Raw genomic sequence first — 56,575 nt, 5'->3', positions numbered from 1 at the left:
CGGATCACTCTGCCGGGCGCGCTCTACCTGGGCATCGTGGCCGTCCTGCCGAACTTCTTCTTCATCTGGCTGAACAGCCAGCAGTTCCAGAACTTCCCGTTCGGCGGCACCGCTGTGCTCATCATGGTCGGCGTCGGTCTGGAGACCGTGAAGCAGATCGAGAGCCAACTCATGCAGCGGAACTACGAAGGGTTCCTGCGGTAGATGCGACTCGTTCTGGTTGGCCCGCCGGGCGCGGGCAAGGGCACACAGGCGGAGTTCATCGCCGCACACCTCTCGGTGCCGAAGATCTCGACCGGTGACATCTTCCGGGCCAACGTCTCGCAGGGGACGCCCCTGGGAGTCGAGGCGAAGCGGTACATGGACGCGGGCAAGCTGGTCCCGGACGAGGTGACCATCAACATGGTCCGGGACCGGCTCGCCGAGCCGGACGCCTCCGAGGGCTTCCTGCTCGACGGCTTCCCGCGTACCACGCCGCAGGCCGCCGCGCTGGACAAGCTCCTCGCCGACCTGGGCACCGCGCTGGATCTGGTGCTGGAGCTGGTGGTCGACGACGACGAGGTGATCCGGCGGCTCTCCGGCCGGCGTACCTGCCGGGGCTGCGGAAAGATCTGGCACGTCGAGTTCGACGCGACCACCCGCGAGGGTGTCTGCGACCGGTGCGGTGCCGACCTGTTCCAGCGCGACGACGACAAGCCGGAGACCATCGCGGCCCGGCTGCGCGAGTACGCCGAGAAGACCGCGCCGCTTGTCGACTACTACGGTGCCCAGAACAAGCTGGTCGGGATCGACGCCACCGGCCCGGTGGAGGACGTTACGGTCCGCGCGATCGACGCGCTGCGCTCGTACGGCGGCTGACCTCCCGCCGGAGCCCGGCGGATAGAGTGCGAACAGCGGGGTACCCGACGTGCCCCGCTGTTTCGCTGTGTACCGGCAACGAAAGGTGACCGCTCCATGCGCCGTGCCCAGCTGGACATCCAGCTGAAGACCCCTGACCAGATCGAGAAGATGCGGGCCGCCGGCCTGGTGGTCGCCGAGGCCCTGCAACGGATGAGCGCGGCGGTCGCCCCCGGGGTGAGTACGGCCGACCTCGACGCGATCGCCGAGGCGACCATCCGGGAGGCCGGGGCGATTCCGTCGTTCAAGGGCTACCACGGCTTCCCCGCCTCGATCTGCTCGTCGGTCAACGAGCAGGTGGTGCACGCGATCCCGGCCGCGAGCCAGGTGCTCCGGGAGGGCGACCTCATCTCGATCGACTGTGGCGCGGTGCTGGACGGCTGGCACGGCGACGCGGCGGTCACCGTCGGGGTGGGCGAGGTCGACCCGGCGCTGTCGAAGATGGCCTCGGTGGCCGAGGACGCCATGTGGGCCGGGATCGCCGCCGCCGCGCGGGGCGCCGCCAGCGGTCGGGGCCGGCTCACCGACATCTCGCACGCGGTCGAGAGCGCGGTCCGCAGAGGCGGCCGGTACGGCATCGTCGACGGCTACGGTGGGCACGGCATCGGCACCGAGATGCACCAGGATCCGCACGTGCTCAACCACGGCCGGCCCGGCAAGGGGCCGCGCCTGGTGCCCGGCATGGCGCTGGCGATCGAGCCGATGATCACCATGGGTTCACCGCGCACCGTCGAGCTGTCCGACGGGTGGACCGTGGTCACCCGGGACCGGTCGACGGCGGCGCACGTCGAGCACTCGATGGCGTTGCTGGCGGACGGGGTCTGGGTGCTGACCGCCTTCGACGGCGGTCGGGCCCGGCTGGGCGAGCTGGTGACCGCCCGGCAGCCGGCCGGCTCCCCAGCGATCTGACCCGACCCACCCGCTGGTTCGCTCCCCGATCCGGTGGAGCTGGTGAGGTGCCGTGGACGACTCAGGCGCCGGTAGGCCGTGAGTCGCTGACGTCATCAGCTCCAAAGGACCGGTGGCAGGGATGGGTGGGGCGGGTGGGGCGCAGGTGACGGACGTGGGCGGGTCGGCTTTCGAGGCCGCTTCGACGCCGCTGACAGGTGTTGGCGGGGTGTGCGGGTCGGCGGCGGTGGACCCGCAGTGTCATGCTTGCCGGCATGGAGGGGCGGGACGGGATGAGGGCGGCTGACGCCGACCGGGAAGCGACGGCGGAGCGGCTCCGGGTCGCCCTGGAGGAGGGCCGCCTCGACCTGCACGAGTACGACGAGCGCCTGCAGCAGACGTACGGGGCGAAGACCTACGCGGAGCTGGACACCGTACTGGCGGATCTGCCGGGGCCGGCGTCCCCGCAGCGGTCCGCCCTGGCCCCGGTCGGGCCCGGCACGGCCCCGGCGGTGCCCCCGGGACCGGTCCACCAGGACTCCGCGGCGACTCCCGGGCGGGAGGCGGTACCGGGGGAGCCGGTGGGCGGGGGACCGACCGGCGCTGTCCCGGCCCGCTGGCTGGTCGAGGTGTGGGGGCCCTGGCTGCGGGTGGCGGCCTTCTTCACGGTGATCTGGGCGATCTCCGCGGTCGGCAGCCGGGAACTGCTGTTCTACTGGCCGGTATGGGTGCTCGGCCCCTGGGGGGCCATGTTGCTCGCCCGGACCGCAGGTGGGTTCGCCACCGGGACGCCCGAGCGGGACGTTGCCCGGTGGGACCGGCGGCGGGCGGCCCGTGCGGTCCGCCGGCGGGAACGCCGGGAGCAGCGCCGGCACGATCGCTGACGTCGAGCGGGGCGGGTGCGGACCAGGAGCGGCGGAGCCGGGCCGGGCGGGTGCCGGGCCCGGGAACTACCGACCTGGTGTCCGGTTTCGTCCGGATGGGTGACGCCACGGGTGGCCGGTTTGGCGACCGCCCGTGGGCGGGCGTACACTTTCAGATCGGCGCACAGCGTCCACTCCGGCATGCCCACCCCGCGCTTCGGTGGGAGCCGGAGCCGCGGCTGGCGCGGGTCCCCGATGACCATCGGAAGGCCCGTGTAAGACGTTGTGGGCCGTCCGGAGCAACCGACGTCAGGACAGCGGAGTACATGCCGAAAAAAGACGGAGCCATCGAGATCGAGGGTCGGGTCATCGAGCCTCTGCCGAACGCAATGTTCCGGGTGGAGCTTGCGAACGGCCACAAGGTGCTGGCTCACATCAGTGGCAAGATGCGGCAGCACTACATCCGCATCCTGCCGGAGGACCGGGTCGTCGTCGAACTCTCGCCGTACGACCTGACCCGCGGGCGCATCGTCTACCGCTACAAGTAAGCCTGACGGCGGCCGGGAAGTCCCCGTGTCCGTCTTCGACGTCCGGAGTCGCGGTCAACGCGTCGCCGGGCCAGATGGGAAGTAAGGCAACCGTGAAGGTCAAGCCGAGCGTCAAGAGGATCTGCAACAAGTGCCGGGTTATCCGCCGGCACGGCCGGGTCATGGTGATCTGCACCGACCCGCGCCACAAGCAGCGCCAGGGCTGATCCGATCCCGTCTTCCGTGACGAACGGAGGGCGACGGACCGGCCCGGGTCGCGCAGATCCGACGACAACACGTCACCAGCTCGTCCCAGCCGCGGAACGTACGCATGCGTACCTTCGTGGCCAACCCCCGGTCGGAGGCCGGGGCCCGCTCGGGCAGCGGCCGTTCCCGGTCGCCGGCGCACACCGCGTCGGAAGGACGGGACAGGTCGGTAGCGGGATGGGACGGGTCCACACCTCCGCAACACATCACGAGGAGTACGCCCGCACATGGCACGTCTAGTCGGCGTGGATCTCCCCCGCGAGAAGCGGATGGAGATCGCGCTCACCTACATCTTCGGGGTCGGTCGCACCCGTGCCCAGGAGACGCTCGCCGCCACCGGCATCTCGCCGGACAAGCGCGCTCGGGACCTCACGGACGAGGAGCTGGTCCAGCTCCGCGACCACATCGAGTCGAACTACAAGGTTGAAGGCGACCTGCGCCGCGAGGTCGCCGCTGACATCCGCCGCAAGGTCGAGATCGGCTGCTACGCCGGCATCCGGCACCGCCGGGGCCTGCCCGTGCGTGGCCAGCGGACCCGGACCAACGCGCGGACCCGCAAGGGCCCGAAGCGGACCGTCGCCGGCAAGAAGAAGCCCGGCAAGAAGTAATTCTTCAACCGGAATTCTGGTCGTTCTCCGTCGAGGTAGGCCGGACTCCAACCGGAACCGGTGTCTACGTAATCAACGGGGCGACAAGCCAAAACCCATTCAGGAGCGCACAGACTTATGCCACCGAAGGCTCGTGCCGGAGCCGCTGTCAAGAAGGTCCGGCGCAAGGAACGCAAGAACGTCGCCCACGGGCAGGCGCACATCAAGAGCACGTTCAACAACACCATCGTGTCCATCACGGACCCGACCGGTGCGGTCATCTCCTGGGCCTCCGCAGGCCAGGTGGGCTTCAAGGGCTCCCGTAAGTCGACCCCGTTCGCCGCGCAGCTGGCCGCCGAGGCCGCCGCGCGTCGGGCGATGGAGCACGGCATGCGCAAGGTCGACGTGTTCGTCAAGGGCCCCGGCTCCGGCCGGGAAACCGCCATCCGCTCGCTGCAGGCCGTCGGGCTGGAGGTCGGCCAGATCGCCGACGTCACCCCGCAGCCGCACAACGGGTGCCGTCCGCCGAAGCGTCGCCGGGTCTGAGAGGTTAGAGAGAGATGGCTCGTTACACCGGTGCTGACTGCCGCCGTTGCCGGCGGGAGAAGATGAAGCTGTTCCTCAAGGGCAGCAAGTGCGATGGCCCGAAGTGCCCGTTCGAGTCCCGGCCGTTCCCGCCCGGGCAGCACGGCCGCGGTCGCACGAAGGAGACGGAGTACCTGCTCCAGCTCCGCGAGAAGCAGAAGGCCCGCCGGGTCTACGGCGTGCTGGAGAAGCAGTTCCGCGGTTACTACGAGGAGGCCGTGGCCAAGCAGGCCAAGACCGGTGAGGTCCTCCTGCAGATCCTCGAGTCGCGGCTCGACAACGTCGTCTACCGGGCCGGCTACGCGCACTCGCGCGACATGGCCCGCCAGCTTGTCAAGCACGGTCACTTCACCGTGAACGGCAAGAAGGTCGACATCCCGTCGTACCGCGTCAAGGAGCACGACATCATCGAGGTCCGGGGCAAGAGCAAGGAGCTCACCCCGTTCATCGTGGCGCAGGCTCAGGCCGGCTCGAAGACGGTTCCGGCGTGGCTGGAGGCGATCCCGAGCCAGATGAAGGTTCTGGTGCACTCGCTCCCGGCCCGCCAGGTGATCGACACCCAGGTCCAGGAGCAGCTGATCGTCGAGCTCTACTCCAAGTAAGGGCTCCTGCGGTGGCCCGTCCCCCCGGGGGCGGGCCACCGGAACAGTTTGTGTCGTGGGCGTCATATAGCGGGCGTCCCGGAAGAGAAGAGAAGAAATGCTCATCAGCCAGCGACCGTCTCTCTCCGAAGAGTCGATCAACGAGACCCGCTCCCGGTTCACCATCGAGCCGCTGGAGCCCGGCTTCGGCTACACCCTGGGCAACTCGCTGCGGCGTACGCTGCTGTCGTCCATCCCGGGTGCCGCGGTCACCTCGATCAAGATCGACGGTGTGCTGCACGAGTTCACCACGATCCCCGGGGTCAAGGAGGACGTGGTCGAGCTCGTCATGAACATCAAGGAGCTCTGCGTCAGCTCCGAGCACGACGAGCCGGTCAGCATGTACCTGCGCAAGCAGGGGCCGGGCGACGTCACCGCGGGAGACATCCAGCCCCCGGCCGGTGTCTCGGTGCACAACCCCGACCTCAAGCTCGCCACCCTCAACGGCAAGGGCCGGCTCGACATGGAGCTGACCGTCGAGCGGGGTCGCGGCTACGTGACGGCGGCGCAGAACAAGCAGTCCGGTGCCGAGATCGGCCGGATCCCGGTCGACTCGATCTACTCGCCGGTGCTGAAGGTGACGTACCGCGTCGAGGCGACCCGTGTCGAGCAGCGGACCGACTTCGACCGGCTGATCATCGACGTCGAGACCAAGCCGTCGATGGGCCCGCGTACCGCGCTGGCCTCCGCCGGTTCGACGCTGGTGGAGCTCTTCGGGCTGGCCCGGGAGCTCGACGAGACCGCCGAGGGCATCGACATCGGGCCGTCCCCGCAGGACGCCCAGCTGGCGGCGGACCTGGCCCTGCCGATCGAGGAGCTGGACCTGACCGTCCGCTCCTACAACTGCCTCAAGCGCGAGGGCATCAACTCCGTTGGTGAGCTGATCGGGCGTACCGAGGCCGACCTCCTCGACATCCGGAACTTCGGTCAGAAGTCGATCGACGAGGTCAAGATGAAGCTCGCCGGGATGGGTCTGGGGCTGAAGGACTCGGCCCCGAACTTCGACCCGGCACACGTCGTGGACGCCTTCGGCGAGGCCGACTACGACACCGACGACTATCGCGAGACCGAGCAGCTCTAGTCCGCGCTGCCGCCACACCTGAGGAGCACCAAGCATGCCCACGCCCACCAAGGGCCCCCGCCTCGGCGGCAGCCCCGCGCACGAGCGGCTGATGCTGGCCAACCTGGCCACCGCGCTGTTCCAGCACGGCAAGATCCAGACCACCGAGACGAAGGCCCGGCGGCTGCGTCCGCTGGCCGAGCAGCTCATCACCAAGGCCAAGCGTGGCGACCTCGCCTCGCGGCGTCGGGTGCTGGGCGTCGTCAAGGACAAGGACGTGGTCTACTCCCTGTTCGACCAGATCGCGCCCCGGTACGCCAACCGCAACGGTGGCTACACCCGGATCGTGAAGACCGGTCCGCGCAAGGGTGACGCCGCTCCGATGGCGATCATCGAGCTGGTCGAGGAGCTTCAGGTCGCCGAGCCCAAGGCGAACAAGAAGACCGCCGCCCGCAAGACCGCCCAGCAGGACAAGGTCGAGGCCCTCGCCCCGGCCGAGGAGACCCCGGCGGCCCCGGCCGACCAGGACTCCGAGGCACCGGTCTCGGCGTCGGGTGACACCGCCGCCGCCCGCGAGGACAGCGACGAGGCCACCGAGAACAAGGCCTGAGCACCGGCAGCATCGTCGGGCCCGGCATCCCTTCCTGGGGTGCCGGGCCCGACGCCGTGAACGGGAGGTACGAGGTGGACGAGCGGACCCGGCTACGGCTGGACGTCTCGTACGACGGCACCGACTTCTCCGGCTGGGCCGTCCAGCCGACCCGGCGCACGGTGGCCGGGGCGTTGGTCGAGACGCTGGACCTGGTGCTCGGGGCGGGTACCGTCACCGGACTGACCGTGGCCGGCCGGACCGACGCCGGGGTGCACGCCACCGGCCAGGTCTGCCACCTCGACCTGCCCACCGCCGTGTGGCGGGAGCACCAGGGGCGGCTGCTGCGCCGGCTGGCCCGGCTGCTCCCCGGCGACGTGCGGGTCCGGGCGATGACCGAGGCGTCCGCCGACTTCGACGCCCGCTTCTCGGCGACCTTCCGCCGTTACGAGTACCGGGTGACCGACGCGCCGTGGGGCGCCGAGCCGCTGCGGCGGCGGGACATCCTCGCCTGGCCCCGGCCGCTGGACCTGGCCGCGTTGAACACCGCGGCGGCCGGCCTGGTGGGGGAGCACGACTTCGCCGCGTACTGCCGGCGCAAGGAGAACGCGACCACGCTGCGCGAGGTGACCCGGCTGGACTGGCGGCGGGACCAGGACGGCATCCTGGTCGCCACCGTGCAGGCCGACGCGTTCTGTCAGGCGATGGTGCGCAGCCTGGTGGGCGCGATGCTGACCGCCGGGGACGGCCGCCGCCCCGCCGGGTGGCCGGCCGGCCTGCTCGCCCGGCGGGAGCGGTCCAGCGAGGTGACCGTCGCGCCGGCGCACGGGTTGACCCTGGTCGCCGTCGGCTATCCGGACGACCCGGCCGAGTACGCCCGCCGCGCCGACCTCACCCGCCGGTTGCGGCTTCCCGCGGAGTCCTGAGCACGACAGGAGGCCCGGCCCGGATCTTCCGGGGCCGGGCCTCCTGTCGTCGGGGCCTGTCAGTCGCCGGACGGTTCGTCGGTGTCGGTGTCGGGGTCGCGCGGGGTCGCGGAGGGGGTGGCGGTCTTCGGGTCCTTGGCGCGCGGGGTGGCCGAGCCTCCGGTGGCCTTCGGGCTTGGCTGGTCCACGCCGACGCCGCCCGCCCGACGGTCCAGCACGCCCTTGTCGAGGTGCAGGTCGACCAGGTCGTAGATCACCTCACGGACGCTGGCGTCGCCGGCCGGGACAGCGCCGCCGTCGTCCCGGGTCACCAGGCAGTAGGCGACGTAGTGGCCGCGTACCTTCCAGGCGACGCGGGCGGCGGCGGTGGCGATCGATTCGGTGTCGTCCCCGGCGGGCATGCCCCGGAACCGGCCCCGCCGGTCGTCGAGCAGCGGCCGGATCCGGTCCCGGACCCGTTGCGCGGTGGCCAGGTCGGTCAGGTTGAACAGGCCGGCGGTGACCAGATGGTCGCCGTCCGGCGAGCGCAGCGTGGCCCGGACCACCTGGCTGCAGCCGAGGGTGACCAGCAGGTCGGCGATCTCGCCGGTGGCCGCGACGGCACAGCTGGCCTTGGCCTCGGTCTTGAGCACCTCGTACTCGTGCCGGTCGGTGCCGATGACCAGCTTCTTGTCGGGGAAGACCTCCTTGGCGGTCAACGGCTGGCGGTCGGTGTCCCGGGAGTCCAGGGGCCCGTCGGCGGTCTGCTCGACCGGGGCGGTGCTCGGCGGCTCCGTCGGCGCTGCCTGCCCGTTCTGCGAGGAGTTGTCGGTGGAGGCGCGATCGATGAGCAGGACGGCCCCGCCGAGCCCGCAGAGGCCGAGCAGGATCAGCACGGCGGCCCCGCCGACGACGACCTGCCAGAGCCGGCCGCCTCGGCTGTCGCCCGCGCGACGGGACCGGGGCTCGTCCGATGGGGACGTGGGGCTGTGCCCGTGGGCGCCCGTGGGTGGCACCTGGACGGAGGAGCGGATCGGGACAGCGTCGGCGGCCGGGGGGGCCGGCCGGTTGGTCCCGGGCAGTGAGGGGGCCGGGAAGCGGGACGGGGAGGGTCCGGCCGGCGCGGTCGGAACGGGCTGGAACAGCGGCAGGTCCGCCCCGGGCCGGTTCTCCTCAAACGCGTCCTCAGCGGACTCGTACCGATATACCATGTCGCCCAGAGTAGGTTCTATCGCCTCTTTAGGGGATAAAAACGGGAAATACTGCACGCGGCGCGTCGAGTCACTTCGCCAGCCGGCGACGGGCGGGCTTCGGGCCGGTGGCAGAATGCCCCGGTGACCGGCGACCATTACTTCACCGCGGAGCCCAGCGCCCCGGCCCACCCCCGCGAGGTCGAGTTCCACGTCGCCGGGCGTGACTACACACTGGCCTCCGCCAGCGGGGTCTTCTCCGCCGCCCGGCTCGACCCCGGCACCGCCGTGCTGCTGCGCAAGGCCGACCTGCCGACCGCCGCGACCGACGGTCACCTGCTCGACATCGGCTCCGGGTTCGGGCCGATCAGCTGCGTGCTGGCCGACTGCGCGCCGACCGCCACCGTCTGGGCGGTCGACGTCAACGAACGGGCCCGGGCGCTGACCGCCGCGAACGCCGTCCGGGTCGACGCCGCCGACCGGGTCCGCGCGGTCGCCCCGGACGAGGTGCCGGCCGACGTCACCTTCACCCAGATCTGGTCCAACCCGCCGATCCACATCGGCAAGCCCGAACTGCACGGGCTGCTGCGCCGCTGGCTGCCCCGGCTCGCCCCGGACGGTGTCGGCTGGCTGGTGGTGGCCCGGCACCTCGGCGGCGACTCGCTGCACCGTTGGCTGCTCGACGAGGGCTTCGGGGTGACCCGGCAGGCCAGCCAGAAGGGCTACCGGGTGCTGCGGGTCACCCGGTAGCACTGGGGTCACCCGGTAATCGGGTGTCGCCCGGCCCCGCCCCTCGGGCAGGATGCCGGCGTGGGATACGTGGACGTGGCAGCCGTCGGGCACATCCTCCCGGACGGCCGGGAACTCTTCGCCGACGTGTCGTTCCGGGTCGGTGAGGGCGCCAAGGTCGCCCTGGTCGGACCGAACGGCGCCGGCAAGACGACGCTGCTCCGGATGGTCGCCGGCGACCTGCCGGTGCGTACCGGCGTGGTCGCCCGCTCGGGTGGGCTCGGCGTGATGCGGCAGTTCATCGGCATGATCGGCGACGAGTCGACGTTGGCCGACCTGGCCCTGTCGCTGGCCCCGACGGCACTGCGCGAGGCCGGCCGCCGGCTCGCCGACACCGAGCAGGCCATGCGGGCGGCCGAGCTGCGCGGCAAGTACAGCACCGCCGCCGGCAAGGCCCAGCTGGCGTACGCGGACGCGCTGGCCGCCTGGGGCGAGGCCGGCGGGTACGACGCCGAGGTGCTCTTCGACACCGTCACCACCACCGTGCTCGACCTGCCCTGGGACGCGTCGAGGAACCGTCCGGTGCGGACCCTGTCCGGGGGGCAGCAGAAGCGCTTCGCCCTGGAGTTGCTGCTGCGGGGCACCGAGGAGGTGCTGCTGCTCGACGAGCCGGACAACTTCCTCGACGTGCCCGGCAAGCGCTGGCTGGAGAACCGGCTGCGCGAGTCCGGCAAGTCGGTGCTGTACGTCTCGCACGACCGGGAACTGCTGGCCCGTACCGCCGACCGGGTGGTCGCCGTCGAGGGCGGCAGCGCCTGGGTGCACCCGGGCGGCTTCGCCAGCTGGCACGAAGCCCGGACGGCCCGGCACGCCCGCCTCGACGAGCTGCGCCGCCGCTGGGACGAGGAGCACCAGAAGCTGCGCGAGCTGATGCTGATGTACAAGCAGAAGGCCGCGTACAACGACGGGTTGGCCTCCCGGTACCAGGCCGCGCAGACCCGGCTGCGCAAGTTCGAGGAGGCCGGGCCGCCGCCCGTACCGCCGAAGGACCAGGACATCCGGATGCAGCTGGCCGGCGGGCGGACCGGCAAGCGCGCGGTGATCTGCGAGCAGCTTGAGCTGGACGGCCTGACCTACCCCTTCGACCTGGAGCTCTGGTACGGCGACCGGGTGGCGGTGCTCGGGGCCAACGGCACCGGCAAGTCGCACTTCCTGCGCCTGCTGGCCCGGGGCGGCACCGACCCCGACCCGGCCAACGGCCCGGTCGACGGGGCCGCCGCGCTGGCTCCGGTGGCCCACGGCGGGGTGGTCCGGCTGGGTGCCCGGGTCCGGCCGGGGCACTTCTCGCAGACCCACGACCGGCCGGAGTTGATGGCGAAGACCCTGGTCGAGGCGCTGTGGCGGGGTGACGAGCACCGGGCCGGAATGGACCGGCACGCGGCGATGGCGGCGCTGAGCCGGTACGAGCTGGCCGGCCAGGGCGACCAACGTTTCGGCACCCTCTCCGGTGGTCAGCAGGCCCGTTTCCTGGTGCTGCTGCTGGAGTTGTCCGGGGCGACCCTGCTGTTGCTCGACGAGCCGACCGACAACCTCGACCTGGCCTCCGCCGAGGCGTTGGAGGCGGGGTTGGCGGCGTTCGCCGGGACGGTGGTCGCGGTCACCCATGACCGCTGGTTCACCCGCTCCTTCGACCGGTTCGTGCTGTTCCGGGGCGACGGAGATGTGGTGGAGACGCCGGAACCGGTCTGGGACGTGGGCTGAGCCCGGCCGTCTCCCGTAGGGCGGGCCGTCGCTGGTGGCGGGCCGGTGTGGCCGGCATAGGGTGGATCTCGTGACTGAGATGACCTACCGCAGGCTGGGCGATTCCGGGCTCGTGGTGTCCGTGGTCGGCGTCGGCTGCAACAACTTCGGCCGCAAGCTCGACATCGACGGCACTCGGGCGGTGGTCGACGCCGCGTTCGACGCCGGGATCACCTTCTTCGACACCGCCGACATCTACGGCGAGCCACCGGGTGGCTCCGAGGAGCTGCTCGGCCAGGCCCTCAAGGGTCGGCGGGACGACGTGGTGCTGGCCACCAAGTTCGGCATGTCGATGGGCGGTCGGAACGGTCGTGACTTCGGGGTGCGCGGTTCCCGGCGCTACGTCGTACGGGCCGTCGAGGCGTCACTGCGTCGGCTCGGCACCGACCACATCGACCTGTACCAGCTGCACGAACCCGACCCGGACACCCCGATCGACGAGACGCTCGCCGCCCTGGACGACCTGGTCCGCTCCGGCAAGGTGCGCTACCTGGGCAACTCCAACTTCTCCGGCTGGCAGATCGCCGACGCCGACTGGACGGCGAAGACCCGGGGGCTGACCCGCTTCGTCAGCGCGCAGAACCACTACAACCTGCTCCACCGGGACGCCGAGGTCGAGATCATCCCCGCCTGCGAGCGCTTCGGCCTGGGCCTGCTGCCGTTCTTCCCGCTCGCCAACGGGCTGCTCACCGGCAAGTACCAGCGGGACACCGCCCCGCCCGCCGGCAGCCGCCTCGCCGGTGGCGGCCGGTACGCCGAGCGGTTGGCCGCCGCCCGTTGGGACACCATCGAGGCGCTCGGGGCGTACGCGGCGCAGCGGGGGCTCACCCTGCTCCAGGTCGCCATCGGCGGGCTGGCCGCCCGGCCGGCGGTGGCCTCCGTCATCGCCGGTGCCACCACCCCGGAGCAGGTGCGGGCGAACGCCGCCGCCGGCACCTGGCAGCCCACCGACGCCGACCTCGACGCCCTGGACGCCCTGCTCTGACCCGGTCGGGCCCGGACACCTCGTGGTGTCCGGGCCCGATCAGGAGCGGGTGGGGCGGCGCGGCCTCGTACCCGGGCTGTCAGCCGCTCAGGCCGGCCGGGTGGTCCGCGGGTCCGGGGTGGGTCCGGCGGCGACGCCAGAGCAGCAGCGCCACCCCCGCGACGGCCACCGCGAGCCCGCCGGCCAGCCACGGCCACCGCCCGATCCCGCCGTCACCGGCGGCCTCCCCGGCGGCCGGCGGCGCGGCGGCGGCCGGGGGCGGTGACTGGGCCGGTCGGGCCTGCACCTGGGCGCTCGCCATGGTCAGGTACGGGGCGGGTGCCTTGACCGTCACCCGCCAGTCGCCGGGGGAGAGCAGCGGGCCGCTGCTGTAGAAGCCCTGCCCCTCCCCGGCCGGTTCGATCTGCACCGGACCGGCCGTCCGCCCACCCTCGCCCTCGGCGGTCAGGGTGAGCAGCACCGGCTGGTCCAGCCGGTGCCCGTCGGCGTGCACGGCCTGCACGGTGACCCCGCCGGCGCCGTCACCGGCCACGGTCAGCTTCAGCTTCCCGTTGTGCGCCGCCGCCGGGCCCGCCGGCAGTGCCACCAGGCACGCCACGGCCAGCGCGGCGGCGAGGAACCTGAAGATGCGCATCGACGTCTCCCTCCGATATGGGAGGGGCCGCCCCCGCCGTCAGTTCGACGGCGGGAGCGGCCCCGGTGGTGCTACAGCGAACCGCCTTCGGCGATCCGGGTGGGATCGTCACCGAGCCGGCCGGCCCCGTCGACCGACTTGTTGTCGTTCGCCTTGACGCCGGCCTTGGTGGCCGCACCGCCGAGCCGGACGATCATGGCGTCGGCGTCACGGACCAGCACGTCCCGGATGTCGACATCGGTCACCAGGGCGGCATCGTTGGCCAACGCCTTGAAGGCGGTCAACTGCTGCACCGCCCGCTTGTCGTTGCCCTCCGCCTCGGAGGCCCGCACCGCGTCCAGCTTGTTGGACAGCTGACGGTGCGCCTTGTTGGAGAGTCGTCCGGTCGACTTGAACCGGTCCAGCAGGTTCTGCATGTCCCGGAACGAGGTGGTGACGAAGAACCGGACCGTCGAGGTGGTGGAGTTGCCCGCCTTGTCGGTCGCGGTCACCGTCAGCTCGTGCAGGCCGAGCGGCAGCTCGTACAGCGCCTGCAGGGTGCCGCTGGCGTACGTCCGACCGTCCAGCACGCCGGAGGTCGTCTTGATCCCGGAGGTCGGGTCGACCGCCTGCCATGAGATCCGGACGTCCTGACTGTCACCGTAGAGCTGGCCGTCGGCGATGCCGGAGACCAGCAGCGTCGGCTTGGTGCCGTCGATCTTCACGACCGCCGACTTCAGCGACTCGACGTTGCCGGCGGTGTCGGTGGCCCGGTACAGCAACTCGTGCGTGCCGTCCCCGGTCACCTCGACCGGCGTGGTGTACGCCGTCCAGGCGCCCCCGTCGAGCGACCACTCCAGCTTCTTCACCCCGGAACCGGCGTCGGTGGAGGTGATCACCACCGGGACGGTGCCGTTGTGCCAGCCGTCGTTGTTCGCCGGGGCGAACGCCGCCGAGCTGACCGGCGCGGTCGCGTCGATCTTCACGGCGACCTTCTTCGTCGCCTCCACGTTGCCGGCGGAGTCCGTCGACCGGAACCGCACCTCGTGTGCACCATCCCCGGTGACCTGCACCGGTTCGGTGTACGCGGTCCACGTGGTGGCCCCGTCGAGCTGGTACTCGGTGCTCGCCACCCCGCTACCGGCGGCCTCGTCGGCCGCTGCCAGCGTGACGGTGACCGGGCCGGTGTGCCAACCCTCGGTCGGGGTGCCGGAGACCGTGGCAGTGGTCACCGGCGCGGTCGTGTCGGCCGCCTTGGTGGAGAGCCGGAAGTAGTCGAACGAGGCCGTCTTCGAGGTGGCCGCGTTCGCTCCGAGGGTGAACAGACCGACCTTCGGGGTGGCCCCGACGGCGGTGTTCGTCACCGGCTCGAACGTCGTCCACTCCTGACCGTCGGCCGAGTAGGACGCGGTGAAGGTGTCACCGGCGCGGGCCAGCCGCAGGTACCACACCGCCGAGGTCAGGTTGGAGACCTGGGGCTGCGGGTTCTGCGTGACCCCGCCGACCTCGCCGCGGAACTCGATCCGCCGGGAGGCTGCCTGACCGGCCTGGTTGTCCACGATGAAGTCGAACTTGACGTAGTTGTCGTCGTCGGCGTGGACGATCAGACCGGCCTGCTGGTACTGCTCGGCCAGCAGGCTGCCGTCGACCTTCGTCTCCAGGGTCCAGTCGCCGGCAGGCGCGGTCTGGAGGATGAAGTTCGTCGGCCCGGTGTTGCTGGTGCCGTAGATGTCACCGGACGGCACGTCGATCTTCAGTGCGCCGTCGGCCACCCGGTAACCGGCGGGGTCCTCCCGCAGCACCGCGTTCCACCGGCACTTGTCCAGCGTGGTGCCGGTGAACTCGTCCGACGGGTCGACCGGGCCGGCCGGGGCGTCCGGCGAGACCTGGAACCAGTCGAAGGTAGCGTCCACCACCGGGGCGGTGGTGCCACCGTTGAGCGCGATCAGACCGATCCGCGGGTTGGTGATGCCGGCCAGATCGGCGGACCGACCGACCGGGGTGAACGTCGTGCCGTCGGTGGAGAACGCCGCGGTCAGGTTGGTGCCGTCGCTGATCAGCCGCAGGTAGATGGTGTCACCGCTGGGTGCGGCGACGGCGTCGGCCGAGTCGTTGCGGGGCGTACCTGCGGTCTCCCGGATGAACTCCACCTTGCGGGAACCGCCGTAGAGCAGATCCACCTTGGCGTAGTTGTCGTCGTCGCCGTAGATCAGCAGGCCGGCCTGCTGGTAGTCGGCGGCGACGGGCACGGTGACCTTCGTGGTGGCCTGCCAGGCCCCGCTGGGTGCGGGCTGGAGCACCAGGTTGGTGGCGTCGTTGCGGGTGCCGTACAGGTCAGCGGAGGAGGTGGGCAGCCGCAGCGACCCGCCGGAGACCGAGTAGAGCTGGTTCTCCCGCACCACCGTCCAGCGGTCCTTGTCCAGGGTGCTGCCGAGGAAGTCGTCCGAACGCGCTCCGAGGCAGGAGTTGTTCGGCGCGTCGACCTTGACCGGAACGGTCGCGTACGACTTCGCGCCCCGCTTGTCCGTCACCGTCAGGGTGGCGGTGAAGGTGCCCGGGCTGGTGTAGGTGTGGTTGGCGTCCAGGGTGGTCGCCGTCCCGCCGTCACCGAAGTCCCAGGCGTACGTCAACGGGGTGTCGCCGTCGGTGTCGGTGGCCGTGCCCTTGAAGGCGACGGTGACCGGCGCGGTGCCGGTCGCCGGCGTGGCCGTGGCCGTCACCACCGGCGGCGCGTTGTCGGTGACGCCCCGGCCGATGAAGTCCATCCAGTTGACGTTGAACAGCGAACCGGTACCACCGGCCGGGTCCTTGGCGACGAAGTACAGCGCGCCCTCGGCCGCACCGGTCACCGGCGCGGTCACGTCGACGAACTGCTGCCAACCGCCCGTGCCGGGCACGTTGGCCGTCGCCACCACCGGGCCGTCAACGGCGCCGGCGTGCACGTCGATCCGTCCGCCCTGGCCGCTCGAGGCCGCCCGGAACCGGATCTGGTCGACCCCGGTCAGGTTGGCCGGGTCGAGCGACCACCAGTCGCCGTCCTCGATGAAGCCGATGTTCTGGCCGCCACCGGCGGTGTCGGTGGTGGTCTCCTTCTGCACGCCCGGGTCACCGCCGCCGGTGCTGCCCGGGGCCCGACCGGTGGCCGTGAAGTACTCGGCCTGCTTGCGCTTGGGCTGCAGGATCTCGATCGCCCGACCGGTCAGCGGGCCGGCGCTGCCGGCACCGCCGTTGTCGGTGTAGGTGGCCTCGAAGACCGCGAAGACGTTCGCCTCCGCGCCGTGACCGGACGCCAGCGAGGTCTGCACGGTGCCGGTGCAGCCGGTGTGCTGCTCCAGCGGGTGGGCGTGCTCGTCGTGGCCGAGCAGCACCTGGAGCTGCACCCGGTCACAGTCGATGGTGCCGTCTTCCGGGTCGGTCACCTTGATCGTGTACTTGACCTGGTCGCCCCACTCGAAGAAGCCGCCGCTGGGCGGGAACTCGATGGTCACCGTCGGGGCGGTGTTGCCGACCGTCACCGGCACGTTCGCCACCGCGGTACGGCCCTTGGGGTTGGTGACGGTGAGCTGCGCGGTGTAGTTGCCGGCCGTGGCGTAGGTGTGGGTGGGGTTCGCCTCGGTGGAGGTCTGCCCGTCACCGAACGCCCAGGCGTAGGTCAACGTGCCGCCGTCCGGGTCACGGGAGCCGGCGCTGGAGAACGTCACGGTCAGCGGAGCGGCCCCGGAGGTGGGGTCGGCGCTGGCCTCGGCGATCGGCGCCCGGTCACCGGCGGTGTAGTCGATCCGGTAGACCCCGGAGTCGTCGTTGTTACCGCCGAAGCCGGTGCCCCACTCGATCAGGTACAGCGCGCCGTCCGGCCCGAACTCGAAGTCCATCGGGCGGATCAGCGACATCCCGGTGAGCAGTTGGTTGATGTCGATCAGCGACTTGCCGTCCTGGCTGACCTGCATCGTGTACATCTTCGACTGGTTCCACTCGCCGAGGAGCGCCTTGCCGTCGTAGTACGCCGGCCACTTGCGGCTCGACGTGCTGTCGGCGTCGTACCGGTAGACCGGGCCACCCATCGGGGCGCCGCCGCCGCCGATCTCGGGGAAGCGCGAGTCGCCCGCGTAGCCGTAGTCCACGGTCGCCGGGATGGCCGGCGGCAGGTTGGTCAGGCCGGTGTTGTTGGGCGAGTCGTTCACCGGCGCGGCGCAGTCGAACTTCGCCCCGCTCGGCCCGGACGGGAAGGTGTAGTCGTTGTACGCCTTGTTGTTGCCGGTGCAGTACGGCCAGCCGTAGTTGCCGGCCGTGGCGATGATGTTCCACTCCACCAGGCCCTCGGGGCCGCGGTTCGCGTTGGCCGCCGAGGCGTCCGGTCCGTAGTCGGCGACGTAGAGGGTGTCGGTCTTCTGGTCGACGCCGATCCGGAACGGGTTACGGAAGCCCATGCCGAAGATCTCGGGACGGGTCTTCGCGGTGCCCGGGGCGAACAGGTTCCCCGCCGGGACCGTGTACGTGCCGTCGTCCTCCGGGTGGATCCGGATCACCTTGCCGCGCAGGTCGTTGGTGTTGCCGGAGCTGCGCTGCGCGTCGTAGTCCTGCCGGCCGGCCCGCTCGTCGATCGGGGTGAAGGCGCTCGACTCGAACGGGTTGGTGTTGTCGCCGGTGGCCAGGTACAGGTTGCCCTTCGAGTCGAAGGTCATGCTGCCGCCGGCGTGGCAGCAGGTGTTGCGCTGGGTGTCGACCTGGAGGACGACCTTCTCGGTGGCCTTGTCGATGGTGTCACCGTTGACGGTGAACCGGGACAGGTAGTTGCGCGGGGCGCCACCGGTCGGGGCGTAGTACAGGTAGATCCACTTGTTGGTGGCGAAGTCCGGGTCGAGGCGGAGACCGAGCAGGCCGTCCTCGTTGCCGGTGAAGACGTCCAGCCGGGCCGCGGTGACCGTGTTGCCGGTGTCCGGCTTGACGATCTGCACCCGGCCGTCGCGCTCGGCGTAGAACACCCGGCCGTCCGGAGCGATGTCCAGCTCCATCGGGTTGTTGGTGTTGCTGTCGAGGGTGACCTTCTCGAAGTTCGACGTCTTCGTGGCGCCGCAGTCGGCGTTCTCCGCCCCGGCGGCGGTGCGGATGCCGCCCAGCAGGTGGGAGAGGAACTGCGGGTCGGTGTACGACTCCTGGGTGTGGCCGCCACCGGTGTACCAGGCCCGACCGCCGTCGTAGTCCTGGCACCAGGCGGTGGGGTGGTCGGCGCCCATCGCGCCGGAACCCGGGCTGTAGGACTTCTCGTCCAGGCTGGCCAGCACGTGCACCTTGGAGCGCGGGTTGGTCCGGAAGTTGTACCACTCGTCGAACCGGGACCACTTGTCCGGCAGGTCGGCGGTCGACGGGTGCGCGTGGTCCTCGACCTTGACGGTGGCCTGCTGGTTGGCCGGGTGGCCGGAGAAGTACGCGCCGACCAGGTTGCCGTACCAGGCCCAGTCGTACTCGGTGTCCGAGGCGGCGTGCACGCCGGCGTAGCCGCCGCCGGCCTTGATGTACCGCTCGAACGCGGCCTGCTGGGTGGCGTCGAGGACGTCACCGGTGGTGGAGAGCCAGATCACCGCCTGGTACTTCGCCAGGTTGGCGTCGTTGAAGGCGGCCCCGTCCTCGGTGGTGTCGACGGTGAACCCGTTGTCCGTGCCGAGCTTGCGGATCGCGGTGATGCCGGCCGGGATGGCGTCGTGCCGGAACGCGGCGGTCTTGGAGAAGACCAGGACCGAGAACGGCTCGGCGGCGGCTGCCGCAGGTGCGGGTGCCGGTGCGGCCTGTGGCAGGGCCGCCGCGGCGGGAGCGGCCTGGGCGGCGGTGCCGCCGATCAGGCCGCTGGCGAGTAGGGAGAGGGCGAGTATGCCGGCGCCCAGTGGGCCGCGACGTGCGCGGCGATGGCGGGATGGAGACACTCCATGCTCCTTTTGTCCGTGCTGGACAGTGGTGGGCATGGGGACGACTCGCCGCAGACCGTCCCCGGTCGGATTGGTGCGGGCCCGCCGAGGTCCGCATCGGTGGCGATCAGGTGCGGGCCACGCCGAGGCCCGCACGGGAATAATGTCGATCGGTTGAACAAATTAGCGCCGCTGGATTGGTTTCCGGCAAGGCATGAGCATGTAACGATTCGATATCGGCTATTCACTTTTCCGGCTTAAGTGGAGAGAAGCCTAAAAAGGTAAACATCGAGGGGATCGCATGAATGGAGACCCCTTGGCGGATCAGCAGATCTGTCGTACGGTCACAGGCACGTAACCCACGGGAGCCCGGTGTACCGGGCTGAGAGGGGGGCTGAAGCCCCCGACCGTCGAACCTGATCCGGATAATGCCGGCGCAGGGAGGAGAGTTGTCGTGCCGTCCCTCGGACGACTGCATCTGATCACCGACACCCGACCGGGGCGCGACCCGCTCGCCGTCCTGCGCGCCGCCCTCCCGGTGGCCCGCGCCGACCTGGTCGTCCAGGTCCGGGTCACCGACGAGACCACCGACCGCCAGGCGTACGACCTGGCCCACCGGGTCCGCGCCCTCTGTGTGCCGTACGGGGCGACCTGCCTGGTCAACGACCGGCTGCACGTGGCCCTCGCGGTGGGCGCCGACGGCGGCCACGTCGGCGCGGACGACCTGCCCGTCGCGGCGGCCCGCCGGGTCCTCGGCGGCGACGCCGTGCTCGGCGCGACCGCCCGGGAACCCGGGGGCGCGGCGCGGGCGGTCGCCGCCGGGGCCAGCTACCTGGGCGTCGGCCCGTGCCACCCCACCAGCACCAAGACCGGCCTGCCCGCCCCGATCGGCCCGGCCGGGGTACGCGCCGTGGCCGAGGCCGTCGACGTGCCGGTGATCGCCATCGGCGGGGTCACCGTCGGGTCGGTGCCGGCGCTGCGGGCCGCCGGGGCCTACGGGGTGGCGGTGGTCGGGGCGCTCTCCGCCGCCGCCGACCCGGGCCGGGCCACCGCCGCACTGATCGCGGCGCTGACGTGCTGACCCGACCGGACGTCGCCGTCGTGGGGGCAGGTCCGGTCGGGTTGGCGATCGCCTGGCGGTGCGCGGCCCGTGGCCTGCGGGTGGTCGTGCACGATCCGGCCCCCGGCTCCGGCGCGTCACGGGTCGCCGCCGGGATGCTCGCCCCGGTCGCCGAGGCGTACTTCGGTGAGCGGGAGCTGACCGGGCTGCTCACCGAGTCCGCCGCCCGCTGGCCGGGCTTCGCCGCCGAACTGGCCGGTGTCGCCGAGCTGGCCGGGGCTGCCGAGCTGGCCGGGGCTGCCGGGGCCGGGTTCGGATACCGCACCGACGGCACCCTCGTGGTCGGGCTGACCGGAGATGATCTGGCCGAGGCCCGCCGACTCTGGTCGTACCAGCAGGGGCTGGGGCTGCCGATCACCGCGCTGCGCCCGTCGCAGCTGCGGGACCGCGAGCCGGCGCTGACCCCTCGGCTGCGCGGCGGCGCGGTCGCCCCCGGCGACCACCAGGTCGACCCGCGCCGGCTGGTCACCGCGCTGCGCGTCGCCGCCGAACGGGCCGGCGTGACCCTGGTCCCCGGCGCGGTGACCCGGCTGGCCGACCTGGTCGCGCCGGTCGTCGTGGTCGCCGCCGGCTGCGGCGCCGCCGCGCTGACCGGGCTGCCGGTGCGCCCGGTCAAGGGCCAGGTGCTGCGGCTGCGCGCGCCCGGTCACCGCCCGCCCGACTTCCGACACGTCATCCGGGGGTACGCCGACGGCGAGTCGGTCTACCTCGTGCCCCGGGACAACGGTGAGGTGGTGGTCGGGGCGACCGTCGAGGAGCGCGCCGACACCGAGGTGACCGCCGGGGCGGTGCTGCGCCTGCTCCGCGCCGCCGTCGACCTGGTCCCCGAACTCGCCGAGTACGAGCTGGTCGAGGCCGTCGCCGGGCTGCGCCCCGGCACCCCGGACAACGCGCCGATCCTCGGACCGTTGCCCGACCGGCCGGATGTGCTCGCCGCCACCGGCCACCACCGGCACGGCATCGTGCTCACTCCGGTCACCGCCGACCTGATCACCGAGCTGATCGTCACCGGCCGGCCGGACCCACTGCTCACCCCCTTCACGGCGGACCGGTTCGCCGCCCCGGCCGGGCCCCGGTCGGGGTCGACGGCCGGCGGTGTGGGGCGGGACCGGGAAACGGCGAACGAGGGGGAGACATGCGACTGATCGTCAACGGCACCGGGCGGGAACTGACCGGTGGGTCGACCGTGGCGGACCTGGTCCGAGCGGTCACCGAACAGCGGCGCGGTCTCGCGGTCGCGGTCAACGGCGAGGTCGTCCCCCGGGGCGGCTGGCCGGCCACCGTGCTGCGCGACGGCGACCGGGTCGAGGTCCTCAGCGCCGCCCAGGGCGGGTGACCACGATGCCCCTCACCATCGGCACCGAGACGTTCACCTCCCGGCTCATCCTCGGCACCGGCGGCGCGGCCAACCTGCACGTGCTGGAGCAGGCGATCCGGGCCTCCGGCACCGAACTGGTCACCCTCGCCCTGCGCCGGGTCGACACCGCCCCCGGCACCGCCGGCGGACTGCTCGACCTGCTCGACCGGTGCGCGGTGCGGCTGCTGCCCAACACCGCCGGCTGCTACACCGCGGGGGAGGCGGTGAAGGTGGCCCGGCTGGCCCGGGAGGCGTTCGACACCGACTGGGTGAAGCTGGAGGTGATCGGGGACGAGCGCACCCTGCTCCCGGACGGGGTGGAGCTGCTGCGGGCGGCCGAGGAACTCGTCGCCGACGGCTTCGTCGTGCTGCCGTACACCTCGGACGACCCGGTGCTGGCCCGCCGACTGGCCGACGTCGGCTGCGCGGCAGTGATGCCGGCCGGTGCGCCGATCGGCTCCGGCCTGGGGGTGACCAATCAGCACCATATCCGGCTGATCCGGCAGAGCGTCGACGTGCCGGTGATCCTCGACGCCGGGATCGGCACCGCGTCCGACGCGGCGCTCGCCATGGAGCTGGGCTGCGACGGGGTGCTGCTGGCCAGCGCCGTCACCCGGGCCGCCGACCCGACGGCGATGGCCACCGCCATGCGGTACGGCGTCCAGGCCGGGCGGCTCGCGTACGCCGCCGGGCGCATTCCCCGCCGTTTCCACGCCCTCGCCTCCACCCCCGACGACGGAAGACCCGAGCTGTGAGCCACTCCGGCGTGGGCGGCCAGGGGCCGTCGGGGGTGCTGCTGTTGACCGACCGACGGACGGCGCGGGCTGACCTCGTCGACGTCGTCGCGGGGGCGGTACGTGGTGGCGTCCGGTGGGTGGTGCTGCGGGAGCGGGACCTGCCCCGCGCCGAGCGGGCGGCCCTCGCCGTCGAGCTGCGGGCGATCCTCGCCGAGGTCGGCGGCACCCTGATCGTCGCCGGTCCCGACCCGCTCGGGGGAGAGGCGGTGCACCTGCCGGCGGCCGGGCCGTACCCGCCGCCGGCTGTCCGGCTCGTCGGCCGGTCGTGCCACGACGCGGCGGAACTGGCCCGACTGACCACCGAGGACTACGTGACGCTCTCACCGGTCTGGCCCACCCGTAGCAAACCCGGCTACGGTCCGCCGCTGCACCCGGACGGCCTGCGCCGGCTGGTCCGGCTCAGCCCGGTGCCCGTGTTCGCCCTGGGCGGCATCGAGACCCCGGAACAGGTGACGGCCTGTGTCGAAGCGGGCGCGGTCGGGGTGGCGGTGCTCGGGGCGCTCATGCGCGCCGCCGACCCGACCGGGGTCGCCGCGACCCTCACGAGCGTCGCCCGGAGTGGGCACGGTCGGCCGCAGCCCGCAACCCCCCGCACGACGGACCGCATCCCGGTCGGCGGGGCGTGGACCGAGGAGACGACATGACGCCCACGACCGTGCTCACCATCGCCGGTTCCGACTCCGGCGGTGGTGCCGGCATCCAGGCCGACCTGAAGGTCTTCGCCGCCCTCGGCGCGTACGGCACGAGTGTGCTGACCGCCGTCACCGCGCAGAACACCCGAGGTGTCGACGCCGTGCTGCCGCTGCCCCCGCGCACCGTCACCGAACAGCTCGACAGCGTGCTCGCCGACTTCGGGGTACGCGCGGTGAAAACCGGGATGCTCGGCAGCCCGGCGGTGGCCGACGCGGTGGCCGAGGCGGCGAAGGCGGGCCGGCTGCCGCACCTGGTCGTCGACCCGGTGCTCGTCGCCACCAGTGGACACCGGCTCGGCGTGGTGGCGGCGGTCGAGCGGCTGCTGCCGTACGCGGAGGTGGCGACGCCGAACTGCGCGGAGGCCGCCGCCCTCACCGGACGCCCGGTGGGCACGGTCGAGGAGATGGTCGTGGCGGCGCAGGACCTGGCGGCCGGCGGCCCGGAGTACGTGGTGGTCACCGGCGGCGACGTCGACGCGGCCGGCGAGTCGGTCGACGTGCTGGCCGGCGGTGGGACGACCACCCTGCTCCGCGCGCCCCGGGTCGACACCCGGCACAGCCACGGCACCGGCTGTTCGTTCTCGGCGGCCATCGCCGTCCGGCTGGCGGCGGGCGATCCGGTGCCGGTCGCGGTGACCACCGCCAAGGAGTACGTCACCCGTGCGCTGACCGGCGCGCGGGACTGGGAACTGGGCGCGGGACGCGGCCCGTTGGACCACTTCGGCTGGTCCCGTTGACCATCAGGGAGGCTGTCATGCAGGCACGTCGCAAGGTCTATGTCGAGGGTTCCCGGTCGGATGTCCGGGTGCCGTTCGCCGAGGTGGAGCTGGCCGGGGACAACCCGCCGGTACGCCTCTACGACACCTCCGGTCCCGGCTCGGACCCGGAGGTGGGGTTGCCGCCGCTGCGCGGCCCGTGGATCGCCGCCCGGGGTGACGTCGCGCCGGTCCGGGGCGCCGGCACCCCGCTGGCCGGTATGGACCGGAAACGCCCCACCCAGCTCGGGTACGCCCGCGCCGGGGTGGTCACCCCGGAGATGGAGTTCGTGGCGATCCGCGAGGGCATGACGCCGGAGTTCGTCCGGGACGAGATCGCCGCCGGGCGGGCGGTGCTGCCGCTCAACGTCAACCACCCCGAGTGCGAGCCGGCGATCATCGGCAAGGCGTTCCTGGTGAAGGTGAACGCCAACATCGGCACCTCGGCGGTGACCTCGTCGGTCGCCGAGGAGGTGGAGAAGCTGACCTGGGCCACCCGCTGGGGCGCGGACACCGTGATGGACCTGTCGACCGGCAAGCGGATCCACGAGACGCGCGAGTCGATCGTGCGCAACTCGCCCGTGCCGATCGGCACCGTGCCGATCTACCAGGCCCTGGAGAAGGTCGGCGGCGATCCGGTGAAGCTCAGCTGGGAGGTGTTCCGGGAGACGGTGATCGAGCAGGCAGAGCAGGGCGTGGACTACATGACGGTGCACGCCGGGGTGCTGCTGCCGTACGTGCCGCTGGCGGTGGACCGGGTCACCGGGATCGTCTCCCGGGGTGGGTCGATCATGGCGGCCTGGTGCCTGGCGCACCACGAGGAGAACTTCCTCTACACCAACTTCCGTGAGCTGTGTGAGCTGCTCGCGCGCTACGACGTGACGTTCTCGCTCGGCGACGGGCTGCGGCCCGGGTCGATCGCCGACGCCAACGACGAGGCCCAGTTCGCCGAGCTGCGCACCCTCGGCGAGCTGACGACGATCGCCTGGGAGTACGACGTGCAGGTGATGATCGAGGGCCCCGGCCACGTGCCGATGCACAAGATCAAGGAAAACGTGGACCTCCAGCAGGAGTGGTGCCACGAGGCCCCGTTCTACACGCTCGGCCCGCTGACCACCGACATCGCCCCCGCGTACGACCACATCACCTCGGCGATCGGGGCCGCCATGATCGGCATGTTCGGCACCGCGATGCTCTGCTACGTCACCCCGAAGGAGCACCTGGGACTGCCCGACCGGGACGACGTGAAGGCCGGCGTCATCGCGTACAAGATCGCGGCGCACGCGGCCGACCTGGCCAAGGGGCACCCGGGCGCGCAGGCGTGGGACGACGCGCTGTCGAAGGCGCGGTTCGAGTTCCGTTGGGAGGATCAGTTCAACCTGTCGCTGGACCCGGAGACCGCCCGCTCCTACCACGACGCGACGCTCCCGGCAGAACCGGCGAAGACCGCGCACTTCTGCTCGATGTGCGGCCCGAAGTTCTGCTCCATGAAGATCACCCAGGAACTGAAGGACTACGCCGCCCGAGGAATGCAGGACAAGTCCACCGAATTCCTCAACGCCGGCAGCCGCGTCTACCTCCCCCTCCCCTAACCCCGCCCCCTCCCTCCCGCCTCCCCCGCCCCCTCCCGCCCGCCCCCTCCCCCGCCCCGCCCCGGTGATCAAGAGGTTTGCGTCATCCGTAAGCCGGAATCTGACGTAAACCTCTTGATCACCAGGTATCGGGGTGGGGACACGGTGGGGTTGTCGCGACCGTGATCAGTCGCGGTGGTGGCGTCCGCTGGTGCGTAGTGAGCGTCGGCCGCTCTCCCGTTCCGGCTCGTTGTCGGCCAGGGGCTTGCTCAGGCCGGTGACCCAGTCGACGTACTCCTCGTCCGGCGTCACCGGGTCTGCGGTGGGCTCGGCCGTCGACTCGCCCTCGGCGGGCCGGTTGCGTCGGAACAGCCCTCGCCGGCCCTTGGTCCGGCCGGTCGGCTTCTGCTCGGCATCGCCGGTCGGAGCCGGGGCGACGGGTGGGTCGTCCACCGGGTCGGCGGTGCCGGTGTCGGTCGGCTCCCAGCGGAGGCTGACCGGGCCGGGGGTGCTCGTCGGCTCGGTGGTGTCCGGTTCGGGGAAGGGCAGTGGCGTCCGCACCGGCCCGGGATGGGGGGTGCCGAGCCAGCTGCCCCTACCGCTCAGGTCGGGCAGTTGGTGCCGGGGACGCGGCGTGGACTCGACACCACCGGGCGGGACGTGCCGCGACCCGGCAGCCGGCTCCACCGTCCCACCGGCCGCCCCGACCCCTGCGTCCGCGCTGCCGGGTGCTGCCGCAGCCGGCGGTGAGGTGCCCGGATCGGGGGCGCTCAGGCCGGCATCGGGGCTGGCCGGGGTGGGTACGACGGTGGTCGGTTGCCCGGCGGTGGGGGTCGTCTCTGTGGTGCCGCTCGCGCCGACGGAGGGCTCGGAGTCGGCTCGCCCGGTGGGGACGACCGGGGCATCGGTGTCGGCGGGACGGGCCCGGCGGGTCCGCTTCGCGCGGGGTTTCGGCGGGGACACCGGGTCGTCCCCGGTGCTCGCTCCGACAGCCTCCGGCTGCTCCGCGCTGGCGACCTCGGCCGGGATGACCTCGGTGGGGGTCGGTCCGGTGGGGGTCGCCTGGGTTGCCTCGGTGGGTTGGATCGGGGCGGTCCGGCCGGCCGGCCCACCGTCGGGGCCGAGCCGGGATTCCGGTTCGGTGACGTCGGGCCCAGCCCCTACCTCGGCGGGCGCGAGGGGCCTCGCGCCGGCGGCGGCCCCGTCCGGCGCGGCGGACCGGGTCACCGGTCGGTCGACGGGGGCGACCGGGGTGTCCGGCCAGTCCCAGTGGGCCGGGGTGGGACCGGTGCCCGACGCGTCGGGCGGGAGCCAACCTGAGGCGGGGGCCGGCACCGTAGCGGGGAAGTCGTCGTCCCCGGGCCGCAGGGAGGTGGCTCCGGTACGGGCCGGGCCGACGACGGTCCGGGCGGCGGCGCTCAGGTCCACGGTGCTGGGCTCGTCCGAGACGAGGTCAGCCGAGGTGGCGGTGTCCGAGGTGGTACCGGGTGGGGTCGGTGGGGTCGGCAGCGGCGCGAGGATGTCGGTCGGCTCGATCGCGCCGTCGCCGTCGCCGTCGCCGGCGGGACCGGCGGTGGTGGTGGCGGGGCGGGCGGGCAGCAGCGGCCAGCGCAGCAGGGCGGCGGCGACCGAGCCGAGCGCGCCGGTGGCGACCGCGATCACCGCGCCATAGTAGGGGGCGAGCTGGTAACGGTCCACCGAGTCGCCCGGCCCGGCGGTCAGGTAGGCGAAGGCGAGCAGCACCGGGCCGGCCGCACCGGCGGCACCGCCGATCAGCGGGACGTGCCCCCGCCGTCGGGCCAGCCCGCCGGTCACCGCGCCGGCCAGCAGCGCGACCACGGGCAGCAGCACGATCGCCAGCCGCTGCGCCCGGTCCGCGCCGAGCCAGGCGGGCTCCAGCACCCCCAGGCGTACGGTGCGCAGCGGTTCGGTGGACAGCACCCCCGGCGCGGCCGAGAGCAGCGCGACCAGCCAGAGCGCACCGCCCAGCATGGCGACGTTCCAGCCCAGCGGAGGCCGCAGCAGGACGGCCGAGGCGGCCCCCGCGCCGACCACCGCGCCGGCGACCGCGCAGATGCCGACCGCCCAGACCGGGTCGATGGCGCTCAGCTCGGCGGCCCGTGCGGGCTGCATGCAGAGCGGGGCGACGACCAGCGCGCCGAGCGCGGCGGCACCGGAGATCGCCAGCTGCACCGGGGTGTCCTCCGGCAGCCCTTCGCGGCGGGCGAGCCGGCCGGTGAGGACCGCGCCGACCACGGCGGCGGTCACCGCGAACCAGCCGACCCAGGCGAGCTGGGCCGGCCACCGGTTGACGTCGGTGAAGTCGCCGGTGAGCCGGACGATGCCGAAGCCGTACGCGATACCCAGCTGGCCGGCCCCGGCCAACATGCTCACCCCGAGTGCGGTGAGCAGCAGTCTGCCCCACGTCCGAAAGGCCATGTCGCGCACGTTACGGCCCGGTGCGCCCGATCGCCACTGTGGCGCGGCGCGGCCGGGACCAGCTGTTACCCAAGCTCTACCAGCGGCTACTTGAGCTCCACCAGACGGGCCAGGTAAGTCGTGTCCCCGACATTGGTGAGCATGTGGACGGCCCCGGGGTCCCGGTAGACCACCCCGCCGGCGGGTTCGTCGGCGTCGATCCGGGTGCCGTCGACGGTCTGCACCACGTTCTTCGCGCCCTCGATCGCCACCACCAGGTAGGGGTGGTCGTGCCGGTGCAGCGGCTGCCGCTCGCCCGGTGCCAGCCGGATGTGCCAGACCCGGACCCGGTCGTTCTCGTAGACGATCTCCTGGCCGACCGGGCCGAGTTCGAGGTCGTGGGTCAAGTCGGTCATCGGGTTCCGTCCAGTTGCGGGAGCACCTCGGTGCCGATGAGCTCCAGGTGGTCGAGGTCGTCGAGTTCGATCAGCCGCAGGTGGACCCGGGTGGCGCCGATCGCCGCGAACTGGCCGATCCGGTCGACCAGTTGGGCGGGGGAGCCGACCACCGGGTCCTCCGGCGGCAGGGCACTCTTGACGTGCAGCGGCGCGGCCCGACGCTGGGCCTCCGCGTCGGTCCGCCCGATCGCCACCACGATCCCGGCGGAGAGCACGAGCGGGGCTCGCCCCGAGTCGGCGCGGCCGGCCCGGTCGCACGCCTCCCGTACCCGGTCGTACGCCTCGGCGGTCTCCTCGACCGACTTGAACGGCATGTTGAACTCGTCGGCGTACCGGGCGGCCAGGTCGGGGGTGCGCTTCGGGCCCCGGCCACCGACGATCACCGGCGGGCCGGGCTGCTGGACCGGTCGGGGCAGGGCCGGGGCGTCGACGAGCTGGTAGTGCTCGCCGGTCCAGCTGTAGGTCTCGCCGACCGGGGTACGCCACAGGCCGGTGATGATCTCCAGCTGCTCGGCGAGCCGGTCGAAGCGCTCGCCGACCTTCGGGAAGGGGATGCCGTACGTGGTGTGCTCCCGCTCGTACCAGCCGGCGCCGATGCCCAGCTCGATCCGGCCGCCGCTCATCTGGTCGACCTGGGCGACCATCATGGCCAGCGGGCCGGGCAGCCGGAAGGTGGCCGAGGTGACCAGGGTGCCGAGCCGGATGCGGGAGGTCTCGCGGGCCAGCGCGGCCAGGGTCAGCCAGGCATCGGTGGGGCCGGGCAGCCCGGGTTCGTCCCCCATCGCCCGGTAGTGGTCGGCCCGGAGGAAACCGTCGAAGCCGCCGGCCTCGCACAGCTGGGCGAACCGGAGCTGGTCGTCGTAGCTCGCGCCCCGGTGCGGCTCGGTGAAGATCGCCACCCGCATGGTCATCGTGTCTCCGCCCCTGCTGTCGTCGCCGTCTCGCGCTCCATCAGCAGTTCGTGCAGGTCGGCGCTGACCCGGGCGACGTCCGCCAGGTGGGCGTTGCGGCCGAGGGTGCGGGGTCGGGGAATGTCGACCCGGACGACCTTGCGGATGCGTCCCGGGCGGGGGCTGAGCACGACGACCCGGTCGGCGAGCAGCACCGCCTCGTCGATGGAGTGGGTGACGAAGACGACGGTCGCTCCGGTCTCCATGTGCACCCGTTGCAGCTCGCCGGAGAGTTCCTCCCGGGTGAGCGCGTCCAGGGCGGAGAAGGGCTCGTCCATCAGCATCACCCGTGGCTCGCCGATCAGCGACCGGCACAGCGAGACCCGCTGCTGCATACCGCCGGAGAGTTCGTGCGGCAGCCGCTTCTCGAAGCCGCCCAGGCCGGAGAGTTCCAGCAGCTGCCGGGCCCGTTCGCGGTGCTTGGCGCGGCTCCAGCCGAAGATCTCGGCCGGCAGCAGCACGTTGTCGAGCACGGTGCGCCAGGGGAGCAGGGCGGGCTTCTGGAAGAGCATCGCGACGTCCCGGCGGGGCCGGGTGATCGGGCTGCCGGCGACGGTGATCTCGCCGCCGCTGACCGGCAGCAGCCCGGCGATCATGCGGAGTAGGGTGGACTTGCCGCAGCCGGAGCGGCCGAGCACGGCGACGAACTCGCCCTCGGCCACCTCGAGGTCGATCCCGCGCAGCGCCTCGACCCGCCCGGAACGGCCGTCGAAGGTTCGCGACACATCGGACAGTCGGATCATCGCCGTCGGTCTCCCCTGAGTGGGCGGTCAGGAATCCGACAAGGATATCCCCAGCGTGTCGGGTGCACACTGTCCGGGGTCAAGGTGAGTTGTTTCCGTTCCGCAACCCGATCCGCCTGGTGTCGTGACCCTGGGTGTCTCGTACGCTGTGCCAGCGAAGAGTCCCTTCACGACGGCGGCGTCGGTGCCCCCTCACGCTGGTGCCGCCGGACCGACAACCCCCTCCGGGTGATGCGCCCGGTCGGAAAGGACATGGTGCACTGATGACAAGGCTGACCCGCACGGTCGCCGCGGCCACCCTGGCCACCGCCCTCGCCCTGGTCTCCGCCTGCAGCGGCGGATCCGACCCGGCGGACGCAGCAAAGGGCGGCGACGGTAAGTCGCTGGAGAAGGTGACCTACCTGACCTCGTTCGGCAACTTCGGCCGTGACTCGTACGTCTGGGTGGCGAAGGACAAGGGCTTCTTCAAGGAGGCCGGCTTCGACGTGGAGATCAAGGCCGGTCAGGGCACCAACATGGTCATTCAGACCATCGTCGGTGGCCAGGCCCAGTTCGGCCCGATCGACCTGACCGGCGGCCTGCTCCAGGTCGGCAACGGCCAGGCGAAGGACTTCGTGGCGGTGGCCGCGATCCAGCAGCGCACCATGGCCGCCATCGTCTCGGTCGAGGGCGAGAACATCGCCACGCCGAAGGACCTGGAGGGCAAGAAGCTCGCCGACACCCCCGGCTCCGTCGTGCGCAACCTCTTTCCGACCTACGCCCGGATGGCCGGGGTGGACTACACCAAGGTGACCTGGGTCAACGGTGAGGCGCAGACCCTGATGGGCATGCTCGCCTCCAGCCAGGTGGACGGCATCGGCCAGTTCGTCGTCGGCCAGCCGACCGTCGAGGCGGTCACCAAGAAGAAGCCGGTCGTGCTGCCGTACAGCAACGTGATGCAGGACCTCTACGGCAACGCGCTGATCACCTCCAGCAAGCTCTCCAAGGAGAAGCCGGAGATGGTGAAGAAGTTCACCGCCGCGCTGCTCAAGGGCCTGGAGTACGCCCTGGCCAATCCGCAGGAGGCTGCCGAGATCCTGAAGAAGAACGTCGATGCCACCAACCCGGCGTCGGCCGCCGCCGAGCTGCAGCTGATGGCCGGCTACGTCCGCTCCAGCAACTCCGGCACCGCCATCGGCACCCTGGACAGTGACCGGGTCGCCAAGAGCATCGCGATCCTGCAGGGCGCCGGCGCGCTCAAGTCGAACATCACGCCGGACCAGATCATCGACTTCAACCTCGTACCGAAGGCCTGATCGACACCGACGGTGCCACGGGGGTGCGACCCAGCGGGACGACCGGTGGGCGCACCCCCGTCGCGTGCCGGCCGCCGTGCCGGCAGGAGAGGAGGACCCCGTGACGGACTCGATCCGGACCCGTCCCGTACCCGGTTCGGTCGGCCCGCCGACCCCGCCGGGCGGGACCATCCCGACCATCCCCGCGACGCCCGGCGGGTCACCCTGGTCCCGGGTACGCCCCCCCGGAGCGGTCGGCCTGCCGCTGCTCGGCCTGCTGGTCGCGGTGGCCGTCTGGTGGTCGGTCACCTCCGGGCTGCACCTGGTGCACCCGGCGTCCCTGCCGCCGCCGCAGGCGGTCTGGACGTCGTTGACCTCGACGGCGGACGTGCTCTTCCCGGCGCTGGGTACGACCACCCTGATGACGCTGCTCGGCTTCCTGCTCTCGACGGTCGCCGGGGTGCTGATCGGAATGGTGCTGGCCGCCTCCCGGCGGGCCGAGCGGATGTTCGCCCCGCTGCTGGTGGCGATCAACGCGGTCCCGAAGATCGCGCTGGGGCCGCTGCTGGTGGTCTCGGTCGGCTGGGGGGAGAAGCCGATCCTGACCATGGTGTTCCTGCTCTGCTTCTTCCCGATCGTGCTCTCCACCGCCACCGGGCTCACCACCACCCCGGCGGACCTGGCCGAGCTGGCCCGGTCGCTGAACGCCTCCTGGTGGCAGTCGTTCCGCAAGGTGCGTTTCCCGGCCGCGCTGCCGCAGATCTTCGTCGGGCTGAAGGTGGCGATGCCGCTGGCCGCGATCGGCGCGGTGATCGGGGAGTTCTACTCCGACAAGCCGGGCCTCGGCTACCAGATCCTGCAATACAACGGGATCGGCGACACCGCCACCGCGTGGGCGGCGATCGTGCTGATCGCGGCGATGAGCATCCTGCTCTACTCGGCGTTGTCGCTGGTCGAGCGGCTGGCCCTGCCCTGGGTCCGGGCCACCACCTCGGCCCGCTGACCCCCGCCGGGACAGTCCCCCGAGCCGACCCCACCACCACTGACGGGCCGACCCCCACCGGGGATCGGCCCGTCAGTCACTGACGAACATCCGGGGTGGCCCCACCGTGGCCGGCGCAGGGATCACGCCTCACCGCCCGGAGCCGGTCGCGGTGGGGCCACCCCCACCGCGAAGAACCGCAACCGACAAGCCCGAGCCCACCGGTCCCGTCAGCCCGCCAGCCGCCACCGTCCGCCGCGCGCCACCAGCGTGGTCAGCGCCTGCGGCATCAGGCCGGAGTGGTTGTCCGGGGTCATCCGGATCGGCCCGGAGAGGCCGTCCAGCTGGGACGTCTCCAGCACGTCCCGGAGGCCGTCCCGGTTGACGCTGCCGACCTTACCGCCGGCCCGTAGCGCCGAGTCGGCGACCAACTGGACCGCGTCGGCGGCGAACGAGGAGAGCCCGTTGTAGCCGCCGAACCGTGCGGTGTAGCTCTGGAACCACTGCCGGCGGGCGGCCTTGGCCGGGGTGGTGGCGATGACGTCGTCGATCACCATGGTCTGGGTGAAGATCAGGGTGGCCTGCTCGGTGGCCTGGCCGGCGTTGCCCAGGAAGAGGTCGCCGGCCGCGGCGGCGTCGAAGAAGAGCGACCCGGTGTAGCCGGACTGGTCGGCGGCGGTGGCGGCGAGGGCGGCCTGCTCCGGCGGGGTCCAGATGATCAGGCCGGCGGGGTCACGGTTGGCCAGCCGGCGGATCGGTGCGGCGAGTTCGGTGTCGGTGGTGCGTACCGCCTCGGCGCGGACCCGTTTGATGTTGGTCTTGCGGAACTCGTCCTCCAGCGCGGTCAGGCCCTCGCGTCCGTAGTCGTCGTCGCTGTGCAGGACGCCGACCTCGGTGATCCCACGCCGCCGTAGCTCGGCGGTGAGCGCGGCGGCGCTGTCGGCCGCGTTGGGCGCCAGCTTGAACATGTACCGGCGTTCGGGGACCGGGCTGGCCACCGCGCCGGACGGTGCGAGCGCGATCGTCGGGATCTTCCGCTCGTTGACGGTGCGGACGGCGCCGACGGCGCACTCGTTGCAGCCACCCATGATGATGGCGTTGACCTTGGGGTCGTTGCTGAAGTCGCCGATGTTGCGCAGTGACTCGCTGGCGTCGGACCGGTTGTCCTTGACTGCCAGCTTGATCTTCCGCTGGCCCAGGGCGCCGGAGGAGTTCAACTGCTCGACCTTCAGTTCCAGAGCGCGCTGGTACGCCTTGCCGACCGGTGCGGCGGCGCCGGAGAGTTCGAGGTCGGCGGCGATGGTGATGGGGCTGTTGTCCTCCTCTGCCGCGCCGAACGAGCAGCCGGTGAGCGTGGTGGCCAGCACGGCCGATGCGAGCGCCACGATAGTCGCGGAGCGGATGGGGCTCAACTCAGTCCTCCAGGTGCGGCGTGGGGCGTGCCCGGTCACCGCCGCTAGTCCGTCCTCAGTGGAGAAACGGGATTGGGTGCCGTACGGTGTGCGCGAAAGCCTGCAAAACCTTGCCAATGCGGGGGCGCTGCGGTCAAGCGCGGAGCTGTTGGCGGTTTCGGGACGCGAATCTCACATTGTGGGGACATCAGATATTTACCCATGCTCACTCATCAGAGGCGTACGAACACTCTGGAGTGACATGCCCTGTTCAGGGGTGGCCTGCTAATGAGGGCAAAAGGTGATCGGCGCGCTGGTCGGCCGATTCCTGTCCCGCTGCGGCTTCCCAAGCAGGATCTTCTCTGATGAAATCGCGGCCGTGCCGCGCATGGCGCTGTCCGTTGCACCAGGCGCGGGTCGGCGGGTCAGGCGTGTGGAAGATACGACGGAGGCGATGTCGTGAGCACCGGACCGACGACCCTGCCCGAGCCAGGCGAAAGCGCCGGACATGAACGGCAGCGTCGACTGCCCCGGCTGCGGGATGCGCGGATTCGATCCAAGCTCGCCCTCATTCTGGTCGTACCGGTCGCCGCGGTCATCGCGTTGGCAACAATCCGACTCGTCTCCACTACTGAGGGTGCGGTCGACGCCACCCAGATCCGGTCGTTGACCGCGCTCTCCATCGACGTTTCCGCCCTGGCGCAGGATCTGCACAAGGAGCGGATGGCCGCCGCCGGCTATCTGGCCAACCCCCAACTGCGTCCGGACGCCTACAACCTGCGGGTCCGGGCCACCGGCGAGCGGATCAACGACTACCAGGCCGAGCGGGCCGAGATCGGCGAGGTCCCGGCCGCCGTGCGGGACCGGCTCAAGGTGATCGACGACCACCTGCGGACGCTCGACGCGACCCGGCAGGAGGTGCTGGACCGCAGGCAGATGCCGGTCGCCGAGGCCACCCTGCGGTACGGGGTGATCCTGACCGACCTGGTCTCCTACGGCGACACCCTGGCGCAGCTGCCCGGCCAGGAGAGCCTGGCGGACGCCCGCCGCGCGGTGGCCTCGTTCGCCCGGGCCAAGTCCGCCGTCGCCGAGGAGGAGGCGGTCGCCTACACCGCGCTGGTCAACGGACGCCTGGACGAGGAGCAGTTCTCCTCCTTCGTGGCGACCCTGACCAGCCAGCAGGAGGCGTTGCTCGCGTTCTCCCTCGCCGCCGACCCCGCCCAGCGGGCGTTGGTCGACAGCGCGGTCTCCGGTGACGCCGTCGGGCTCGCCGACCGGGTGGCCGCCGACATCACCCGCTCGGTGGGGCAGCGCAGTCCGGTCAGCGCCGGCGACGCCAGCGCCTCGATCGGCGCGGTCAACGACCTGATGCGGTGGACCGAGATCCAGCTCCAGGACACCCTGCTCGCCCGCTCCGAGCAGGCCCGCAGCGACGTCATCCAGCAGGCCGTCATCGAGTCGGCCCTGGTGCTGCTGACCCTGATCGTCGCGATCACCCTCGCGGTGGTGCTGGCCCGCTCGCTCAACCACTCGCTGCGCCGGCTGCGTGAGGGTGCCCTCTCGGTGGCCAACCACGACCTGCCGGACGCGGTCAAGCGGTTGCAGAACATGGGCAGCGTCGGCGACGGCGGTGTGGAGGAGATCGTCCGGCAGGTGCGGGATCCGATCCGGCTGACCAACCGGGACGAGGTCGGCCAGGTGGCCCTGGCCTTCAACGTGGTCCACCGGGAGGCGGTCCGGGTCGCCGCCGAGCAGGCGGCGCTGCGGACCAGCGTCTCGGCGATGTTCCTCAACCTGGCCCGGCGCAGTCAGACCCTGGTCGACCGGATGATCGGCGAGCTGGACGCCATCGAGCGCGGTGAGGAGGACCCGAAGCGGCTCGCCCAGCTCTTCGAGCTGGACCACCTCGCCACCCGGATGCGTCGTAACGACGAGAACCTGCTGGTCCTGGCCGGCGCCGACTCGGCCGTGCCGCGACGCGACGACGCGCTGCTGGTCGACGTGCTGCGCGCCGCCCAGTCCGAGGTGGAGCTCTACAACCGGATCGAGTTCGGCACCGTCGACACCGACATCTCGGTCGCCGCCCACGCGGTCAACGACGTGGTGCGGCTCGTCGCCGAACTGTTGGACAACGCCACCCGCTTCTCGCCGCCGACCACCACCGTGGTCGCCGACGGCCGGCGGATCCGCGACTACGTGCTGATCCAGATCGAGGACCGGGGACTCGGTCTCACCGACGAGCAGCTGGATTCGCTCAACCGCCGGCTCGCCGCCCCACCGACCGTGGACGTGGCCGCCTTCCGGCTGATGGGTCTCGCCGTGGTCAGCCGGCTCGCCAGCCGGTACAGCATCCGGGTGGAGCTGCGCCGCAACGTCGAGGGCGGCACCGTCGCCCAGGTGACGCTGCCCAACGCCACCGTCGTGCTTCCCGCCCACCGGGGCCGGGACCAGGCGATCAGCCGGCCGCGCCAGCCGCTGGCGGTCGAGCAGCCGACGTCCGCGCCGGCCGGCCTCGGCGGAGCCCTGAACGGGGCCCGTAGCGCTGCGGCGACGCTGAACGACCAGTGGCGTACCGCTCCGCCCGCGCCTGCCCCCTGGCAGCCGCCGGTGGACGCCCGGGACACCGCTCCCGCCGTGCAGTTCGGCGGCCCGGTCTCCGCCCCGCCGTTGACGCCGGTCTCCGCTCCCTCGGCCGACTCCGGGTTCAACGCCTTCTCGGCCGGCAGCCCCACGGTGGCGAACCCGACCATCGACCCGCTGCCGAGGCGGGCCGCGCCGGGCGAGACCGCCCCGGTGCTCCCGGTCGGTCCGGTCGCCGGTGCCCAGGCCGCCCCCACGGCGGAGTCGTACGGTGGCCAGGCAATGCCGTTCGCCGGTGCTCCTGCCGCGACCCCGTACGCGGGTGCCCCTGCGGCGCAGCCGTACGCGGGTGCCCCCGCGGCGACCCCGTTCGCTCCGGCTGCGGCGGGGTCGTTCGCCCCGGCCGCGCCACCAGCCGCGTCGTTCGCCCCGGCCGTGCAGCCGTACGCCGCCCCCGCCGCTCCGTACGCCGCCCCGGCTGCCTCGTACGCCCCGCCGGCGCCGGCCGCGCCGGTGGTGGCCCGACCGGACCGGCCGGCCGACTCGCCGATCTTCCGGGAGATGGAGGCGGTGTGGTTCCGGTCCCACGGGGACGACGCCACCGCGATCTTCACCCGGCCCCGCTTCGACGAGGAGCCGCCGGCCGCGCCGCCCCGGTCGAACGGCGCGACCAAGCCGTCCCGGCCACCGCTGCCCACCCGGGTACCGGCCGCTCCCACCGCGGCCGGCACCCCGACCGTCACGCCCGCCTCGGCCACTCCGGAAGCGCCCGCCGTGACCATCCCCGAACCGCCGGCCGCTCCCGTGCCGCCGGCGTACGGCACAATCGACGCGCCGACCGCGCCGTTGACCGCCCCCGAGGCCCCGGCGGCTCCGGCGGCCGGCGATGCCGACGCCTGGCGGACGGCGGCCGATGAGGGGTGGTCCCGGGCCACCCAGGCGGCCGAGCCGGCCAACGCCGGCACCACCCGTTCCGGACTGCCGAAGCGGGTGCCCCAGGCCCAGCTCGTCCCCGGCGGAATCGAGCCGAAGGGCGGCCGGGACCGCAGCCGTCGTACCCCCGACGAAGTACGCGGCCTGCTCTCGGCCTACCACCGCGGCGTGCAGCGCGGTCGTACCGCAGGCGCGGACGTCAACAGCACCTCGACCAAGGAGACGAACCGATGAACAGGCCAGCTGCCATGCAGGACATGGGTTGGCTGCTCACCAACTTCGCCGACAGCGTGGCGGGCATCGCCCACGTGGTGGCGGTGTCCGCGGACGGGCTGCTGCTCGCCTCCTCGCGGGACCTGCCCACCGACCGGGCCGACCAGCTCGCCGCGATCACGTCCGGCGTGGTGAGTCTGACCGAGGGTGCTGCCCGGATGTTCAGCGCTGGCGGGGTGCTGCAGACAGTGATCGAGATGGACAGTGGCTACCTGTTCCTCATGTCGATCAGCGACGGCTCGTCGATGGCGGTGCTCGCTGCCCGCAGCTGCGACGTGGGTCAGGTCGGCTACGAGATGGCGTTGCTGGTCGAGCGGGTGGGCGCGGCCCTGGTGCCGCTGCCCCGGGACGCCGTGCGCTCGTAGCCACGGCGATGGGTGAGGCCGGGCGCGACCGCGCCCGGCCACAGGGACGAAGTATCCGGGCCGGACCCGGACGGCAGGAGGTGATCGCGGCATGGACCCCCGGCGGGATCCACGTGGAGCGCTGGTGCGTCCTTACGCGGTCACCCGAGGCCGTACCGAGCCGAGCCGGGACATCGCGCTGGAGGCGGTGCTCACCTCGAGCCCGACCCAGGTGGCCGAGTCCCGCTTCGCCGGGCACGACAAGTATCGAATCGCCACCGTCTGCGAGGGCCGGGCGCAGTCGCTGGCGGAGATCGCCGCGTACACCCGGATGCCGCTGGGCGTCGCCCGGGTGCTGGTCGCCGACCTGGTCGCCGACGGTCTGCTCACGCTACACACTGCCGCTCCCGCCGAGGGGTTCGAGGAGCGAATGGAAATCCTTGGAAGGGTGCTAAGTGGACTTCGCAGGCTATGACCCCGCCGGGTCGCGCCAGAGCCGGGGAATCGTCTCCGCGAAGATCGTGGTCGCGGGCGGCTTCGGCGTGGGCAAGACGACCCTGGTCGGGGCGATCTCCGAGATCACTCCGCTGACCACCGAGGCGTTGATGACCGCCGCCGGTGTCGGTATCGACGACCCGTCGAAGGTGCCCGGCAAGGAGACCACCACGGTCGCCATGGACTTCGGCCGGATCACCATGGCACAGGACCTGATCCTGTACCTGTTCGGCACCCCGGGTCAGACCCGGTTCTGGTTCATGTGGGACGAGATCATCCGGGGGGCGGTGGGTGCCGCCGTCCTGGTGGACACCCGGCGGATCACCGACGCCTTCGCCCCGCTGGACTACTTCGAGAACCGCAAACTGCCGTACGTGGTCGCGCTGAACCGGTTCGACGGCTCGGACCTGTACGAGCCGGAGGAGGTCCGCGAGGCGTTGGCCATCTCGTCGGACGTGCCGCTGGTGATGTGCGACGCCCGGGACCGGGAGTCGGTCAAGCAGGTGCTGGTGACGGTGGTCGAGCACGCCATGCTCCGGCTCCAGGCCGAGCACGGCCGGGGCTTCCCGACCCCGGTGGGCTGAGTGCAAACCTGTCACCATCTGTAACGAAGGGCTCGCTCACGCTCAGCCGGGCCCTGCCCTCCGGGTGGGTCCGGTATGTCGATCGACCCACCTTGACCTGCGGCGACGTCCACGAATGTCACGTCCAGTGAGTTGCTCCTCACTGGAACGGCGGTGGAGGGGGCGCTATGCGCACAGTGACAGTCGTGTCGATCATGGCGATGGGGGCCGTGCCCGGGGCCGGGGCCGCCGGGCCGGCGCAGGCGGCCGGTCTCGATCCGCAGACCCGGGCGAACGCGTCGACGGCGGTGGAGGGGGAGGCATTCGCCCACGCCAAGTACCTGGCGTACGGGGAGGAAGCGGCGCGTACCGGCGAGCGGCGCATCGCCCGGCTCTTCGCCGACACGGCGTGGACCGAGCGGTACGACCACTTCGCGGCCGAGGCGAAGCTGATCCACTTCGTCCGGAGCAACGTGGCCGACCTGCAGGAGTCGATCGCCGGTGAGGAGCACGAGGCGACCGTCATGTACCCCACGTTCTCCCGCCAGGCGGCTGCGGCGGGTGACCGCAGGGCGGCGGCGCTGTTCCGGGAGATCGCCTTCGACGAGGCCGACCACGCGGCGGCCTTCCTGCGGGCCCTGGTGGAGCTGGAGGTCTGAGCACCCCGGTCGCCACCGGCTGACCCGCCCACGTCTCACTCCACCCGGAGCCGGTAGCCGCGCTTGACGACGGTCTGCACCACCCGGGGTGCCCGCAGCCCCACCCGCAGCCGGGCCACCGCCATCTCCACGGCGTGCTCGTCGGCCCCCCGGGGCAGCGTGCGCAGCAACTCGGTCCGGGACAGCACCCGGCCGGGCCGGGCGGCGAGCGCCCGCAGCACCGCCATCGGCGCGGGCGCCAGGGGCCGCAGCTCCCCGTCGATGACGGCGGCGTGCCCGCGCAGGGTCAGCAGATGCCCGGCCGCCTTGACGGTGAGGGTACGGCGGGGCAGCTCGTCGACGATGGTGCGGACCAGCGCGCCGAGCCGGGCCCGGCTCGGCGCGCTGACCGGCACTCCCCGGCGGACCAGCGGTTCGGCGGTGACCGCGCCGACGCAGCTGACCAGCACGTCCCCGCGCAACGCGGCCAACACCGTCTCGGTGCGGTCGCCGGCGGCGCGCAGCAGCGCCTCCGCCGCCGGGGCGGAGGTGAAGGTGACGGCGTCGACCAACCGGCCGGCGACCAGGTCGATCAGCCGGTGCAGCGGGGCCGGGTCGGTCGGCGGGGCCCACCGGTAGACGGGCACCTCGATCACCGTGGCCCCGGCGGCCTCCAGGGCCTCGGTGCACTCCGGCTGCCGGTCGCCGTGCAGCTGCATGGCGATCACCTGCCCGGCCACCCCGCGCCGGCACAGGTGCTCGACCACCTCCTCGCAGCTCTCCGAGTCGGGTGACCACTGGTCCTGCAGGCCGGCGGCCCGGATCGCCCCCCGTGCCTTGGGGCCCCGGGCCACCACGTAGGCCCGGGACAGCACGCCCTTCAACGGCTCGGCCAACCCCCAGCCCTCGGCCGCCTCCAGCCAGCCGCGCATTCCGATGCCGGTGTTGGCCATCAGCACGTCCGGTGGCCGGTCCAGGCAGGCCCGGGTGGCGTCCCGCAGGTCGCTGTCGTCGGCCAGCGGCACGATCCGCAGGGCCGGGGCGAGCACCACCCGGGCGCCGCGCCGTTCCAGCAACGCGGCGAGTTCGTCGCGTCGCCGGTCGGCGGTCACCCCGATGGTGAAGCCGGCCAGTTCGTCCCGCATCACTCCTCCTGTCGCAGCCGCACCTCGACCAGGCCGTCCCGGCAGCGGACGTCGTACCGGGGCAGGGTCACCCCGGGCAGGTCCAGGCAGAGCCCGGTTCGCAGGTCGTACACCTGCTTGTGCAGGGGTGAGGCGACGGTGGGCGTCCCGCCCCGGCTGCCGACGATGCCCCGCGACATCACGTACGCGCCGCTCAGCGGGTCGAGGTTGTCGACCGCGAACAGCTCGTCGCCGGTGCGGAAGAGCGCCACCTGGACCCCGTCGACCAGGGCGGCGACGCCCCGCTCGGGTTCCAGCCGGTCCAGTGGGCAGACCGGGGTCCAGGCGACGGTGGCGGTGTCGCTCATCGCCGCACCTCCGGCAGGCCGAGGACGACGGGCTGGCGGCGTCGGGTGGGCGTCCCGGCGGATGGCGCGGCCTCGGCGGAGGGCCGGGTGGCGCGGGTCGGCACCGGCTGGCCACGCTCCACCGCGAAGGTGATCGACGGGTCCGGCACGTCGGGGGCGTTGACGAAGGAGGTGAAGCGGCGCAGCCGTTCCGGGTCGTCGAGCACGTCGCGCCACTCGTCCGAGTAGGACGTCACGTGCCGGGCCATCGCCGCGTCGAGTTCGGCGCAGAGCCCGAGCGAGTCGTCGACGATCACCGACCGGAGGTGCTCCAGGCCGCCGTCCATCGCCTCGATCCAGGCGGCGGTGCGCTGCAACCGGTCGGCGGTGCGGACGTAGAACATCAGGAACCGGTCGATCAGCGTGATCAGCGCCTCGGTGGACAGGTCGGTGGCGAACAGGTCGGCGTGCCGGGGGCGGAACCCGCCGTTGCCGCCGAGGTAGAGGTTCCAACCGGTCTCGGTGGCGATGATGCCGAAGTCCTTGCTGCGGGCCTCGGCGCACTCCCGGGCACAGCCGGAGACGGCGGACTTGAGCTTGTGCGGGGCGCGCAGCCCCCGGTAGCGCAGCTCCAGCGCGACGGCCAGGCCGACCGAGTCCTGCACGCCGTACCGGCACCAGGTCTCGCCGACGCAGGACTTCACCGTCCGCAGCGCCTTGCCGTACGCGTGGCCGGACTCGAAGCCGGCGTCGACCAGCCGACGCCAGATCTGCGGCAACTGCTCGACCCGCGCGCCGAACAGGTCGATCCGCTGCCCGCCGGTGATCTTGGTGTAGAGCTGGAAGTCACGGGCCACCTCACCGATCACGATGAGCTTGTCCGGGGTGATCTCCCCGCCCGGTATCCGGGGCACCACCGAGTAGCTGCCGTCGCGTTGCAGGTTGGCCAGGAAGTGGTCGTTGGTGTCCTGCAACGACGCCTGCTCGCCGTCGAGCACGTGCCCGGTGCCCAGCGAGGCGAGGATCGAGGCCACCACCGGCTTGCAGACGTCGCAGCCCCGGCCCCGGCCGTGTTCGGCGACGAGCTGCGAGAACGTCCGGATGCCGCGCACCCGGACGATGTCGAACAGCTCCTGGCGGCTGGCGTCGAAGTGCTCGCAGAGGGCGGTGGACTGCTGCACCCCGGCCGCGTCGAGCAACTGCTTGAGCATCGGTACGCAGGAGCCGCAGCTCGTCCCGGCCCGGGTGCACGCCTTCAACGCCGGTACGTCGGTCGCCCCGCCGGCGATCGCCGCGTCGATGTCGTCCCGGGTCACCGCGTTGCAGGAGCAGACCTGCGCCGCCCCGGGCAGCGCCGCCGCCCCGGCCCCCGCCTCGCCGGCCGGCGCCAGCAGCGCCAGCGGGGGAGCGGGCAACGGCCCGCCGACACTGGCCCGCAGCGTCGGGTAGGCGGTCGCGTCCCCGACCAGCACCCCGCCGAGCAGCGTCCGCGCGTCGTCGGAGAGGACCAGCTTCGCGTACGAGCGGGTGACCGGGTCGGTGAACGTGACGTCCAGGCAGCCCGGGGTGGTGCCGTGGGCGTCACCGAACGAGGCCACGTCGACACCGAGCAGCTTGAGTTTGGTGGCGCGGTCCGCGCCGGGGAAGGTGGCCGCGCCGCCGAGCAGCCGATCGGCCACCACCTCGGCCATCGCGTACCCGGGGGCGACCAGGCCGTGGCAGGTGCCGTCGACGGCGGCGCACTCGCCGACCGCCCAGATCCGCTCGTCGTCGCTGCGGCAGCCCCCGTCGACAAGCACCCCGCCGCGCGGGCCGAGGGGCAGCCCGGCGGCGCGGGCCAGCTCGTCGCGGGGCCGGATACCGGCGGCCACCACCACCAGGCCGGCCTCGACCGTGCCGCCGTCGGAGAGGTCCAACGCGGCGACCGCGCCGTCCGGGCCGGGCCGCAGCGCGGTGGTGGCCACCCCGAGGTGGGTGGTGACCCCCAGCTCCTCGACGTAGCGCCGCAGCATCGCGCCGCCCGCCTCGTCGACCTGCACCGGCATCAGCCGGGGCGCGAACTCCACCACGTGGGTACGCAGCCCCAGCAGCCGCAGCGCGTTGGCGGCCTCCAGACCGAGCAGGCCGCCACCGATCACCGCCCCGGTCACCCGACCCCGGGCGTGCTCCCGGATCGCCTCCAGGTCGTCCAGGGTGCGGTAGACGAAGACGCCGGGCAGGTCCGCGCCGGCCACCGGTGGCACGAACGGGTACGACCCGGTCGCGAGCACCAGCGCGTCGTACGGGTGCTCCCCGGTGGCGGTGGTCACCACCCGTCGGCCCCGGTCGATCCCGGTGACGGGGTCGCCGAGGCGCAGCTCCACCCCGTCGTCCGGGGTGTGCAGGTTCAGCTCGTCGGCGGGCACCCCGTCGAAGAACGCCGACAGCCGCACCCGGTCGTACGCCGGGCGGGGTTCCTCGGCGAGCACCGTCACCTGCCAGCGCCGGTCGTGGTCGCGGGCGCGCAGCGCCTCGACGAACCGTTGGCCGACCATGCCGTTGCCGATGACGACCAATCGTCCACCGGTCATCGCGTCACCTCCTCGTGGTGTCATCACGGTCATCGGGGCGTCCCCACCGAATCCACCTCGGACAACCAGCCGACGATCCCGGCGACCGCCGCCCGGCAGCCGCCGCAGCCGGTGCCGGCCCGGGTCGCGGCGACCACCTCGTCGACCGTCCGGGCACCGGCCCGCCAGCAGCGGACCAGGGTGCCCTTGTCGACGTCGTTGCACTGGCAGACGGTCGCCGCGTCCGGCATCAGCGCCGGGGACGCGGCGGGCGTCGCCGGGGCCCCGCCGAGCGCCCGGCCGAGCAGCAGCGACCGTCGGTCGGTGGGGACCGGGGCACCCCGGTCGAAGAGCTGCACCACCGTGCCGACCGCCGGGTTGTCGCCGAGCAGGATCGCCCCGGTCAACCGGTCGTGGTGGATCCGCAGCCGGGCGTACGTCCCCCGGGCCGGATCGGCGAAGGTCAACTCCTCGCCGGGCCCGGCGGTCGGGTCGCCCATCGCGGCGAGATCGATTCCGGCGGCCTTGAGCCGGGTCACCACCGGCCGGGGCCGGTAGCGGGCCGTGTGGTCCTCGCCGGTGAGCAGCCGGGCCACCACCCGGGCCTGCGCCCAGGCGGGCGCGACCAGCCCGGTCGGGCCGCCGCCGGGACGGGCGCAGTCGCCGATCGCCGAGATCGCCTCGTCGTCGGTGCGCAGCCGGTCGTCGACCAGCACCCCCCGGTCGACGGCCAGCCCGGCGGCGGTGGCCAGGTCGGTGTCGGGGCGTACCCCGCAGGAGAGCACCAGCAGGTCGGCGTGCAGGTGGGTGCCGTCGGCCAGGTCGAGGCGGACCCCGTCGGCGTCGGCGGCCAACCCGGTCGCCGGCACGCCGAGCCGGGTGGCGACGCCGAGCCCGGCCAGGGTGTCGACGAGCACCGCGCCGGCGGCCGGGTCGAGCTGCCGCTCCATCAGGTGCCCATGGGGGTGGACCACGGTCACCGCCAGCCCCCGGGCGGCCAGGCCGCGCGCCGCCTCCAGGCCGAGCAGCCCGCCGCCGAGCACCAGCGCGGTGCGCGCGGACCGGGCGGCGGCCAGGATGCGGCGGCAGTCGGCCAGGGTACGGAAGACGGCCACCCGGGCCGGCAGGGCGGCCGGGTCGAGGCCGGGCAGCGGGGGCACCACGGCCCGGCTACCGGTGGCGAGGACCAGGTGGTCGTAGTCGATCCGGTCGCCGTCGGCGGTGCGCACCGTGCGGGCCGCCCGGTCGATCGCGGCGGCCACCACCGCGGTCCGCACGTCGGTGCCCTGCCCGGCGACCTCGGCCAGCTCCACATCGGGCTCGTCGATCTTGCCGGCCAACAGCGTGGAGAGCATGATCCGGTTGTACGCCCGGTGCGGTTCCGCCCCCAGCACGGTCACCTTCCGGTCCCCGTTGCGGGCGTGCAGCTCGGTGGCGAGTCGGGAGCCGGCCATGCCGTACCCGACGATCACGATCCGTCCGGTCATGCCCGCTCCACCCGGACCGCGCAGATCTTGAACTCCGGCATCCCCGAGACCGGGTCGACGGCGTCGTTGGTGACCGAGTTGGCGCGGGCCGCCCCGGGCCAGTGGAACGGGGCGAAGACGGTGTCCGGCCGGATCGTCGGGCTGAGCCGGGCCGGTGCCCGCAGCTCACCCCGGCGGGAGGCGACCCGTACCTCGTCGCCCTCGGCGACCCCGAGCCGGGCCGCCAGGTCGGGGTGCAGCTCGACGAAGCCGTGGGGGGCGGCCCGGCGCAGCGCGGCGACCCGCCGGGTCTGCGCGCCGGACTGGTACTGCGCCAGTACCCGCCCGGTGGTGAAGTGCAGCGGGTAGTCGGCGCAGACCTCCTCGGCCGCCGGCCGGTGGTGCACCGGGTGGAACCGGGCCCGGCCGGTCGGGGTGGGGAAGGCGTCGGCGAAGAGCCGGGGGGTGTCCGGCCCGTCCGGGTCGGGACAGGGCCAGAAGACGCCGTCGGACGCCTCGATCCGGTCCCAGGTGACCCCGGCGTAGTCGGCGACACCCCCGGCGGAGGCCCGCCGCAGCTCGGCGAAGACGACTCGCGGGTCGGTGGGGAAGCGGTCCCGGGCGGTCGCCGGGCCCGGGGAGACAGCCGAAGCCTCGGCCGGGTCGCTCCCCGTGGGGTCGGTCCTGGTCGGGCCGGCGGTCAGCGGGACGGCCGGGAACGGTGCGGCGGCGGTGTCGTCGAGGCGGTCGGCGAGGTCGGCGAGGACGGCCAGGTCGGTGCGGACGCCGGGGGGTGGTTCGCGCAGCGCGCGGCGGCGCAGCACCCGGCCCTCCAGGTTGGTCATCGTGCCGTCCTCCTCGGCCCACTGGGCGACCGGGAGCACCACGTCGGCCAACTCGGCCGTCTCGGAGCGGAGGAAGTCGGCCACCACCAGCAGGTCCAGCCCGCGTAGCCGGGACTCGACCCGGGCCGCCCGGGGCGCGGAGACGACCGGGTTGGAGCCGAAGACCAGCAGTGCCCGGGGGCCGTCGGGGGTGCCGAGCGAGTCGAGCAGTTGGTAGGCCGGCACACCCGGGCCGGGCAGTTCGGCCGGGTCGACACCCCAGACCCCGGCGACGTGGGCGCGGGCTGCCGGATCGTCGATCTTGCGGTAGCCGGGGAGCTGGTCGGCCTTCTGGCCGTGCTCGCGTCCGCCCTGGCCGTTGCCCTGGCCGGTGAGGCAGCCGTACCCGGAGTGCGGGCGGCCGGGCAGGCCGAGGGCGAGGGCGAGGTTGACGTACGCGCTGACCGTGTCGACGCCCTTGGCGTGCTGTTCGGCACCCCGAGCGGTGAGGATGACCGCCGAGCCGGCGGTGCCGAGCAGGCGGGCGGTCGCTTCCAGGTCGGCCACCGGCACCCCGGAGAGCCGTTCCACCTCGGCGGGCCAGTAGCCGGCGACGGTACGGCGTACCGCGTCGAAACCCTCGGTGCGGGCGGCGACGTACTCCCGGTCGATCAGCCCCTCGGTGAGCGCGATGTGCAGCAGTGCGTTGGCGACCGCCAGGTCGGTGCCGGGCAGCGGTTGCAGGTGCAGGTCGGCCTGGCGGGCGGTGGCGGTGAGCCTCGGGTCGACCACGATCAGCCGGCCGCCCCGGGCCTGCTGGTCGGCCACGTGCCGCATCAGCGGCGGCATGGTCTCGGCCGGGTTCGCCCCGACCAGCAGCAGGGTCTCCGTCCGACCCAGGTCGGTCAGCGGGAAGGGCAGCCCCCGGTCGACACCGAAGGCGCGCAGCCCGGCCGCCGCAGCCGAGGACATGCACCACCGGCCGTTGTAGTCGATGTGCCGGGTCCGCAGCGCCACCCGGGCGAACTTGCCGAGGGCGTACGCCTTCTCGTTGGTGAGCCCGCCGCCGCCGAAGACCGCGACCGCGTCCCGCCCGTGGGTGCGGTGGATGGTGCGCAGCCCGTCGGTGATCCGGTCCAGCGCGTCGTTCCAGCTGGCCGGGCGTAGCTCGCCCGACGGGTCGCGGACCAGTGGGGTGGTCAGCCGGTCGGGGTGGTCGAGCAGTTCGGCGGCGGTCCAGCCCTTCTGGCACAGCCCGCCCCGGTTGGTGGGGAACTGTCGCGGCTGGACCTCGATCCGGCCGTCGTCGGTGTTCCGGAGGACCATGCCGCACTGGAGCGCGCAGTACGGGCAGTGCGTCTCCGCCTCCCGGGGTGGAGACCCCGTTCGCGTCGCGGCGCGTGCACCGTCTGTCATGTCGGGAAAGCGTGCCGCCGGGCGGTTTCCGACCCGGGTCTCTTATGTTTCGGTCCTGTCAAGACCGGCTCACACCGCACGGGCGCAGCGTGCCGGTCGGTAGGGTCTATGATGTGGGACAGCTATCCTATGATGTGAGAGGGGTGGATCATGGACGTGACGACGGCCTTCGATGCTGCGGCAGGCTCGTACGATCAGGCCCGCCGCCGGCTCGTCCCCTGCTTCGATGACTTCTACGGCACCGCCGTCGAGGTCGCCGCCCCACCGCTGCGGGCCGCGCTCGCCGCCGGGCGTACCCCCGAGGTGCTCGATCTGGGTGCCGGCACCGGGTTGCTCTCGCTGCTGCTCAGCGCGGCGCTGCCCGGGGTGCGGGTGACCCTGGTCGACGGCGCCGCGCGGATGCTCGCGGTCGCCGCCGACGGGCTGGCGGCCCGGGGGGTGGCGCACCGGACCGTCGTCGCCGACCTGGCCGACCCGCTCCCCACCGGCCGGTACGACGCGGTGGTCACCGCCCTGGCCGTGCACCACCTCGACGACGACGGCAAGCGGGCGCTCTACCGTCGCGCGGCCGAGGCGCTCGTCCCCGGCGGGGTCTTCGTCAACGCCGAGCAGGTGGCCGGCCCGACCCCGACCCTGGACCGCCGGTACGACGACATCTGGCTGGCGCAGACCGCTGCACGCGGCTCGGACGCCGACGAGATCGCCGCCGCCCGGGAGCGGATGCGGCACGACCGTCCGGTATCGGTGACCGACCAGTGCCGGTGGCTTGCCGACGCCGGCCTGGTCGACGTGGACTGCTTCTACAAGGCCTGGCGATTCGCCGTCTTCGGCGGACGCCGCCCGTCCACCTGACCCTGGATCCCCCGCCCCCGCCTGCCTGGCCCCGCCTTGCCCGCTTGCTCTGCCTCCTACCCGCCTATCTGGCCCCGCCGGCTTGCCCGCCCGCCCTGCCCGCTTGCCCTGCCCCGCCCGCCGGTTGCCCTGCCACTGTCCTGACTGCCTGCCCCGCCGTCCCCACCTCGCCCGCCCCTCGCTCGATGAGATCTTGGACAGTTTCTGTTCCCTGCGAGCAGGAACTGTCCAAGATCTCGCACCGATGAGGGTGAGAGTGCCCGTGAGGCTGGCGTGGGGTCGCTCGTGGGGTGGCCGGGTGTTTGCTGGGGCATCGGGGTGGGGAGGTGTGCGGCGGGCGGGGTTCTTGCTGGGAAAGCGCGGAGGATGACCGATGGTCATACCGGGGGTAGGGTTGGTGGCATGACTGCCAAGGTGACTCTCTCGTTCTCCGACGAGACGATCGAGGAAGCCCGCCGGTTCGCCAAGCGGGAAGGGCTCTCCCTCTCCGCCTGGATGGACCAGGCCGCCCGGGAGAAGGCCCTGCGGGAGGTCTTCACCGCCCACGCCGAGGCGGTCGGCCGGGCCGGGCTCGACCTGGAATCCGCCGCCCTCGCCGACGCCCGCGAGGTGGGGATGGTCGCCGACGTGCTCTTCGGCGGTCGCCCACGTGCTGCGTAGGGGAGAGGTCTGGCGCATCGAGGGCGCCCGGGAGCGGCTCGGGCTGGTGATCAGCTCCGACGTCTACAACTCCACCGACGTGCCGATCGTGATCGTCGCCGAGGTGGTCGAGACCGCGCTGCTGCGCGACTCCCCGCTCGCCGTGCCGATGGGTCGGAACGTGGTGATGCCCGACCGGCTGTCCGCGCCGATGAAGAAGTGGTTCACCGAGTGCGTGGACGTCGCCGACACCGAGACCATGCAGCGGGTGACCCGCGCGCTGCGCATCCTTCAGGAGCTCTGACCGCCGCTGGGCCGCGCGACCGCTGGGCCGCGCGACCTCACCGCCGCACGGCCTCACCGTCGGGTCCTGGCCGACGTGCGGTCTCCGTTTCCGGAACGACCCGTGGGAGGCACCCTCGGGAAACCCGGCCTGCCTAGCGTTTCCGCTCACCACGACCAGGAGGAGTCGCCGTGAGCACGCTCGCCAGCAGCACCGCCGCCGATCCACCGGCCGTCGAGTCGTCGGCCGTCGATCCCGCGGCCACCGCCACCGCCACCGATCCACCGGCCGTCGATCCCGCGGCCACCGCCACGGCCACTGCCACCGCCGCCGAACCACGGGTCGCCAGCACGGTTGTCGACGGCCGGGCCGGAGCCGCCGCAACCGGCATCGGACGTCGGCACCGGATCGACGATTGGCGTCCCGAGGACCCCACCTTCTGGCGGACGACCGGAGCCCCGATCGCCCGCCGTAACCTCTGGGTGTCGATCTTCGCCGAGCACGTCGGGTTCTCGGTGTGGAGCCTCTGGTCGGTCACCGTGCTCTTCCTCGGCCCGGCGTACGGCATCGACCCGGCGGGGAAGTTCTTGCTCACCGCCGTACCCGCCGCGCTGGGGGCGGTGCTGCGGCTGCCGTACACCCTGGCGGTGGCCCGGTTCGGCGGGCGGAACTGGACCATCGTCAGCGCGCTGCTGCTGCTGGTGCCGGCGGTGCCGATGACGGTGCTGCTGGAGCCGGGGGTGTCGTACTCCACGTTGATGGTGCTGGCCTGCCTGACCGGGGTCGGCGGCGGCAACTTCGCCTCGTCGATGGCGAACATCAACCTGTTCTTCCCCGACCGGCTCAAGGGCCGGGCGCTCGGGCTCAACGCCGGTGGCGGCAACCTCGGCGTGCCGGCGGTGCAACTGGTCGGGCTGGCGGTGCTGGCCACCGCCGGGGCCGCGTACCCCCGGCTGGTCCCGGCGGTCTACCTGCCGCTGATCGTGCTGGCCGCGCTCGCCGCCGCCCGCTGGTTGGACAACATCCCGGACGCCCACAACGAGCCCGGCGCGCTGAGGGAGGCCGCCCGCGACCGGCACACCTGGGTGATGTCGCTGCTCTACGTCGGCACCTTCGGCTCGTTCATCGGCTTCGGCTTCGCCTTCGGGCAGGTGCTCCAGCTCCAGTTCGCCGAGCGGTTCCCCACCCCGGTCGACGCCGCCTGGCTGACCTTCCTCGGGCCGCTGATCGGCTCGTTGATCCGGCCGCTGGGCGGGCAGCTCGCCGACCGGCTGGGCGGGGCCCGGGTGACCTTCTGGAACTTCGTCGCGATGGCTGCCGGCGCCGGCCTGGTGCTGTACGCCGCCCGGGAGCGGTCGTACCCGCTCTACCTGGCCGGGTTCCTGTCGCTGTTCGTCTTCTCCGGCGTCGGCAACGGGTCGACGTACAAGATGATCCCGGCGATCTTCCGGGTCCGGGCGGCGGCCGAGGCGGAGCTGACCGGCGACCCGGCCGCGGCGCAGCGCCGGGCCCGGCGGCTCTCCGGGGCCCTGATCGGCATCGCCGGTGCAGTCGGCGCCTCGGGCGGGGTGCTGGTGAACGTGGCCTTCCGGCAGTCCTTCCTCGCCTCGGGCAACGCGGACGCCGCCTATCTGGCCTTCATCGGCTGGTACGCGCTCTGCTTCGTGGTGACCTGGGCGGTCTACCTGCGGCCCGGTCCGGGTAGGTTGACCGGGGTGTGACCCTTGTCATGCCGCGAAATCGCAGGTGAGGCCGGCCGACCCCCCGTTTTGACCAGCCGACGGGGTGCCGGGTATCGTTGCCTGCTGTTGTACGACATCCAGAGGCGTGCCGCTCAGGTACGCTTGGTCGTTCGTGCGCGCTGGTCCGGCCGGGAAGCCTCTGGTCACCTCGGCGCGCGACCCCAGACCGACGACGAGACAAGGTAGACCTGTGCGTACGTACAGCCCGAAGCCGGGTGAGATCGAGCGTCAGTGGCACGTTATCGACGCCTCTGATGTCGTGCTGGGCCGCCTGGCCACCCACGCCGCCACGCTGCTGCGCGGCAAGCACAAGCCGACTTTCGCGCCGCACGTCGACACGGGCGACTTCGTCGTCATCGTGAACGCGGGCAAGGTGGCGCTGACCGGCAACAAGCGGCAGACCAAGGTCGCCTACCGGCACTCCGGTTACCCGGGTGGCCTCAAGCAGATCGGCTACGAGGAGCTGCTGACCAAGCGGCCCGAGCGGGCCATCGAGCTGGCGGTGAAGGGGATGCTCCCGCACAACAAGCTCGGCCGTCAGCTGATCAAGAAGCTGAAGGTCTACGCCGGTGCCGAGCACCCGCACCTGGCGCAGCAGCCGGTGCCGTTCGAGATCAAGCAGATCGCGCAGTGAGCGAGGGCGAAGGAAACAGCATGACCGACATCACCGAGACCGAGGTTGCCCCTGAGGCCACCGAGGCGCCCGCGCCCGTCGCCCGCGCGCCGCGTGGTGACCGACCGATCCAGACCGTCGGCCGCCGCAAGGAGGCCATCGTCCGGGTCCGTATCGTCCCCGGCAGTGGCAAGATCACCTGCAACGGCCGTGACCTCGAGGCATACTTCCCGAGCAAGGTGCACCAGCAGCTCATCAAGGACCCGCTGGTCACCGCCGAGAAGCCCGAGACGTTCGACGTGATCGCCAACCTGCGTGGCGGCGGCACCACCGGCCAGGCCGGTGCGCTGCGGCTCGCCATCGCCCGCGCGCTGATCGTCAACGAGCCGGACGACCGCCCGGCCCTGAAGAAGGCCGGCTTCCTGACCCGGGACGCCCGGGTCAAGGAGAGCAAGAAGTACGGTCTCAAGAAGGCCCGTAAGGCGCCTCAGTACTCGAAGCGCTGATCACCAGCAGCGCGTTGTACTTCTGAGAACGGCCGGGTCCACCTCCCTTCTACGGGAGGTGGCCCGGCCGTTCCGCTTTCTCCACTCATTGCAGTTGCACCGGAGGTTCGCGGGTATGGGGCGGTTGTTCGGCACGGACGGCGTACGCGGGCGGGCGAACGTGGATCTCACCCCGGAGTTGGCGCTCGCGGTGGCGGTGGCCGCCGCCCACACGCTGGCCGAGTCGGACCGCAGCCATCCGCCGCTGGCGGTGGTCGGGCGGGACACCCGGGCCAGCGGCGAGATGCTGGAGGCCGCCGTGGTCGCCGGCCTCACCAGTGCCGGTGCCAGCGTGGTCCGGGTCGGAGTGCTGCCCACCCCCGCCGTGGCGTTCCTGACCGCCGAGGCCAAGGCCGACCTGGGCGTGATGCTCTCCGCCTCGCACAACCCGATGCCGGACAACGGGATCAAGCTGTTCGCCGCCGGTGGGCACAAGCTGCCCGACGAGATCGAGCTGCGGATCGAGGCGGCCGTCGAGGCGAACGCCACCACCGCCTGGGACCGCCCGGTCGGTGCGGGGGTCGGCCGGGTGCACGACCTGCTCGACGGTGCCGACCACTACGTGCAACACCTGGTCGGCACGGTGCCGCACCGCCTCGACGGCATCAAGGTCGTGGTCGACTGCGCCAACGGCGCCGCCGCCGAGGTCGCCCCGGTGGCCTACCGGGAGGCGGGCGCCGAGGTGATCGCGATCCACGCCGAGCCGGACGGCCTCAACATCAACGACGAGTGCGGCTCCAACCACCTCGACAGCCTGCGGGCCGCCGTGGTCGAGCACGGCGCGCACCTGGGCCTCGCCCACGACGGCGACGCCGACCGCTGCGTGGCGGTCAACGCCGACGGCGAGGAGGTCGACGGCGACGAGCTGATGGCGATCCTCGCCCTGGCCCTGCGGGACGCCGGCGAGCTGACCCAGGACACCCTGGTCGCCACCGTGATGAGCAACCTCGGCCTGCGGCTGGCCATGTCCGCGCAGGGCATCCGGCTGGTCGAGACCAAGGTCGGCGACCGGTACGTCCTGGAGGAGCTGCGCGCCTCCGGCCTAGCCCTCGGCGGCGAGCAGAGCGGCCACCTCGTCATGCCCGCGCACGCCACCACCGGGGACGGGGTCCTCACCGGCCTGCACCTGATGGCCCGGATGGCCGCCACCGGCCGGTCACTGGCCGAGCTGGCCTCGGTGGTCACCAAGCTGCCGCAGGTGCTGATCAACGTGCCGGTCGGTGACCGCACCGTCGGGGCCGCCGCGCCCGCCGTCCGGGCCGAGGCCGAGCGGGCCGAGGCCGAGCTGGGGGAGACCGGCCGGGTGCTGCTGCGCCCGTCGGGCACCGAGCAGTTGGTACGGGTGATGGTCGAGGCCGGCACCGAGGAGATCGCCCGGTCGGTGGCCGAGCGGATCGCCGAGCAGGTCCGTGCCGCCAGCGCCACCGCCTGATCCGTCACGTGTGGTCGGGGCGGTGGGTCGGTCGTCCCGGAGGATCACCGGCTGACCCGGACGCGCTGTTCCCGCCGGTAGGGTTCGGCGGTCATGCCGCCAGTCCGCGCAGCCGGCCCACCGCCTCGGTCAGCACCTCCGGGCGCTTGCAGAAGGCGAACCGGACCAGCCGCCGACCGGCCTCCTGATCGTCGTAGAAGACCTGGGTGGGGACGGCCACCACCCCGCAGCGCTCCGGCAGGGACCGGCAGAACTCCAGCCCGTCCCGACCGCCCAGCCCGGTGATGTCGGCGGTGACGAAGTACGTCCCCTCCGGGGTCAGCACCTCGAAACCGGCGTCGGTCAGGCCGCCGATCAGCAGGTCCCGCTGCCGTTGAAGACCGTCGCGGAAGCCGGTGTAGTAGTCGTCGGGCAGGGCCAGCGCCACGGCGACCGCCGGTTGCAGCGGTGCCGCGTTGACGAAGGTGAGGAACTGCTTGACCCGCAGCACCGCCGAGACCAGCGCGGCGGGGCCACTCACCCAGCCCACCTTCCAACCGGTGCAGGAGAAGGTCTTGCCGGCCGACGAGATGCGCAGGGTCCGTTCCCACATCCCCGGCAGGGTGGCCAGCGGCAGGTGTGGGGCGGCGGCGTCGGTGAAGACGAGGTGCTCGTACACCTCGTCGGTGACCGCGTACACGTCGTGCTCCCGGCAGAGGTCCGCGACCAGCGCCAACTCCTGCGCCGTGAAGACCTTCCCGGTCGGGTTGTGCGGAGAGTTCAGCAGCACCAGCCGGGTACGCGGCCCGAACGCGGCGCGCAGCTCGGCCGGGTCGAAGGCGTACCGGCCGCCGCCGCCGGGGCGCAGGGTGACCGGCCGCCGTACCGCCCCCGCCAGCGCGATCGACGCGGCGTACGAGTCGTAGTACGGCTCGAAGCAGACCACCTCGTCGCCCGCCTCGCAGAGCGCGAGGATGCTGGCGGCGATCGCCTCGGTCGCCCCGGCGGTGACGACCACCTCGCCGTCCGGGTCGTACACCAGGCCGTGGAAGCGGCGCTGGTGGTCGGCGACGGCCCGGCGCAGCGCGGGAATCCCCGGACCGGGCGGGTACTGGTTCTGGCCGGAGCGCAACGCCTCGGCGGCGGCGGCCAGCATCTCCGGTGGCCCGTCCGTGTCAGGGAAGCCCTGGCCCAGGTTGACCGCGCCGGTCCGGACGGCGAGCGCGGACATTTCGGCGAACACGGTCGTCCCGAACGGACGCATCCGGGCCACCAGCGGGTCGACATCGGTCGGCGTCGTCACGTCCGCCAGCCTACGGCTCGTGGCCGTCCGTTCCACACGGCTGGTGGCCGTCGATTCCCGCGCGGCTGGTGGTTGCCCGGTCCACAGCGTGACGCCGACCGGCAGTTGGGTCGTGGCGGCGGGCACCACCTCCCGGGTCGGCGGCGCGACCGGCGGTCGGCGTCAACGGAGGGATCCTCCCAGGTCGGTGCCGGTCACCTCGTACGTCAGGGTGTACCGGCCGGGACCGTCGGCGGGCCTGGTGACGGGCACGCCCGGCGGGTACGGCTGCGGCGGGCTCCAACTGGGTTCGGGGTCGTCGTCGTAGTAGCCGTGGTCGTAGGGGTCCTCGGTGGCCGTGCCCGACCCGAGCCGGCCCAGCAGGGCGCTGCCCCCGCAGAGGCAGACGCAGAGTCCGAGGACGAGCACCACGACCACGGCGATCACGATCCCCACCACCTGACCGGTGCCGGTGGAGGTCCGCCCGCCCGACGGCGGGTACCCGGGATGGGCGAACGGCGGCGGGTAGCCCGGCGGTGGCCATCCGGCACCGGGTGGGCCGCCGGGCATCCCGGGGACCGCGCCGGGCCAGCCGGCGGAAGCGGGCGGGCCTTCGGGCGCTCCGGGGAGCATGCCGGGCCAGCCGGCGGACGCGGGCGCTCCGGGGGCCGTGCCGGGCCAGCCGGTGGGACCGGGTGGGTCGGCGGGACCGACGGGCGGGCCGGGGGGAACCGATCCGGCCGGGCCGGTGGTGGGGCCGTCGGCCGGCGGGTTGCCGGGCCACGGATCGGGCGCGGCCCAGGGCTGCGGAACCGCGAGCGGGTCCGGCGGGGTCCAGGCGGACGGGCCGGCCGTCGGGTCGGCAGCGGGGCCGCCCGGGTGACCCGGGCTGAGGTCACCGGCGGGGTTCGGGCTGCCCGGAGCGCCGGGCGGGGGCGACGGGTCGCCGGGTGGAGGTGCCGGGTCACTGGGCGGGGGTGGGGGATCGCTGGGGGGTGGCGTGTCGGACATGGCTGCTCCGGGGACGGAAGGGAGGGAAAGGGGCGAGCCGGCCGTCCCAGGGACGTTCCAGGGTCGCCGAGAGACTGTCGTACCGCCGCGTCGCTCGCAACCCCGTACCTTCGGCGGGGTGGGAGGGTCGCCCGGTTGCCGCCCGTTGTTGCCTGATCGCTCAAATTTGGTGATTGTTTACCCGGCTTCTGCGCACGCGAGGTGAGCGAAGCTGGGTTAGGCTGCGAACCATGTGTGGAATCGTGGGTTACGCCGGCTCGCGCCCGGCGCTCGGCATCGTGCTCGACGGACTGCGGCGGCTGGAATACCGGGGCTACGACTCGGCCGGGGTCGCGATCGTCTGCGACGACGAGCTGCTCACCGAGAAGAAGGCCGGCAAGCTGGCCAACCTGGAGAAGGTCCTCTCCGAGCGGGCCGCCAGCAACCCGGACGACTGCGCCGCCAGTCCGGTCGGCATCGGCGACGGCACCACCGGCATCGGCCACACCCGGTGGGCCACCCACGGCGGCCCGACCGACCGCAACGCCCACCCGCACCTGGCCCCCGACGGCCGGGTCGCCGTGATCCACAACGGCATCATCGAGAACTTCGCCAAGCTCCGCGCCGAGCTGGAGGACGACGGCGTCCAGTTCACCAGCGACACCGACACCGAGTGCGCCGCCCACCTGCTCTCCCACGCGCTCGCCGAACTGCGCGCGGCCGGTGGGACCGACAGCCCGCAGCTGCTCGCCGCCGCCATGCGGGTGGTCTGCCGCCGGCTGGAGGGCGCGTTCACCCTGCTCGCCGTCGACGCCGCCATCCCCGGCGCGGTGGTCGGCGCCCGGCGCAACTCGCCGCTGGTGGTCGGCCGGGGCGAGGGGGAGAACTACCTGGCCAGCGACGTGGCCGCGTTCATCGAGCACACCCGCGAGGCGGTCGAGCTGGGCCAGGACCAGATCGTCCTGATCACCGGCGAGAGCATCGAGATCACCGACTTCGACGGGCAGCCGGCCACCGGCAAGGACTTCCACGTGGACTGGGACTCCTCGGCCGCCGAGAAGGGCGGCTACGACTGGTTCATGCTCAAGGAGATCGAGGAGCAGCCGCAGGCCATCGCGGACACCCTGCTCGG

At 72.6% G+C, this 56,575-nt stretch carries 53 protein-coding genes and 1 riboswitch (2 of these 54 cut by a window edge); of the genes, 38 read left to right on the top strand and 15 right to left on the bottom strand.

What is annotated here, in order from left to right:
• The 12 genes from secY to truA form a co-directional block, all read left to right on the top strand.
• Nucleotides 1–204: the 3' end of a preprotein translocase subunit SecY gene (gene secY, locus ACIG87_RS06160; RefSeq protein ID WP_396848672.1), read on the top strand. It extends 1,125 nt beyond the left edge of the window; 204 of the gene's 1,329 nt are visible here — the last part of the coding sequence; its start codon lies off the left edge, out of view; the stop codon is at nt 202–204.
• Complete coding sequence (locus ACIG87_RS06155) at nt 205–858, top strand: adenylate kinase (RefSeq protein WP_396848670.1); 654 nt, start codon at nt 205–207, stop codon at nt 856–858. It abuts the gene before it with no gap.
• Nucleotides 859–954: 96 nt separating this feature from the next.
• Complete coding sequence (gene map / locus ACIG87_RS06150; RefSeq protein WP_396848669.1) at nt 955–1,806, top strand: type I methionyl aminopeptidase; 852 nt, start codon at nt 955–957, stop codon at nt 1,804–1,806.
• Between the two features lie 254 nt (nt 1,807–2,060).
• Entirely contained in the window at nt 2,061–2,669 is a 609-nt protein-coding gene (locus ACIG87_RS06145) for a DUF1707 domain-containing protein (protein WP_396848668.1), read from the top strand.
• Nucleotides 2,670–2,974: 305 nt separating this feature from the next.
• On the top strand, nt 2,975–3,196 hold the full coding sequence (gene infA, locus ACIG87_RS06140; RefSeq protein WP_007073013.1) for a translation initiation factor IF-1: 222 nt from the start codon (nt 2,975–2,977) through the stop codon (nt 3,194–3,196).
• 92 nt (nt 3,197–3,288) lie between these two features.
• Entirely contained in the window at nt 3,289–3,402 is a 114-nt protein-coding gene (gene rpmJ, locus ACIG87_RS06135) for a 50S ribosomal protein L36 (protein WP_012184307.1), read from the top strand.
• A 267-nt stretch (nt 3,403–3,669) separates the two neighbouring features.
• On the top strand, nt 3,670–4,050 hold the full coding sequence (gene rpsM / locus ACIG87_RS06130; protein WP_091241981.1) for a 30S ribosomal protein S13: 381 nt from the start codon (nt 3,670–3,672) through the stop codon (nt 4,048–4,050).
• A gap of 117 nt (nt 4,051–4,167) precedes the next feature.
• Nucleotides 4,168–4,575, top strand: coding sequence for a 30S ribosomal protein S11 (gene rpsK / locus ACIG87_RS06125; protein ID WP_030329919.1), 408 nt, complete (start codon nt 4,168–4,170; stop codon nt 4,573–4,575).
• A gap of 14 nt (nt 4,576–4,589) precedes the next feature.
• Complete coding sequence (rpsD, locus tag ACIG87_RS06120) at nt 4,590–5,216, top strand: 30S ribosomal protein S4 (protein ID WP_067301470.1); 627 nt, start codon at nt 4,590–4,592, stop codon at nt 5,214–5,216.
• Between the two features lie 97 nt (nt 5,217–5,313).
• Nucleotides 5,314–6,336, top strand: coding sequence for a DNA-directed RNA polymerase subunit alpha (locus ACIG87_RS06115; protein ID WP_091608828.1), 1,023 nt, complete (start codon nt 5,314–5,316; stop codon nt 6,334–6,336).
• Nucleotides 6,337–6,370: 34 nt separating this feature from the next.
• Nucleotides 6,371–6,925, top strand: a complete 555-nt coding sequence (gene rplQ, locus ACIG87_RS06110) for a 50S ribosomal protein L17 (RefSeq protein WP_396848665.1) — start codon at nt 6,371–6,373, stop codon at nt 6,923–6,925.
• A 74-nt stretch (nt 6,926–6,999) separates the two neighbouring features.
• Nucleotides 7,000–7,830, top strand: a complete 831-nt coding sequence (gene truA, locus ACIG87_RS06105; RefSeq protein WP_396848663.1) for a tRNA pseudouridine(38-40) synthase TruA — start codon at nt 7,000–7,002, stop codon at nt 7,828–7,830.
• Between the two features lie 59 nt (nt 7,831–7,889).
• Here truA and ACIG87_RS06100 read toward each other — a convergent pair whose 3' ends face one another.
• A complete protein-coding gene (locus ACIG87_RS06100; protein WP_396848662.1) occupies nt 7,890–9,020 on the bottom strand; it encodes a hypothetical protein in 1,131 nt (376 codons plus the stop codon).
• A gap of 123 nt (nt 9,021–9,143) precedes the next feature.
• Between ACIG87_RS06100 and ACIG87_RS06095 the strand changes: the two genes are divergently transcribed.
• The 3 genes from ACIG87_RS06095 to ACIG87_RS06085 all read left to right on the top strand — a co-directional run bounded on the left by ACIG87_RS06095 (nt 9,144) and on the right by ACIG87_RS06085 (nt 12,513).
• Nucleotides 9,144–9,749 carry a class I SAM-dependent methyltransferase gene (locus ACIG87_RS06095; protein ID WP_396848661.1) on the top strand — a complete coding sequence of 202 codons (606 nt, stop codon included), beginning with the start codon at nt 9,144–9,146 and terminating at the stop codon, nt 9,747–9,749.
• A 60-nt stretch (nt 9,750–9,809) separates the two neighbouring features.
• On the top strand, nt 9,810–11,489 hold the full coding sequence (locus ACIG87_RS06090; RefSeq protein ID WP_396848660.1) for an ABC-F family ATP-binding cassette domain-containing protein: 1,680 nt from the start codon (nt 9,810–9,812) through the stop codon (nt 11,487–11,489).
• A gap of 61 nt (nt 11,490–11,550) precedes the next feature.
• Nucleotides 11,551–12,513 carry an aldo/keto reductase gene (locus tag ACIG87_RS06085; protein WP_396848659.1) on the top strand — a complete coding sequence of 321 codons (963 nt, stop codon included), beginning with the start codon at nt 11,551–11,553 and terminating at the stop codon, nt 12,511–12,513.
• A 79-nt stretch (nt 12,514–12,592) separates the two neighbouring features.
• Here ACIG87_RS06085 and ACIG87_RS06080 read toward each other — a convergent pair whose 3' ends face one another.
• Nucleotides 12,593–13,147, bottom strand: a complete 555-nt coding sequence (locus ACIG87_RS06080; RefSeq protein ID WP_396848657.1) for a hypothetical protein — start codon at nt 13,145–13,147, stop codon at nt 12,593–12,595.
• A 71-nt stretch (nt 13,148–13,218) separates the two neighbouring features.
• Entirely contained in the window at nt 13,219–19,044 is a 5,826-nt protein-coding gene (locus ACIG87_RS06075; RefSeq protein ID WP_396848655.1) for a ThuA domain-containing protein, read from the bottom strand.
• Between the two features lie 334 nt (nt 19,045–19,378).
• Nucleotides 19,379–19,486: riboswitch (TPP riboswitch) on the top strand.
• Between ACIG87_RS06075 and thiE the strand changes: the two genes are divergently transcribed.
• The 7 genes from thiE (at nt 19,481) to thiC (ending at nt 25,339) form a co-directional block, all read left to right on the top strand.
• Nucleotides 19,481–20,107: a thiamine phosphate synthase gene (thiE, locus tag ACIG87_RS06070; RefSeq protein WP_396848653.1), complete on the top strand. Its 627-nt coding sequence runs from the start codon at nt 19,481–19,483 to the stop codon at nt 20,105–20,107. Its footprint overlaps the riboswitch before it by 6 nt.
• Nucleotides 20,101–21,291, top strand: coding sequence for a glycine oxidase ThiO (gene thiO, locus ACIG87_RS06065; RefSeq protein ID WP_396848651.1), 1,191 nt, complete (start codon nt 20,101–20,103; stop codon nt 21,289–21,291). Before thiE ends, thiO begins: the two co-directional genes overlap by 7 nt.
• Complete coding sequence (gene thiS / locus ACIG87_RS06060) at nt 21,282–21,482, top strand: sulfur carrier protein ThiS (RefSeq protein ID WP_396848649.1); 201 nt, start codon at nt 21,282–21,284, stop codon at nt 21,480–21,482. Before thiO ends, thiS begins: the two co-directional genes overlap by 10 nt.
• Nucleotides 21,483–21,487: 5 nt before the next feature.
• Nucleotides 21,488–22,258 (top strand): thiazole synthase, encoded by a 771-nt coding sequence (locus tag ACIG87_RS06055; RefSeq protein WP_396848647.1) that lies wholly within the window; start codon nt 21,488–21,490, stop codon nt 22,256–22,258.
• Nucleotides 22,255–22,944: a thiamine phosphate synthase gene (locus ACIG87_RS06050; RefSeq protein WP_396848645.1), complete on the top strand. Its 690-nt coding sequence runs from the start codon at nt 22,255–22,257 to the stop codon at nt 22,942–22,944. Before ACIG87_RS06055 ends, ACIG87_RS06050 begins: the two co-directional genes overlap by 4 nt.
• Complete coding sequence (gene thiD / locus ACIG87_RS06045) at nt 22,941–23,729, top strand: bifunctional hydroxymethylpyrimidine kinase/phosphomethylpyrimidine kinase (protein ID WP_396848644.1); 789 nt, start codon at nt 22,941–22,943, stop codon at nt 23,727–23,729. The genes ACIG87_RS06050 and thiD overlap by 4 nt, the downstream gene beginning before the upstream one ends.
• A 17-nt stretch (nt 23,730–23,746) precedes the next feature.
• Nucleotides 23,747–25,339 carry a phosphomethylpyrimidine synthase ThiC gene (gene thiC / locus ACIG87_RS06040; protein ID WP_396848642.1) on the top strand — a complete coding sequence of 531 codons (1,593 nt, stop codon included), beginning with the start codon at nt 23,747–23,749 and terminating at the stop codon, nt 25,337–25,339.
• A 165-nt stretch (nt 25,340–25,504) separates the two neighbouring features.
• Here the strand turns inward: thiC and ACIG87_RS06035 are convergent, their stop codons facing one another.
• The 4 genes from ACIG87_RS06035 to ACIG87_RS06020 all read right to left on the bottom strand — a co-directional run bounded on the left by ACIG87_RS06035 (nt 25,505) and on the right by ACIG87_RS06020 (nt 29,887).
• Nucleotides 25,505–27,757, bottom strand: a complete 2,253-nt coding sequence (locus tag ACIG87_RS06035; protein WP_396848641.1) for a hypothetical protein — start codon at nt 27,755–27,757, stop codon at nt 25,505–25,507.
• An 86-nt stretch (nt 27,758–27,843) separates the two neighbouring features.
• A complete protein-coding gene (locus tag ACIG87_RS06030) occupies nt 27,844–28,152 on the bottom strand; it encodes a cupin (protein WP_396848639.1) in 309 nt (102 codons plus the stop codon).
• Nucleotides 28,149–29,099, bottom strand: a complete 951-nt coding sequence (locus tag ACIG87_RS06025; RefSeq protein WP_396848751.1) for an LLM class F420-dependent oxidoreductase — start codon at nt 29,097–29,099, stop codon at nt 28,149–28,151. Before ACIG87_RS06025 ends, ACIG87_RS06030 begins: the two co-directional genes overlap by 4 nt.
• Nucleotides 29,100–29,101: 2 nt before the next feature.
• Complete coding sequence (locus ACIG87_RS06020; protein ID WP_396848637.1) at nt 29,102–29,887, bottom strand: ABC transporter ATP-binding protein; 786 nt, start codon at nt 29,885–29,887, stop codon at nt 29,102–29,104.
• 263 nt (nt 29,888–30,150) lie between these two features.
• Here ACIG87_RS06020 and ACIG87_RS06015 point away from each other — a divergent pair, with 263 nt between their 5' ends.
• Both ACIG87_RS06015 and ACIG87_RS06010 read left to right on the top strand, forming a co-directional pair.
• Complete coding sequence (locus ACIG87_RS06015; protein ID WP_396848635.1) at nt 30,151–31,182, top strand: ABC transporter substrate-binding protein; 1,032 nt, start codon at nt 30,151–30,153, stop codon at nt 31,180–31,182.
• Nucleotides 31,183–31,351: 169 nt separating this feature from the next.
• Nucleotides 31,352–32,164, top strand: a complete 813-nt coding sequence (locus ACIG87_RS06010) for an ABC transporter permease (protein WP_396848749.1) — start codon at nt 31,352–31,354, stop codon at nt 32,162–32,164.
• A gap of 209 nt (nt 32,165–32,373) precedes the next feature.
• On the opposite strand, the gene ACIG87_RS06005 is transcribed toward ACIG87_RS06010, so the two are convergent.
• Complete coding sequence (locus tag ACIG87_RS06005; RefSeq protein WP_396848633.1) at nt 32,374–33,555, bottom strand: ABC transporter substrate-binding protein; 1,182 nt, start codon at nt 33,553–33,555, stop codon at nt 32,374–32,376.
• Nucleotides 33,556–33,835: 280 nt separating this feature from the next.
• Between ACIG87_RS06005 and ACIG87_RS06000 the strand changes: the two genes are divergently transcribed.
• From ACIG87_RS06000 to ACIG87_RS05975, 6 genes are all read left to right on the top strand, one after another.
• On the top strand, nt 33,836–33,997 hold the full coding sequence (locus ACIG87_RS06000) for a hypothetical protein (RefSeq protein WP_396848631.1): 162 nt from the start codon (nt 33,836–33,838) through the stop codon (nt 33,995–33,997).
• A complete protein-coding gene (locus ACIG87_RS05995) occupies nt 33,994–37,281 on the top strand; it encodes a nitrate- and nitrite sensing domain-containing protein (protein WP_396848629.1) in 3,288 nt (1,095 codons plus the stop codon). The genes ACIG87_RS06000 and ACIG87_RS05995 overlap by 4 nt, the downstream gene beginning before the upstream one ends.
• Complete coding sequence (locus ACIG87_RS05990; RefSeq protein WP_067313320.1) at nt 37,278–37,685, top strand: roadblock/LC7 domain-containing protein; 408 nt, start codon at nt 37,278–37,280, stop codon at nt 37,683–37,685. Before ACIG87_RS05995 ends, ACIG87_RS05990 begins: the two co-directional genes overlap by 4 nt.
• Nucleotides 37,686–37,776: 91 nt before the next feature.
• Nucleotides 37,777–38,139, top strand: a complete 363-nt coding sequence (locus ACIG87_RS05985) for a DUF742 domain-containing protein (protein WP_396848627.1) — start codon at nt 37,777–37,779, stop codon at nt 38,137–38,139.
• Nucleotides 38,120–38,743, top strand: coding sequence for a GTP-binding protein (locus ACIG87_RS05980; RefSeq protein ID WP_396848625.1), 624 nt, complete (start codon nt 38,120–38,122; stop codon nt 38,741–38,743). The genes ACIG87_RS05985 and ACIG87_RS05980 overlap by 20 nt, the downstream gene beginning before the upstream one ends.
• Before the next feature lie 167 nt (nt 38,744–38,910).
• Nucleotides 38,911–39,381: a ferritin family protein gene (locus tag ACIG87_RS05975; protein ID WP_396848623.1), complete on the top strand. Its 471-nt coding sequence runs from the start codon at nt 38,911–38,913 to the stop codon at nt 39,379–39,381.
• Nucleotides 39,382–39,416: 35 nt separating this feature from the next.
• Here the strand turns inward: ACIG87_RS05975 and ACIG87_RS05970 are convergent, their stop codons facing one another.
• Genes ACIG87_RS05970 through ACIG87_RS05950 form a run of 5 tightly spaced genes read right to left on the bottom strand, consistent with a single transcriptional unit; the run spans nt 39,417 to nt 47,086 of the window.
• Nucleotides 39,417–40,505 carry a uroporphyrinogen-III synthase gene (locus tag ACIG87_RS05970; protein WP_396848621.1) on the bottom strand — a complete coding sequence of 363 codons (1,089 nt, stop codon included), beginning with the start codon at nt 40,503–40,505 and terminating at the stop codon, nt 39,417–39,419.
• Nucleotides 40,505–40,852, bottom strand: a complete 348-nt coding sequence (nirD, locus tag ACIG87_RS05965; protein WP_396848619.1) for a nitrite reductase small subunit NirD — start codon at nt 40,850–40,852, stop codon at nt 40,505–40,507. Before nirD ends, ACIG87_RS05970 begins: the two co-directional genes overlap by 1 nt.
• Nucleotides 40,849–43,401, bottom strand: a complete 2,553-nt coding sequence (gene nirB, locus ACIG87_RS05960) for a nitrite reductase large subunit NirB (RefSeq protein WP_396848617.1) — start codon at nt 43,399–43,401, stop codon at nt 40,849–40,851. Before nirB ends, nirD begins: the two co-directional genes overlap by 4 nt.
• 29 nt (nt 43,402–43,430) lie before the next feature.
• A complete protein-coding gene (locus ACIG87_RS05955) occupies nt 43,431–44,867 on the bottom strand; it encodes an FAD-dependent oxidoreductase (protein WP_396848615.1) in 1,437 nt (478 codons plus the stop codon).
• Complete coding sequence (locus ACIG87_RS05950) at nt 44,864–47,086, bottom strand: molybdopterin oxidoreductase family protein (RefSeq protein ID WP_396848613.1); 2,223 nt, start codon at nt 47,084–47,086, stop codon at nt 44,864–44,866. Before ACIG87_RS05950 ends, ACIG87_RS05955 begins: the two co-directional genes overlap by 4 nt.
• A gap of 150 nt (nt 47,087–47,236) precedes the next feature.
• Between ACIG87_RS05950 and ACIG87_RS05945 the strand changes: the two genes are divergently transcribed.
• The 7 genes from ACIG87_RS05945 to glmM all read left to right on the top strand — a co-directional run bounded on the left by ACIG87_RS05945 (nt 47,237) and on the right by glmM (nt 53,192).
• Complete coding sequence (locus tag ACIG87_RS05945) at nt 47,237–47,938, top strand: class I SAM-dependent methyltransferase (RefSeq protein WP_396848611.1); 702 nt, start codon at nt 47,237–47,239, stop codon at nt 47,936–47,938.
• Nucleotides 47,939–48,340: 402 nt separating this feature from the next.
• Nucleotides 48,341–48,598 (top strand): DUF6364 family protein, encoded by a 258-nt coding sequence (locus ACIG87_RS05940; RefSeq protein WP_091241872.1) that lies wholly within the window; start codon nt 48,341–48,343, stop codon nt 48,596–48,598.
• Nucleotides 48,588–48,881 (top strand): type II toxin-antitoxin system PemK/MazF family toxin, encoded by a 294-nt coding sequence (locus ACIG87_RS05935; protein ID WP_396848609.1) that lies wholly within the window; start codon nt 48,588–48,590, stop codon nt 48,879–48,881. Before ACIG87_RS05940 ends, ACIG87_RS05935 begins: the two co-directional genes overlap by 11 nt.
• A gap of 368 nt (nt 48,882–49,249) precedes the next feature.
• Nucleotides 49,250–50,581: an MFS transporter gene (locus ACIG87_RS05930; RefSeq protein WP_396848748.1), complete on the top strand. Its 1,332-nt coding sequence runs from the start codon at nt 49,250–49,252 to the stop codon at nt 50,579–50,581.
• A gap of 211 nt (nt 50,582–50,792) precedes the next feature.
• On the top strand, nt 50,793–51,236 hold the full coding sequence (gene rplM / locus ACIG87_RS05925; protein WP_030489638.1) for a 50S ribosomal protein L13: 444 nt from the start codon (nt 50,793–50,795) through the stop codon (nt 51,234–51,236).
• Between the two features lie 20 nt (nt 51,237–51,256).
• The gene (gene rpsI, locus ACIG87_RS05920; RefSeq protein WP_396848608.1) at nt 51,257–51,721 is read left to right on the top strand and encodes a 30S ribosomal protein S9; all 465 of its coding nucleotides are present in this window, start codon (nt 51,257–51,259) and stop codon (nt 51,719–51,721) included.
• 115 nt (nt 51,722–51,836) lie between these two features.
• On the top strand, nt 51,837–53,192 hold the full coding sequence (gene glmM / locus ACIG87_RS05915) for a phosphoglucosamine mutase (RefSeq protein ID WP_396848606.1): 1,356 nt from the start codon (nt 51,837–51,839) through the stop codon (nt 53,190–53,192).
• Between the two features lie 91 nt (nt 53,193–53,283).
• Here glmM and ACIG87_RS05910 read toward each other — a convergent pair whose 3' ends face one another.
• Both ACIG87_RS05910 and ACIG87_RS05905 read right to left on the bottom strand, forming a co-directional pair.
• Nucleotides 53,284–54,474 (bottom strand): pyridoxal phosphate-dependent aminotransferase, encoded by a 1,191-nt coding sequence (locus ACIG87_RS05910; RefSeq protein WP_396848604.1) that lies wholly within the window; start codon nt 54,472–54,474, stop codon nt 53,284–53,286.
• A gap of 162 nt (nt 54,475–54,636) precedes the next feature.
• On the bottom strand, nt 54,637–55,464 hold the full coding sequence (locus ACIG87_RS05905; protein ID WP_396848602.1) for a hypothetical protein: 828 nt from the start codon (nt 55,462–55,464) through the stop codon (nt 54,637–54,639).
• 230 nt (nt 55,465–55,694) lie between these two features.
• Between ACIG87_RS05905 and glmS the strand changes: the two genes are divergently transcribed.
• Nucleotides 55,695–56,575 carry the beginning of a glutamine--fructose-6-phosphate transaminase (isomerizing) gene (glmS, locus tag ACIG87_RS05900; protein WP_396848600.1) on the top strand. Its footprint extends 1,033 nt past the window's final position, so only the first 881 of its 1,914 coding nucleotides appear in the window; the start codon lies at nt 55,695–55,697; the stop codon falls past the right edge of the window.

Source organism: Micromonospora sp. NPDC051925 (assembly GCF_044548625.1).
GTDB lineage: Bacteria > Actinomycetota > Actinomycetes > Mycobacteriales > Micromonosporaceae > Micromonospora.
This window is presented reverse-complemented; position numbering and strand designations above follow the sequence as displayed.

What these genes read in the sequence shown, in the direction of transcription:
- ACIG87_RS06155 (WP_396848670.1), top strand. Translation starts at nt 205, where the DNA reads ATGCGACTCGTTCTGGTTGGCCCGCCGGGCGCGGGCAAGGGCACACAG.
- map (WP_396848669.1), top strand. Translation starts at nt 955, where the DNA reads ATGCGCCGTGCCCAGCTGGACATCCAGCTGAAGACCCCTGACCAGATC.
- ACIG87_RS06145 (WP_396848668.1), top strand. Translation starts at nt 2,061, where the DNA reads ATGGAGGGGCGGGACGGGATGAGGGCGGCTGACGCCGACCGGGAAGCG.
- infA (WP_007073013.1), top strand. Translation starts at nt 2,975, where the DNA reads ATGCCGAAAAAAGACGGAGCCATCGAGATCGAGGGTCGGGTCATCGAG.
- rpsM (WP_091241981.1), top strand. Translation starts at nt 3,670, where the DNA reads ATGGCACGTCTAGTCGGCGTGGATCTCCCCCGCGAGAAGCGGATGGAG.
- rpsK (WP_030329919.1), top strand. Translation starts at nt 4,168, where the DNA reads ATGCCACCGAAGGCTCGTGCCGGAGCCGCTGTCAAGAAGGTCCGGCGC.
- rpsD (WP_067301470.1), top strand. Translation starts at nt 4,590, where the DNA reads ATGGCTCGTTACACCGGTGCTGACTGCCGCCGTTGCCGGCGGGAGAAG.
- ACIG87_RS06115 (WP_091608828.1), top strand. Translation starts at nt 5,314, where the DNA reads ATGCTCATCAGCCAGCGACCGTCTCTCTCCGAAGAGTCGATCAACGAG.
- rplQ (WP_396848665.1), top strand. Translation starts at nt 6,371, where the DNA reads ATGCCCACGCCCACCAAGGGCCCCCGCCTCGGCGGCAGCCCCGCGCAC.
- ACIG87_RS06100 (WP_396848662.1), bottom strand. Translation starts at nt 9,020, where the DNA reads ATGGTATATCGGTACGAGTCCGCTGAGGACGCGTTTGAGGAGAACCGG.
- ACIG87_RS06080 (WP_396848657.1), bottom strand. Translation starts at nt 13,147, where the DNA reads ATGCGCATCTTCAGGTTCCTCGCCGCCGCGCTGGCCGTGGCGTGCCTG.
- thiS (WP_396848649.1), top strand. Translation starts at nt 21,282, where the DNA reads ATGCGACTGATCGTCAACGGCACCGGGCGGGAACTGACCGGTGGGTCG.
- ACIG87_RS06055 (WP_396848647.1), top strand. Translation starts at nt 21,488, where the DNA reads ATGCCCCTCACCATCGGCACCGAGACGTTCACCTCCCGGCTCATCCTC.
- thiD (WP_396848644.1), top strand. Translation starts at nt 22,941, where the DNA reads ATGACGCCCACGACCGTGCTCACCATCGCCGGTTCCGACTCCGGCGGT.
- thiC (WP_396848642.1), top strand. Translation starts at nt 23,747, where the DNA reads ATGCAGGCACGTCGCAAGGTCTATGTCGAGGGTTCCCGGTCGGATGTC.
- ACIG87_RS06035 (WP_396848641.1), bottom strand. Translation starts at nt 27,757, where the DNA reads ATGGCCTTTCGGACGTGGGGCAGACTGCTGCTCACCGCACTCGGGGTG.
- ACIG87_RS06030 (WP_396848639.1), bottom strand. Translation starts at nt 28,152, where the DNA reads ATGACCGACTTGACCCACGACCTCGAACTCGGCCCGGTCGGCCAGGAG.
- ACIG87_RS06025 (WP_396848751.1), bottom strand. Translation starts at nt 29,099, where the DNA reads ATGCGGGTGGCGATCTTCACCGAGCCGCACCGGGGCGCGAGCTACGAC.
- ACIG87_RS06020 (WP_396848637.1), bottom strand. Translation starts at nt 29,887, where the DNA reads ATGATCCGACTGTCCGATGTGTCGCGAACCTTCGACGGCCGTTCCGGG.
- ACIG87_RS06015 (WP_396848635.1), top strand. Translation starts at nt 30,151, where the DNA reads ATGACAAGGCTGACCCGCACGGTCGCCGCGGCCACCCTGGCCACCGCC.
- ACIG87_RS05990 (WP_067313320.1), top strand. Translation starts at nt 37,278, where the DNA reads ATGAACAGGCCAGCTGCCATGCAGGACATGGGTTGGCTGCTCACCAAC.
- ACIG87_RS05985 (WP_396848627.1), top strand. Translation starts at nt 37,777, where the DNA reads ATGGACCCCCGGCGGGATCCACGTGGAGCGCTGGTGCGTCCTTACGCG.
- ACIG87_RS05975 (WP_396848623.1), top strand. Translation starts at nt 38,911, where the DNA reads ATGCGCACAGTGACAGTCGTGTCGATCATGGCGATGGGGGCCGTGCCC.
- ACIG87_RS05970 (WP_396848621.1), bottom strand. Translation starts at nt 40,505, where the DNA reads ATGCGGGACGAACTGGCCGGCTTCACCATCGGGGTGACCGCCGACCGG.
- nirD (WP_396848619.1), bottom strand. Translation starts at nt 40,852, where the DNA reads ATGAGCGACACCGCCACCGTCGCCTGGACCCCGGTCTGCCCACTGGAC.
- nirB (WP_396848617.1), bottom strand. Translation starts at nt 43,401, where the DNA reads ATGACCGGTGGACGATTGGTCGTCATCGGCAACGGCATGGTCGGCCAA.
- ACIG87_RS05955 (WP_396848615.1), bottom strand. Translation starts at nt 44,867, where the DNA reads ATGACCGGACGGATCGTGATCGTCGGGTACGGCATGGCCGGCTCCCGA.
- ACIG87_RS05950 (WP_396848613.1), bottom strand. Translation starts at nt 47,086, where the DNA reads ATGACAGACGGTGCACGCGCCGCGACGCGAACGGGGTCTCCACCCCGG.
- ACIG87_RS05945 (WP_396848611.1), top strand. Translation starts at nt 47,237, where the DNA reads ATGGACGTGACGACGGCCTTCGATGCTGCGGCAGGCTCGTACGATCAG.
- ACIG87_RS05940 (WP_091241872.1), top strand. Translation starts at nt 48,341, where the DNA reads ATGACTGCCAAGGTGACTCTCTCGTTCTCCGACGAGACGATCGAGGAA.
- rpsI (WP_396848608.1), top strand. Translation starts at nt 51,257, where the DNA reads ATGACCGACATCACCGAGACCGAGGTTGCCCCTGAGGCCACCGAGGCG.
- glmM (WP_396848606.1), top strand. Translation starts at nt 51,837, where the DNA reads ATGGGGCGGTTGTTCGGCACGGACGGCGTACGCGGGCGGGCGAACGTG.
- ACIG87_RS05905 (WP_396848602.1), bottom strand. Translation starts at nt 55,464, where the DNA reads ATGTCCGACACGCCACCCCCCAGCGATCCCCCACCCCCGCCCAGTGAC.